Origin of the sequence: Neisseria sp. 27098_8_139, from assembly GCF_041433195.1 — a bacterium.
GTDB lineage: Bacteria > Pseudomonadota > Gammaproteobacteria > Burkholderiales > Neisseriaceae > Neisseria > Neisseria subflava.
The window spans coordinates 56,839-114,509 of sequence record NZ_JAPWBA010000001.1 but is presented as its reverse complement, the minus strand read 5'-3'; the positions used below and the strand labels follow the sequence as shown (position 1 = coordinate 114,509).

Genomic DNA, 57,671 nt, shown 5'->3' with positions numbered 1-57,671 from the left:
TAGTATTGGAGCGGGTACAAGACCCTGGCAATGCAGGCACGATTTTGCGCAGCGCGGCGGCAGCCGGAATCAGGCAAATCGTGTGCGGCAATGATTCCGTGGATATCTGGTCGCCCAAAGTGTTGCGAGCGGGGATGGGTGCGCATTTTCTGCTGTCTATTTTCAATCGAGTGGAATTATCCGCTTGGATGGAAACGTATCAGCATCAAATTTGGGCAACTGCCTTGGGCGGTCGCAATATCGGTTTGTATGAGATGGACCTCAGTCAATCTTGTGCTTGGGTGTTTGGCAACGAAGGCAGCGGCGTGAGCGAAACGGTAAAAGAGAAGGCTGATGCCTGTGTCAAAATCCCCATGTTGGGGCAAACCGAATCCTTGAATGTCGCGATGGCGGCAACGGTTTGTCTGTTTGAACAAATGCGGCAACGTATCCATGCCTAGGCCGTCTGAAAACAATAATACGATTTTATTTTAAGGAACAAAAATGCAAATACTGACTTTTGATGAAGCGGCACGCAGCCGCTTGATGGAATTGCTGGATGATAAATCTGAAGCCCATAACACCATGCGTTGTGATGAGGTTCAAGGTTTTATGATGGCTTTATTGAGCGGTCCGGATGCTTTGAATCCGACCAACTGGCTGCCAGAGATTTTGGGTGAGGAATCTTTGTTTGATGCCAAAGAGCGCACCGAAATCGAACGTTTGGTCATGGCAATGGCCGCCGATATGCGCATGAAGCTCAACGAAAAAATCCTGCCTGATCTGTGGTTTTATGAAGATGAAGCCGGTAATCCGGATTTCTACACTTGGTGTAATGCCTACCTTTACGCACTGGATATTGTGCCTACCGATTGGTTTGAAGCAGTCGAACAGGAAGAATTTGAAGATTTGTTCTATCCGATTATGGCTTTGGGTGGTATCTATGATGATGAGGAAAACGGCGAAGTCATCTTGCATCTGAATGAAAAAGAGCTGACCCAGCTGGAATCTGATTTGCCACATGTCCTGCTGGATATTTACTGGTACTGGCAGGCTATCATCAATAAGCCGCAAACCGTACGCCGTGAAGGCGAAAAAGTGGGTCGCAACGATCCTTGCCCATGTGGTAGCGGTAAAAAATACAAAGCCTGCTGTGGCAAATAAACCATGAAATAAAAAGGCCGTCTGAATGCTTGAAATTCAGACGGCCTTTAATGTTTTTTGTTTAGAAGAATGAGGCTAACCAAACAAACAGGATGGTTAGCGCAATGGTCAATGCACAGCCGATTTTGGCTACGGTACCGATGATGAAGCCGATAAACGTACCGATACCGACTTTGCCTGCCTGCCATGTGTCTTTGCGTGCGATAAATTCGCCGATGGCCGCGCCGGTCAACGGGCCGAGCAACAAGCCGGGAATGGAGAAGAATGCGCCGACGATGCCGCCGATAAATGCACCCCAAACCGCGGTTTTACTTGCGCCGGTATATTTTGCACCCAATGCGCCCGCCACATAATCCATTGCAGTACCGAATACGGCAACAATGGCCAAAAAGGTCAGCGTACCCGAGCCAAACACTTGATAATCGCCGGCATAACCCAACAGCCATGCGCCGCCAAACATCAAACCCAGTCCGGGCAAGGCAGGGTAAATAGTGCCTAAAATGCCGACAACAATGGCGATTAAACCGAGGATAATCAGAATGGTGGTCATGGTTTTCCTTTTGATAGAGGGGTGGATAATGGCGGTATTATGAGGGCGTTTTGCCGGATTGCGATAAAGGTTTATGCAAGAAAATGAAAATATGCCTAAATATTCAGACGGCCTTTCAGTCAATAGCTACCGAAAGGCCGTCTGAATGTCTAAACGCGGTTACATACCGCAGGTTTTGGGTTTGTTTGCCAAAATATTGATGACTTTGCGTTCGGTTTTTTGTGGTTCGATTTTAATTTCGCTTTCGTCTTCTTCGCTGCCGTCGGAGAAACGTTCCGGCATTTTTTCGCTGTCAAACGCCAAGTCGCCGCCGTGTTTCAGGCTTTGACCGCGTTCCAAGCCGATAAAGTCGAAAAGTTCGGTATCGGCCAAATGCGATGGAACGACGTTTTGTAGAGCGGAGAACATAGACTCGATACGGCCGGGGAAGCGTTTGTCCCAATCGCGCATCATGTCGCCGATGACTTGGCGTTGCAGGTTGGGCTGCGATCCGCAAAGGTTGCACGGGATAATCGGGAATTGCTTCAGTTCGGCGTATTTAATCAAATCTTTTTCTTTCACATACGCCAGCGGGCGGATGACGATGTGTTCGCCGTTGTCGCTCACCAGCTTGGGCGGCATGGCTTTGAGTTTGCCGCCGTAAAACATGTTTAAAAACAAGGTGGCGAGGATGTCGTCACGATGGTGTCCCAAGGCGATTTTGGTGCAGCCCAATTCTTTTGCCGTGCGGTAGAGGATGCCGCGGCGTAAACGGCTGCACAGCGAGCAAGTTGTTTTACCTTCTTCCAATACACGTTTGACGGTGGAATAAGTGTCTTCTTCAACGATTTTGTAGGGAACGCCGATGCTTTCGAGATAGGTCGGCAATACTTCTTCAGGGAAGCCCGGCTGTTTTTGGTCGAGATTGACGGCGACCAGTTCAAAATCAATCGGCGCGCTGGCTTGAAGCTGGCACAGAATGTCTAAAAGGGCGTAGCTGTCTTTGCCGCCTGAGAGGCAGACCATGATTTTGTCGCCCGGCTCGATCATATTGAAATCGTTAATGGCATCGCCGACGGCGTGGCGCAGGCGTTTGCTGAGTTTGTTGTTTTCTAATTCTTGCTTGGTTTTTTTGGACATGGCTGTTTGTGCTTTGAAATAATAGAAAAATTTAAGGGCGGTATTGTACCGCAAAAGAATAAAGGTCGTCTGAAAAACTGCGCTTGCTTGGTTGAAGCGGCGTTTTCAGACGGCCTGATATTTGCTCTTTATTTGATTTGAAGGGCGGTAATTTTGATTTCAACCTTCCAGTCGGGAGAAGCCAGTTTCGCCTCCACGCAGGCGCGGGCCGGAGCGCGTTCGGGGGCTGTCCATGCATCCCAGGCTTCGTTCATAGCGGCGTAGTCGTTCATATCGGGCAGATAGATGGTGGCTTCTAAAATATGGGCTTTGTCGGATTGGCATTGTGCGAGCCATGAATCGATTTGCGCCAAAACATTTTCAGTTTGCGCTTTGGCATCGGCTTCAGGATTTTCGGGAACCATGCCGGAGAGGAAAACCAAGCCGTTGGCTACGACGGCTTCCGAATAGCGTTTGCTTGCACCAAGATAGCGGATATCCATGTTGTCTCCTGATTTCAAAAAGAAGGTATGGTAACATTGCGACTGTTTACGTTCCACATTTAAGAGGGGCCGTCTGAAAAGGATGGCGGGAAACAACCCATGAGTAAAGCAGAATATCCGGTTACGCAGGCAGTACGCTTTTTACGCAGTAAGAAAATCGATTTTGTCCCTTATGTTTACGCGTATGAAGAACATGGCGGTACGGCGCGTTTTGCCGAATGTGCGGGCAAGCCCGAGCATCAAGTCATCAAAACGATCGTCTTGCAGGATGAGCATAAAAAAGGTTTGGTTGTTTTAATGCACGGCGACAAACATATTTCCACCCGCAATCTGGCGCGCGAGCTAGGCTTGAAACACATCGAGCCGGCAACAGCGGATCAGGCGGCGAAATGGACTGGATATTTGGTCGGCGGTACATCACCGTTCGGTATGAAAACCGCTTTGCCGGTTTATGTGGAAGAAAGTATTTGGGCTTTGGACGAGATTTTTATCAATGGCGGCAAACGTGGGTTTATCGTAGGCATGAAGCCTGAAAACCTGCGGACGCTTAATCCGAAAGATGTTCATGTTGCAGTCGATTCATAAAGGATAGGAATACAGATGGAACAATTAAATTTATACGAAATCTTGGGAGTATCTCAGGATGCTGATATCAACGTTATCCGCGAGGCTTACGGCAAATTGGTGGCCAATCCGGATATTCAGAAAGATGCGGAGCGGTTTAAAGCCATCGGACAGGCTTTTGAAGTATTGTCTCATCCGGAAAAACGGTTGGCTTATGATGCGGCTATGCAGTACGAGCGTCAGGAAACCAATACCAACAACTTCACTGATATGGCGACAAATGTGGTTAACACGCCCAGCTCTGACGTGAAAAACTATGTTTTTATCGCTTATGTGACATATGCTGTGGGCTTATTGATTTTGTTTACCCCCGTTGTCGGTGTGATCATGGCGTATGTTAAACGCGATGAGGCTCAAGGCAGTATTTACGCCAGCCATATCGATTATTTGATTAAGACATTTTGGGTGTCTTTAGTAGGTACGGTTTTGGGCACTTTTACTACACTTATCTTAATTGGTTGGTTGATTCTGTTGGTAACTGCCATTTGGTTTATTTACCGTGTAGTCATCGGACTGATTAAACTGAATGAAGATAAGCCCGTCTCCACTCAAGGATGGTTTTAAAGCATGGCATATTTATTGGCAAGTATCGTTTGCAGCGTGTTGGTTTCCGTATTGCTGAAAGTGGCGCGCAAGCAAAAAATCAATATCGAGCAGGCGGTAGCGGTGAACTACATCGTTGCTATAACCTTGACCATGCTGGTGTTAAAGCCTGATTTGAGCAATCCGCAGGTATTTTTACCGACTTGGTGGCTTTTTGCGGCCTTGGGTATATTACTGCCAACCGTGTTTGTCATTATGGGCAAATCGGTAGATGCGGCAGGTATTGTCAAATCGGACGCGGCACAACGCCTATCGTTGTTTCTGCCGATTGTCGCTTCATTCACGCTTTTCCATGAGCAGTTGACCGAAGGCCGTCTGATTGGTTTGGTATTGGCATTTACGGCACTGTTTTTCTTACTTTGGAAAAGCGATGGCGGCAAGAAATCCGGCGGCTTCAGCACGCAAGTAATGCTGCTTTTGGGCGTTTGGTGCGGCTACGGCGTCATTGATATTTTGTTCAAACAAGTGGCCAAAAGCGGTACCGCGTTTGCTGGTAATTTGCTGGTGGCGTTTTGTTTGGCAGGTATCTTGATGTTTGGCTACCTGTTTGCCAAAGGAAGCAAATGGACTAAAGAGGGCATAGTGGGCGGTATGATTTTGGGCTGCCTGAACTTTTTGAATATTGTTACCTACATCTCGGCACACCAAATCATGAAGGATAATCCGACCTTGGTATTTGCCGGTATGAATATTGGCGTGATTGTTTTGGGTACGCTGATTGGTGCGGCAATATTTAAGGAAAAAATCAGCAGCATTAATGCAGCCGGTATCAGCATTGCTATTTGCTCGATAGCCTGCCTGTTTTACTGGCCGCAGATCCGCAGCTTGCTAGGCTAAAAATACTTATGCCGTCTGAAAATTTTCAGACGGCCTTATTTTTATTATAAAATAGCCATTCATGCGCCGATTTGGCCGTATGGGAATTATTTTGCGCTTACGGGCGTTTCTATGTTAAACAAAGAAGTTGAACTCACACAATAATATCGATAGTTACATCATGAAACATATTCAAAAACACATTCAATGCGCCGTTCTCGGCATGCTGGTATTGTCCGGCTGTCAATCTTATCAGGAAGATCAAAGCCGCCGCAGCAAAATGGCTCAATTCGCGCTTAACCATCCCGTAGCCGCTCAAGTTATCGGTATGGAAGACGAAGGCTTAATCAATATGACCAGCAATGCCGCACGTTTTGCCGAGCGTTCAGGTTTGGACGATAAAGCAAACGGCGACAGCAGGGGGACACAAGTCAATGCCGTACGCCAAGCATTGTGGCAGGCGGCGATTGCTTCCAAATTCGACAGTATTATTGCAGAAAAAGCAGGTAATGCGCGTCTGACGGATATGGAGTTGCGTGAAGGTAAAGACGACTACTTCAGCCGCTACCTTGCCGACCAAGCGGTCGATCAACGCAACAACCGTATCGGCCGCAGTATCGGCAGTGCCAAGCCCGACCGCGATATGAAAACGCTAGCGGCAAGCATTTTGTTCTACTACAACAAAGTAGGCTTGTGGACGGCTTCCGAAGTGAACAACCGTTGGCACATCAAACAGGAAAAACTTTCAGACGGCCAGTATGCCGAGGCATTGAAAAACATCGCCAAATTGGATCAAAACGGCATGACCGAACAGGAACGTAGCGGTTATAAAACCGATACACTCAACGAAATCAAGCGTTCGGTTAAGGCCATGCGTCAAGTCGAAGACTGATTTTAAGACTTCATCATTTAAAGGCAATTATTATGAATTTCCCTCCGCGTTATGTCTCAAACACCCGTATGCGCCGTATGCGTAAAGATGATTTTTCACGTCGCCTGATGCGCGAGCATACTTTGACGGCAGATGATTTGATCTATCCGGTTTTTGTATTGGAAGGTCAGAATCAGGAAGAGGCAGTACCATCCATGCCTGGCGTCAAACGCCAAAGTTTGGACAAATTGTTGTTTACCGCTGAAGAAGCACTGAAGCTCGGCATTCCTATGCTGGCTTTGTTTCCCGTGGTAACGCAAAACAAAACCGAATTTGCGGAGGAAGCTTATAATCCTGAAGGCTTGGTACCGACAATAGTACGAACCTTGCGTGAGAAATTCCCAGAACTGGGTATCATGACTGACGTTGCCTTGGACCCTTATACCATTCACGGCCAAGACGGTTTAACCGATGAAAATGGCTATGTCCTCAACGATGAAACCATTGAAGTTTTGGTAAAACAGGCTTTGTGTCATGCAGATGCGGGCGCACAAGTCATTGCCCCATCAGATATGATGGACGGACGTATTCTTGCCATTCGCGAAGCTTTGGAAGATGCTGGACACATCCATACGCACATCATGGCATATTCGGCAAAATATGCTTCAGCGTTTTACGGCCCGTTTCGCGATGCTGTCGGCAGCTCCGGCAATTTGGGTAAGGCAGACAAGAAAACCTACCAAATGGATCCTGCAAACACTAACGAAGCCTTGCACGAAGTAGCATTGGACATTCAAGAGGGCGCAGATATGGTAATGGTAAAACCGGGTCTACCGTATCTGGATGTCGTCCGCCGAGTTAAAGACGAGTTCGGCGTACCGACTTATGCCTACCAAGTTTCCGGCGAATATGCCATGCTTCAGGCAGCCATTCAAAACGGTTGGTTGGATGGCGAAAAAACCATTTTGGAAAGCCTGTTGGCATTCAAACGCGCCGGCGCCGATGGTATTTTGACTTACTATGCGATTGAAGCGGCAAAATTGTTGAAGAAGTAAAATAAAGAAATAAATTAAAAAGCGGCAAACAGTGTTTATCCTGTTTTGCCGCTTTTTTGTATTACTTAAAATTGACTCAATAGAGCCCGACTAAGGTTTATTTTTTTAAATCTAAAAAATCTTGTATAGTCATTTTGACCAAATAAAGGCCGTCTGAAAAATCAGGGAACTGTTTTTTCAGACGGCCTTATATAATTTAAACCTTAGTGATGGCTGCAACCCCCGTGGGTTTCACGCAAAGCTTCGGCTGCTTGCTCGTCTGCGTGGTAGCTGGAGCGAACCATTGCGCCGATGGCGGCATTGGTAAAGCCCAATTCGTATGCTTCTTTTTCAAAAACTTTGAATTGGTCAGGCGTTACATAGCGCAAGACGGGCAAGTGGCCGTCTGAAGGTTGCAGATATTGGCCGATGGTAATCATCTCGATATTGTTGGCACGCATATCGCGCATGATTTCGCGTACGTCCTCGTCTGTTTCGCCCAAGCCGACCATGATGCCGGATTTGGTCGGGATATGAGGCATCATTTCTTTGTAGCGGCGCAGAAGCTCGAGGGAATGTTGGTAGTTGGCACCCGGACGGGCTTTTTTATACAGGCTTGGATGGGTTTCCAAGTTGTGGTTCATCACGTCGGGCGGTGTTTCTGCCAAGATTTCCAGTGCGATGTCCAGACGGCCGCGGAAATCGGGAACGAGGATTTCGATTTTGGTATTCGGGCTGGTTTCACGGATGGCTTTGATGCAGTCGGCGAAATGTTGGGCGCCGCCATCACGCAGGTCGTCACGGTCGACGGAAGTAATCACGACATAGCGTAGGTTCATGGATTTGACAGATTCGGCCAAGTGTTTAGGCTCGTCAGGATCCAACATGTTGGGGCGGCCATGGCCAACGTCGCAGAACGGGCAGCGGCGGGTACAAATATCGCCCATAATCATGAATGTGGCCGTACCTTTGGTAAAGCATTCGCTGATGTTTGGACAAGATGCTTCTTCGCACACGGTATGCATTTTTTGTTCGCGAAGAATATTTTTGATTTCAAAGAATTTCTTGCCCGGTAATTTGGCGCGGATCCATTCGGGCTTTTTCAATTTTTGTTCCAATGGAACGACTTTAATCGGAATGCGTGCAGTTTTGTCTGCGCCTTTTAGTTTGATGCCGCGTTTGGGGTCGTTTTTTACTTCTTCACTCATGGTGATGTGTTCTTTCTGTCGTTATAAAGGCCGTCTGAAAAGCTGATTGCGGCCTTTATGGCCTAAGGGCTTGTGGGTTCAGAGGGGCAGTTAAAAGATGGCGTTGGGGTCGAATATTTTCAGACGGCCTTATGCTAGCTCTTTTTGTAAATGCTTAGTCAGTTTGTCTGAAACTTCTGCCAAACTGGGTGCCGGAGAGACATAGTCGGCAATTTGGGTCATTTCCATACCGGCATAACCGCAGGGGTTGATATGGGTAAACGGACTTAAATCCATGTTCACATTGAGAGCCAAACCGTGGTAAACGGATCCGTCTTTGATACGCAGGCCAAGGGAAGCGATTTTACGCTCTCCGACATAAACGCCGGGGCGTTTGGGATCGGCGGCTGCTTCGATGCCGTATTCTGCCAAGGTGGCGATGATGCTGTTTTCAAGTGCGGAAACGATGTGGCGGACACTGGTTTTACGGCGTTTGAAATTGATCATCGTATAGACGACCAGTTGGCCGGGGCCGTGATAGGTAATTTGACCGCCTCTGTCAATTTGGACAACGGGAATATCGTCGCGGATGAGGAGGTGTTCGGGTTTTCCGGCCAAGCCTTGGGTAAATACGGGCGGATGTTCGACCACCCATAATTCGTCTTCGGTATTTTCGTCACGTGAGGCATTAAATGCCTTCATGGCTTCGAAAGTCGGCAGGTAATCGACCAAGCCTTTGTGCACGATTTTCATTACAGCACCACTTTTACCAATTTGTGTGCAGTCAGGTCGCGGTAGATATTGTCGAGCTGCTCTTGGTTGTCGACATTTACTTTGACGGTTGCGCCGGTGTAGTTGCCTTTGCTGCTTGGGCGCGTAGTAATGTGGTGCGGCTCGGTATCGGGAGCGTGTTTGCGCACGGTTTCCAAGATGGCGGATTCAAATTCGGGATGAACTGCACCCATAACTTTCAAGGAGAAAGTACAGGGGAATTCAATCAGTGATTTTTTTTCAGTTGAGTCTGTCATGGTTTACTGCCTTGTTTGGTTTGCTTGGGCCGTCTGAAAAGTTTTCAGACGGCCTGAAATCCGATATATTTTATCGTAAACGTCCATATCGGGCTATTAAAAATGATGTTTTCGAAAATAGGTGCGGATAAGCTGTTTTCAAGTCTTGAAATGCAGCGCTTCAGCCCAATTTTGAGCTACATTCTGATTTAACAATGATTGAGATTTCTAACTATGCCGACAAAAGACAAATATTTCGAGGAATACAGTGCGCTGGCTACCTTGCCTTTACGCGATGTCGTGGTGTATCCGCATATGGTATTGCCGCTGTTCGTCGGTCGTCCTAAATCGATTGCGGCCCTTGAGGCGGCAATGGCCAATGATGATCCGGTTTTCCTGTTGGCCCAGCTTGACCCTAATACAGAAGATCCTAAAGCTGAAGATTTGCACCAGACCGGCACGGTCGCCCAAGTTTTGCAGGTTTTGAAGCTGCCTGACGGTACGGTTAAAGTATTGGTAGAAGGTATCCGTCGTGCGCGTGCATTGACGGTTGATGAAACAGGCGGATTGTTTTTGTCCCATGTTGAGGCGATTGATGAGAATAGCGACAAGGACAATCCTGAAATTGAGGCCTTGCGCCGTACTCTGCTGACTCAATTTGAGCAATATGCGAAGTTGAACAAAAAAATCCCTGCCGAAGTCATCAGCACCATCAGCAGTATTGATGACAACAGCCGCCTTGCAGATACTATTGCCGCGCATTTGCAGCTGAAATTGGAGCAACGTCAATATGTATTGGAGACTGCCGGCATTGTTGACCGTTTGGAATTTCTGCTGGCGCAGTTGGAAGCCGAACTCGACATCATGCAGGTTGAGAAGCGCATCCGTGGCCGCGTGAAACGTCAAATGGAAAAATCCCAACGCGAGTATTACTTAAATGAGCAAGTGAAAGCGATTCAGAAAGAGTTGGGCGAAGAAGACGAGCGCGGCGAACTGGATGCGCTGGAGAACAAAATCAAAGAAGCAGGCATGAGCAAAGAAGCTGAAGAAAAATGTCTGTCTGAATTGAAAAAACTGAAAATGATGCCGCCAATGTCTGCGGAATCTACCGTCGTGCGCAACTATATCGATACTTTGCTTGAGTTGCCGTGGAAGAAAAAATCCCGTGTCAGCAAAGATATTGCCAAGGCTGATTTGATTTTGAATGCCGACCACTATGGATTGGAAAAAGTCAAAGAATGTATTTTGGAATATTTGGCTGTTCAAAAACGTATGGACAAGCTCAAAGGCCCGATTTTGTGTCTGGTTGGCCCTCCGGGTGTGGGTAAAACTTCCTTGGGTGAATCGATTGCCAAGGCGACAGGCCGTCAATATGTGCGTATGGCGTTGGGCGGCGTGCGTGATGAAAGCGAAATCCGCGGCCACCGCCGTACCTATATCGGCTCTATGCCGGGCAAAATCCTGCAAAACATGGCGAAAGCCGGTGTGAAAAATCCATTGTTCTTGCTCGATGAAATCGACAAGATGGGCAGCGATTTCCGTGGTGATCCGGCCAGTGCTTTGCTTGAGGTGCTGGATCCTGAGCAAAACAACAAGTTTGCCGACCACTATGCCGAAGTTGATTATGATTTGAGCGATGTGATGTTTATTGCAACTTCAAACAGCTTGAATATCCCGACTCCGCTGCTTGACCGTATGGAAATTATCCGTCTGTCCGGTTATACGGAAGACGAAAAAATCAATATCGCCATGCAATACCTTGTGCCGAAACAAATGAAGCGCAATGGTGTAAAAGAGGGCGAATTGGTGGTTGATGAAAGTGCGGTACGCGATATTATCCGTTACTACACCCGCGAGGCCGGTGTCCGCTCGTTGGATCGTGAAATTGCCAAAATCTGCCGCAAAGTGGTAATGCAGGTTACTTTGAATGAGGATAAGAAAAAAGCGTCTAAATCCAAAACAGTAAGCAAGGCCAAGCCTAAAGCGATTAAAGTTACTGAGAAAAATCTGCATGACTATCTGGGCGTACGCCGTTTCGACTATGGTGTGGCTGAAAGCGAAAACCGTATCGGTCAGGTAACCGGTTTGGCTTGGACGGAAGTCGGTGGTGAGTTGTTGACTGTTGAGGCGGTTGCCTTGCCGGGCAAAGGTACGATTCAATGTACCGGCCAACTGGGCGATGTCATGAAAGAATCGGTATCGGCCGCATGGTCGGTTGTCCGTTCCCGTGCTGAATCAGTGGGTTTGGCTCCTGATTTTTACGAGAAGAAAGACATTCACATCCATGTGCCTGAAGGTGCGACGCCAAAAGACGGTCCGAGCGCAGGTATTGCCATGACTTTGGCGATGGTTTCTGCCTTTACCAAAATTCCGGTGCGTGCAGATGTGGCGATGACCGGCGAAATTACTTTGCGTGGCGAAGTTTTGCCGATCGGCGGTTTGAAAGAAAAACTGCTGGCTGCTTTGCGCGGCGGGATCAAGCATGTATTGATTCCAAAAGACAACATCAAAGATTTGGAAGAAATCCCTGAAAATGTCAAAACCGGTCTGACCATTCATCCGGTCAAATGGATTGATGAAGTGTTGGCTTTGGGCTTGGAAACTCAGCCTGAGCAATGGGCGGCTGAATTGGCGGTTGCCGAGACCCCGCAAACTTCTAAGGCGAAGTCAAGAACAAAAGCAACCAAGCATTAAGTTGGCCGTCTGATGTTGCAAAAAATGTGGTTTTGCCCTGAATGCCACAAAAATAGGGCAATTCCACATCTTTTACTTGACATGATAATTTCAGAATTGCTATAAAGTGCGTATGTGCTTTAAAAGTGCTTAAGCCCCGAGTATTCGGGCATTTCATCATTTTTTACGATAGGAAGGGACTAATTGTGAACAAGTCTGAATTGATCGAAGCAATTGCTCAAGAAGCCGGCATTTCCAAATCTGCTGCGCAAAAAGCTTTGGATGCTACTACTAATGCCGTAACCAACGCGTTGAAAAACGGCGACACTGTTACTCTGGTCGGTTTCGGTACTTTCTACGTCGGCGAACGCGCCGAACGTCAAGGCCGCAACCCTAAAACTGGCGAGCCTTTGACTATTGCTGCTGCTAAAACTCCTAAATTCCGTGCCGGTAAAGCATTGAAAGACGCTCTGTAATTTAGAGTCTTTCCCTGAATGGGAATAAAAAACCGAATTGATTCGGTTTTTTATTTTGAAGGCCGTCTGAAACCTTTCAGACGGCCTTTAGTTTGTTGAGTGCATAAAAAGGCTGAAATCCTAATGATAAAAGGATTTCAGCCTTTTTAGTTTATCTTGTTACATTTGATTTTTATATTGATATACCTTATCATTAACGGAAACACAGTATTCAAAACAAACCGCACTTATCGAAAGAAGGGGCAAATAGCCATTCATAACCAATCTTTCAAATGTGCCACGCACTCGTCATACTTCTCACATTTTTTCAATAATCTGATTTTAAAACAAATGAAAAGAGAGGCTTATGTCTACCATTCCTTTGTCGCGCCTTAAAAAAGGCGCAGTCGTACATATTGATTCCATTGCTCCCAACCCTGTTTTTGGTGATTTGGATACCTTGGTAACCCGTCGTCTTTCGGATTTGGGTTTTTCCAGCGGAATGCCGTTGCAAGTGATTGCAGTGGGTGGTTTTGGGAGAGGCCCGTTTGCGGTACGTTTGGGTAACCAATCCCAATTCTCCCTGCGTTTGGAAGAGGCCGGGAAGATTATGTGTCGTATCGTTGAGGCCGTTTAAGGCCGTCTGAAAGAATAAGGAAAAATGATGGAACTAAGCTATTTTGCCTTGATTGGCGCGCCAAACTGCGGCAAAACCGTTTTGTTCAACGGTTTGACCGGCTCACATGCCAAGGTTGCCAATTATCCGGGCGTAACTGTCGATAAGCGCGAGGGCGCCTTCCTCGACGACGAGGCCGTCCGCATTATCGACCTGCCGGGCACATACAGCCTACGCACGACCAGCCCCGACGAAGCGGTGGCGAAAGATGTAATGGTAGGCAAGATGGGCATTCCGCCCGATGCCATTATTGCCGTTGCCGACGCGACCAACCTGCGTATGACCCTGCGCATGATTTTGGAACTGAAAACGCTGGGACTGCCTATGGTGGTGTCGCTGAATTTGAGCGACGTGGCCCGCAAAAGGGGCTTGAATATCGACGCGGCCAAACTGAGCGAGTTGTTGGATGCACCTGTTTTGGAAACAGTTGCAGTGAGCGCGTCGGGCGTACAGGCTGTACGCGAAGCCGTGGCGAAGCTGCCGCGTAAACGCTCTTTCCCCGCAAACCCCGCCTCTGCCGAACGCACGCTCGATGCGCTGGATAGCGACAAACTTTATCAAGAAGTCGAATCGATTTTGGCACAAGTGGTACGCACCCAGATGACGCTGCCCGCATGGCACAAAAAACTCGACGACATCGTGCTGCACCCCGTTTGGGGCATGATTATGCTGCTGGTGATCCTGTTTATGGTGTTCCAAGCGGTTTACACTTGGGCGGCGCCGATTATGGATGCCATCGAAGGCGGCTTTGCCGCGCTGGGCGAATGGATAGGCGCCAACATGGAGCCGGGCATCCTCAACGACTTGCTCGTCAACGGCGTCATTGCCGGTTTGGGCAGCGTGTTGGTGTTCCTGCCTCAGATTACGATTTTGTTTGCCTTTATCCTGCTTTTGGAAGACTCGGGCTATCTGCCGCGTGCAGCCTTCCTGTTGGATAACATCATGGCGAAAAGCGGTTTGTCCGGCCGTTCGTTTATTCCCCTTTTGTCCAGCTTTGCCTGTGCCGTTCCTGCCGTGATGTCGGCGCGAACCATTAACGACCCGCGCGAACGCCTTGTTACCATTGCGGTTGCGCCATTGCTGACTTGTTCCGCACGTTTGCCGGTATATGCGCTGATTATCGCTGCTGTCATTCCTGACCGTACAGTGGGCGGTATTTTCAACCTGCAAGGCCTGACACTGTTTATTCTTTATATCGCAGGCATCCTGTCGGCTGCATTAGCGGCATATATCATGAAACGCTTGGCGCGAATGAAAGGCAACGTGCAACAATTCCCACTCTTGATGGAATTGCCGACTTTCCGTACGCCTAACTTTAAACACATCATGACCAGCCTGTGGGATAGGGTGAAAGCCTTCCTGAAACGCGCGGGTACCATCATTTTTGCGTTGGCCGTGGTTCTGTGGGGCTTGGTAAGCTGGCCGCAACCGCCTGAAGGCGCAACCGGTGCAGCCATCGATTACAGCTTGGCAGGTACGCTTGGTCATGCTATTCAGCCGTTGTTTGCACCTTTGGGCTTTACTTGGGAAATGTGTATCGCCATGATTCCGGGTATTGCCGCGCGTGAAGTAGTTGTCGCTGCTTTGGGTACCGTTTATGCCGTCAGCGCATCGTCTGAAGATGCAGTACAAAACGCACTGATTCCTATCGTACACAACAACTGGGGCTTGCCGACCGCCTTTGCCTTCTTGGCTTGGTATGTGTATGCTCCGATGTGTGCCGCGACTTTGACCGTGATTAGACGCGAAACCAAATCCACGAAAAATATGCTTATGATTACAGGCTATTTGTTCCTGATGGCTTATTTTGCCGCATTCGTGGTTTATCAAATTTCTTCAAGGATACTATCGTCATGACTCAATATATTATCGTCGGCTTGATTATGCTTGCCTGCGTATTCTTCCTCTTGCGAAAATTCGTGTTCAAACCGAAAAAACGCGACTGCAGCAGCGGCTGCGGCAAATGCGGCGGTTGCGGTTAAATAAAGAGGGTTAGGTAAAAGTAAAAGGCCGTCTGAAATGGTTTCAGACGGCCTTTTTGTATGTTTGAACTATGGTTCAATCGTTGTTGTAGGGTTTTCTAAGATTCTGTGACAAAACGCTTAAACTGTCTTTTTTCTTGGGAAAATGATGCAAGTGATTAAAAATATCAATGTTCCCCCTACGAAATCGATTAAATGGTGTTGATAGACAAATAAGACCGAAATGGCGAGTAAAAACCCCCATATACCAAAAAATGATTTTAAGAATTTAGATTTGAATTCTCTACAATAAACCTCAGCCGAAAGAAAAGCGAAACTCACATGTAATGACGAGCATTGATTAAAACTACTGTCCAATTTTCCCAAAATATAAAAGAAGGATTTTAAAATTTGGTTATCGACTTCAGGCTTGGAAAAATAAAATTTCATAGGAAATATTACAAATAGAGCAGTAGAAACTCCGATTAAAAAGGTTGCTCTTTTTATCAGTAATTTCAGACTGCTTTCGTTCTTTTCCAAAAATATAGTGACCAAGAAGAAAAACGGTGACGTCATATAAGGCAACATAAATATGGGCAAGAAAGGAATATTCCTTTCCCAGTCTATAAAATATGAAGGCACATTATCGACTGTATATGTATAAAATTCAGCTCCCTTTTAAAAAACGATAAAAAATATTGATATAAAAATTGTATATTTAATCTTTAGTTTCGATAGCTTATCCACTTACCGATTTTCTCCATCCATGATTCCAATATAATTAAAATCGTAAAAGTTCATCACACTATCATATATATCAGTGATATGGAATATGTCGCACTGTCTCTAATATTTTGTCGGATGGTTATTCCATCTATGGTTTCAGACGGCCTCGAAAGGTGGATTGTAAAAAAAGAGCAAAATTACAGATTAGGTATGATATTGAAGTGAATCTTTCAGTAGTCTCATGATTTATTGAACGGGAAGTCTGAAATGTCCGGTAATGGTGTAGCGGTAGAGGACATCGTCTTCACGGGTTCCCGAACCGATATTATGGATAATCAGTGGCCTGTCGCCGATTTTTCGATCGGAGACAATGCCGATATGGGGACGGTTGCCTTTTAGTTCCCAAGTTACAATATCGCCAGCTTGATAGTTTGTATCTTGAACGGCCCAGCCTTGACGCGTGAAATAAGTCATTAGGTTAGGGACACGGCGGTGGTCGATATTGGTATCAGGTTGTTTCAAACCCCAGCGTTTAGGATAGACGGAAAAGTTACGGCTCATGTCTTGATGAACAAGCTCTTGCAAATCTATATTTTGCTCACGCAATGCACGGATGACCACGTCTGTGCAAACGCCTTTTTCCATCGGCACATCGCCCATCGGATAAGTGAGCTTCGTGTAAGCCGGGTCGTAACGAAGGGTTTTACCAATTTGATTTCGTGCAGATTGGACAATTTGCGGAGATGGTTCTTCGGGTTCGGTAATCTCTTGTTGTAGGAAATCGGTATTAATACTTGGGATAGAGTTGTGATGACGGGCAAAAAATACAGCTGTTGTAATCAGAAGGATAGAAAGCACAATACTGATAACTATGGGCTTAAAGGCTGTTTTGTGTTTCATGATATATACACGGCTTAGATGTTGTTTGCATTATTATCAAATTTTTGGGTGGGTTGGCAATGCATAATGGAAAAATGGTCTTTAGCAAGTATGTATGGGTAAATAATAGATGAGTGTTATTTGGGTATTACTAAAACGTTTTTCGTAAATATAGATTTTAAATTGGTACATGATAAAAGGTCGTCTGAAACAGGTTTCAGACGACTTTTTATTGTAAAAATCTATAAATTTAATAGATAATAACTATTCTCATATTATCAAGCTAGAAAAGATAACCCGCTGATTAACTTGATATTTTATATGGTTAAATTATGTTAACTAAAACATACGCTATCCAAACCTGATTTCACAGTTGATTTAAATCATAATGTCTTGTGTCCAAATCTCTAAAATACCCGAAATCATACTGGATATTGATTTTCGAATAACAAACTACAAGAGTCGAGGAACGCAAAATGCCGAAAATCCCTGAGTTGGTTTGTCCTGCCGGTAATCTGCCTGCTTTGAAGACGGCGGTGGACAATGGCGCTGACACAGTTTATATGGGGCTGAAAGATGCGACGAATGCGCGCAATTTTCCGGGACTGAATTTCGATATGAAATCGGCGCAGGAAGGGGTAGCTTACGCCCATGCGCGCGGCCGCAATGTGTTGATGGCAATCAATACTTTTGCCCAGGCGGGGCAAATCGAGCGGTGGCATCGGGCTGTCGATACGGCGGTGCAACTGGGGGCGGACGCGATAATCGTTGCCGACCCTGCGATTATGGCTTATGCCGCCGAGCGTCATCCTAATTTGAGGCTGCACATGTCGGTGCAGGGTTCGGCGACCAATTACGAAGCCATCAACATGATGAAGGAACTGTTCGGCGTCCGCCGTGCCGTGTTGCCGCGCGTTTTAACGGTCGATCAGGTCAAGCATGTGATTGACAATACGGATGTGGAAATCGAAGTGTTCGGTTTCGGCAGTTTGTGTGTGATGGTAGAAGGGCGCTGCATTTTGTCGAGTTATGCGACGGGTGAATCGCCGAATATGCAAGGCGTGTGTTCGCCGGCGAAGGCCGTGCGCTGGGAGCAGCTGCCCGACCGCATGAACGTGCGGCTGAACCAAGTATTAATCGACCAGTACAAGCCGGACGAACCGGCAGGCTATCCGACCTTGTGTAAAGGCCGTTTCGAGGTGAACGACGAAACTTATTACGCACTGGAAGAGCCGACCAGTCTGAATGTTTTGGAAATGCTGCCCGAACTCATCAAAATCGGTGTATCCGCCATCAAAATCGAAGGCCGCCAGCGCAGCCCGATGTACACGGCGCAGGTTACCAAATCGCTGCGGCAGGCTTTGGACGCTGCCGCGGCCGATCCGGCTCATTTCAAAGTCAATCCGGTGTGGAACAACGCGCTGAGCAAGGTTTCGGAAGGTCATCAGACAACCTTGGGCGCATACAGCCGTCCGTGGAAATAAGGGGGAGGGAAAATGAATCCGATGAAACTATCGCTGGGGCCGGTCTTGTTTTTCTGGCAGAAGGAAGCCCTGCTGGAATTTTACACCGCCATGCTGGATGCGCCGGTGGACACCATTTATCTGGGCGAAGTGGTGTGTTCGCGCCGCCAGAAAATGCGTTTTGCCGACTGGGTCAGCCTGGCGGAAGATTTGGCGGAAAGCGGCAAAGAGATTATTTTGTCGTCGCAGGTGCTGCTGGAAAGCGAATCCGATTTGAAACGCCTGCGTAAAATCACGGGGCAGGACAAATTCAAAGTCGAAGCCAACGATATGGGCGCGGTCAAATTGGCGCGCGAACACGGTATTCCGTTTGTCGCCGGCGCCAGCCTGAACATTTACAATGAAAGTACGCTGGCATTGTTTCAGAAACTTGGCGCATACCGCTGGATTGCGCCGTCCGAGTTGAGCCGCGACAAAGTTGCTGAAATCATCAAGGCTTCAGACGACATCGAAACGGAATTGTTTGCTTGGGGCAAAATGCCTTTGGCGTACTCTTCACGCTGCTTTACCGCGCGACATTACAACCTGAACAAAGACGGCTGCGAATTCCGCTGCTTGGATTACGAGCAAGGCATGGACATGAACACCCGCGAGGGCAAGCCGTTTTTAACCATCAACGGCATCCAAACCATGTCTTACGGCTGCCAAAACCTGCTGCCGCACCATGAGGATTTGCGACAAATCGGTGTGAACATGCTGCGCCTGTCGCCGCAAATGCACGGCATGGCGGAAATCGTCCGTATCCACCGCGATGTATTGGACGGCAAAACCGCACTGGCGGATGCACTGCCCGAATTGGAAAGACTGACCACCGGCACGCTGGTGGACGGCTATTGGCACGGCCAGCCGGGTATCGAAGCCGTGAAGGAGGAATATTATGGCGTTGCCTGAAATCGTATTGCCCGCATGGGCGGGAAAAATCGGCGGAAAATTACCAGGCAGGCCACCGCGCTTCGCTTTGGTTTTTACCCTCAACACCATGCTCAAACGCGGATTGCTGCCCGCCGATATGAGCCTGTTTGACGGCCGAACTTTCGAAATTGACGTATTGGACGCAGGCATCAAGGTGCGTTTCACCGCCAATGCCGAAAAATTCATCGATGCGGATTTTTTGGGTACGCCCGATTTGCGCCTTGCCGCCAACGGCATCGACTTTATGCGCATGATGATGCGCGAGGAAGACCCGGATACTTTGTTTTTCAACCGCAAACTGCAAATCGAAGGCGATACCGAGCTTGGGCTGATTACCAAAAACCTGCTCGACAGCGTGGACTGGCCGTTCGGAGATTGGTTTTTGAAGCGGCAGATGTCCGACTGAATGCCGGTTCGTGCAAGAATAAAGCAAAGCATTCATCCATTAAGTTTATGATTTAAAAATAAAATATCCAATACCTTTTACAAAATTCCCAAATCCCTAAATTTCTACCAAGGTATTTAGGGATTTGGGAATTTGTGTTTGGATTTTGGCCACCGGGTAAAAAGGTATTTTGCAAAAGTCTCAATCCACAACAAAAAGGCCGTCTGAAAACCAAATTCCGGTTTTCAGACGGCCTCAATCATTTAAAACTTTCAACAAACTCTTATTTCAACGCTTCCAACAGCTTTCCGTGTATTCCGCCGAATCCGCCGTTGCTCATGATCAAAATATGGTCGCCTGCTTCGGCATTTTTCACAATTTCGGCAACAAAGGTATCGAAGTCTTTGCCGACGTGCAGCTTGCCGCCCAAAGGCGCGAGTGCCTCGGCAACGTCCCAGTCCACACCGCCGGCGTAGCAGAATACTTGGTCTGCATCGTTTAAGCTTGCGGGCAGGGCGGCTTTCATTGTGCCGAGTTTCATGGTGTTGGAACGCGGCTCGAGGACGGCGAGGATGCGGGCGTTTCCGACGCGCTGACGCAGGCCTTCGATGGTGGTTTCGATGGCGGTCGGATGGTGGGCGAAGTCGTCGTAAACGGTGATGCCATTCACCGTGCCTTTGATTTCCATACGGCGTTTGACGTTTTTAAACGCGCTCAAGGCTTCGCAGGCGGTCTGAATGTCGACTCCGGCATGACGTGCGGCGGAGATGACGGCAAGCGCGTTCATGCGGTTGTGTCCGCCCATCAAATCCCATGCGACGTGTCCGGCTTTTTTGCCGTCAAGCAACACGTCAAACGAGCCGTCGGCATTGACTTCGCCGACCTGCCAGCCGTGTTCGGTGCCGAATTTTTCCACCGGCGTCCAGCAGCCTTTGTCGAGCGTATCTTGCAGGCTTTGCTGCTGTCCGTTGCAGACGATTAAGCCTTCAGACGGCACGGTGCGTACGAGGTGGTGGAACTGGGTCTGTATCGCGCCCAAGTCGGCAAAGATGTCGGCGTGGTCGAATTCCAGATTGTTTAAAATGGCGGTACGCGGACGGTAATGTACGAATTTGGAGCGTTTGTCAAAAAAGGCAGTGTCGTATTCGTCGGCTTCGATAACGAAGAATGGGGATTTTGAATTAGGATCTTGGCGCGGCGTTTGCGGCAGGCGGGCGGAAACGCTGAAATTTTCCGGTACGCCGCCGATGAGGAAGCCCGGCGCGAGTCCGGCATATTCCAAGACCCATGCGAGCATGGACGCGGTGGTCGTTTTGCCGTGCGTCCCCGCCACGCCGAGTACCCAATGATGGTGCAGCACGTTTTCCGACAGCCATTGTGGGCCGGAAATATAAGGCAGGCCGCGGTTTAAAATCGCTTCAACCACATCCATGCCGCGTTTGGCAACATTGCCGATAACGTAAATATCGGCTTTAAATTCGTCTAATTGAGCGGCATCAAAACCTTCGTGTACGCCTATACCTAAGGCTTCAAGCTGGGTGCTCATCGGCGGATACATCTTCGCGTCGCAACCGCTGACTTTAAAACCTGCTTCTTTGGCAATAGCCGCTACGCCGCCCATAAATGTGCCGCCGATACCGATAATGTGGATGTGTTTCATGATAAGACCGTCTTGGGAATGAATTAATTTTAAAGCCGTCATTATAACGGAGTTTGGATAAAGGGGTCGTCTGAAAAATAAAGCGGCAATAAGAATAGGGGAGAGATAGGGAGGATTGAATCTTAATAGGGAATTTTTAGGTTATAGTTGCTACTGAAATATTTATACTTTGGGCGCTGTGTTGCCGATTGAAAAAGGTATGAAATGGCTGGGCGATATGACTGTAGTTCTGTCTTTGCTCATGCTGGTGTTTGTTTTCTTGGTTGACCCGACTCACTACTTCCTCAGCAACTTGGTTGTCTCTATCGGTAATATCCTTACTCAAACCGTTCACCATTCTTTCGAGCTGTACTTGTTCCACAACCGCGATTGGTCTAATGGCTTACTGGGTATGGTGGATTACTTGGGCACCATTTGTGGGCGTGTTCTTAGCGAAAATTTCCAAAGGCCGTACTTTGCGCGAATTCGTGCTGGCATCCATTATGGTACCAGTCGGCTTCCTCGTGATTTGGTTCTCCGTATTCTCCGGCTTCAGCCTGCTTGATACTGTTGAAGGTACTGGACGCTTGGCAGAAATTGTCAATAAAGGCGACTACGAAGGTACATTCTATTACCTGCTCAATATGCTGCCTCTGTCTTTCGCAACCAAACCGTTGACCGTTATCCTGTTCTTAGGTTTCGTGGTTCTGGTTTGTTTGTGAAAGTTGTCGGGTGCGACGTTCAAAATACACTGTTGCCATGGCAATCGCAGCGGTCATCAATGCCGTTGTGGTTAAGATAACAAGGGGCTGCGGCGGTAAAACGGCGGTCAGCCCTGCGCCGATAACGAATAAGGTCGTCTGAAAAATCCAAAGCCGTTGCGGTCGGCGGTGTTCGGGCTTGTTGTACGGCGTGTTGGCGGCAACCCCGAGATAAAACACGCCCAAACCGAGCCACAGCATTCGGACGGACTCAGCGGTAGCGGTGCTGTTTTGGTGCAGCCAAGCCAGTGCCACCGTTACCAAAGCGATGCCGATCAGTACGGCATAATGGCTGTACGAGGGCAATGCGCCCGAGTTTTGCGCTTTGTGTTCGTTGATAAAATAGGAAAACTGCATCACATAAACCGTAAACATCGCAAACAGAATCACAATCACGGGCAGTGCGCCGATTTCAAACTTCGCCACGTGGAAATAAGGGGCGATGTCGATCACGGTTTCGCCGAAAAAAATAATCACCAGCCCGTTTAGGCGTTCGAGTAGATGCGGAAAATTCACCGCAGGTTGCTTGTGGCTGACAAAGGTGGGCAAAATCCAACCCAAACCGAAACCGCCCAGCGCAACCCACTGTCTGATATGGGCGGGAAACAACAGCGAACCGAGCACCATCGCCGCCGTCAATCCGCGCAATCCCGCCACCAGCTTGATTCTGCGGCGTTGTTTGGGGGAAGCGTGGCGGGCAAGCTGCAACAGATATTGCAGGCAGACACTGCCGACCAGTAGCCCCAGCGCAAGATTAAACGGCACAAAATTCGCCAGCCAGTCGCTGCCCATCGCATTGGACAAAAACAGCAGCAAAAACATATCGGCAAACAAAAACAGCCGATCCCGCCAAGAGTTGTCGCCGAAGCGGTTGATGTAAATGCTCTGGTATGACCAAACGGTAAACAGAATCACCAGCGAAATCAGAAATGTGACGTAATCGGCTTCGTCGGCGTGGTGCACCAGCTCGGTGGTGCGGGACAAAGCATATACAAACACCAAATCATAAAACAGCTCGGGCAGCCCGACTTTTTTCTCTCCAACAGGCATAAGCCCTCCGGTTGTGATGAATAACTTATTGAAGAATAACAGTTTTTACCGACAAGTACCATTGACTGGGCGGCTTAAAAATAGCTCTCGTCAATGTCCATTTTGCCCAGTTTTTGGTTAATGGCGTGCAATTCGTCCGCAGTCAGGCGGATTCGCAGTGCGCCGAGGTTTTCCGCCAAGCGGTGTTTTTTGGTGGTGCCCGGAATCGGTACGATAAAGGGCTTTTGCGCCAGTTCCCACGCCAACACGATGTGCGCGGCGGTGGCGGATTTGGCGGCGGCGAGCTCGTGCAGCAAGTCCAACACAGGCTGGTTTTTCGTCATCACATCCGCCGAAAAACGCTTCATCGTGCGGCGGAAATCGCCTTCGGCGTATTGGGTCTGCGCGTTAAAACGGCCGCTTAAAAAGCCGTTCCCCAGCGGGCTGTATGCCACAAAGCCGATATGGTTGGCTTCGCAAAAAGCAAACAATGCTTTTTCGGGGGCGCGGAACACCATGGAATATTGGTTCTCCGTGGCGGTAATGGGCGTAACGGCGTGGGCGGCGACCATATACTCAATCGGCGTGTTGGACACGCCCCAATGATGGATTTTGCCTGCCTTAATCAATTCGCCCATTACTTCCGCTACCGCCTCGGCGGGTACATTCGGGTCAATGCGATGCTGGTAATACAGGTCGATGTAGTCGGTTTGCAGATTGCGTAAGGATTCGTCCACTTGCTTGCGGATGGATTCGGGGCGGCTGTCCAGCACATTCTCCACACTGCTGGCGGAATGAGTTTGCCCCACAATGCCGATCCAACCGTAGGCGACAACAGTACGGTAGTAAATTTTGCTTTTGCACCGACTTCAGTAGGCGGCTTGGGCATCAACTACACAATCACGCCGGAAGGCTGGTTGTATACGGTAAGCCATACTCAAGTGCAATAAGAGAAAGTCAACATATTCGTCAATGCTCTGAAAGTAGGCGGAAAAATCTGCTCGAATTTCTTAATGCTTGATAATGTGAGATTTTTGGTAGATTGAACCTAAGTCAATCATAGAAAACGGATACATAAAATGCTGCTTGTTTGATAAGCGGCATTTTTATTATCTATGGTTTCTATGTTTATTCAGGCTGGCAGTGATGGTTTGATGTCTTAGAAAAGTTGTGGCTGTAATTGTGAAAATAATGCCGTCTGAAAAATAAGTTCTGAGCAAACCACGCTACGACTTATTTTCAGACGGCATTTGTCTTCTGTATTTTACGATTTCTATTAAAGTGCTGCTTCTGAGCGTTCTCCGGTACGAATACGGATCGCTTCTTCAACGGGATAAATAAAGATTTTACCATCACCGATTTTGCCGGAATGCGCGGTTTCTAAAATGGCGTCCACAGCCTGATCGACTTTGTCGTCAGCCAATACCAATTCAATTTTTACTTTAGGCAGAAAATCGACTGCGTATTCCGCGCCGCGATAAATTTCCGTATGGCCTTTTTGACGGCCGAAGCCTTTGACTTCGCTGACGGTCATGCCGGTAATGCCGATTTCAGTCAGGATTTCGCGTACATCGTCGAGTTTGAAAGGTTTGATAATAGCTTCGATTTTTTTCATATTAAGTCTCCTTGTTTGCGAAAAGGCCGTCTGAAACATTCAGACGGCCTTTGTTCCATCAAGTTCGTTCAAATTTTATTTGAGTGAACTTATTTCTTTTTCTGAGCAGGCAGGTCGGTACATACGCCCAATGCCACTTCCGCAGCCATACCGATGGATTCGCCAAGGGTTGGGTGTGGGTGGATGGTTTTACCGATATCGGCTGCATCACAGCCCATTTCAATCGCCAAGCAGACTTCGCCGATCATATCGCCGCCGTTAGGACCAACGATACCGCCACCGATGATACGACCGGTTTCAGCATCAAAAATCAGCTTAGTGAAACCATTGTCGCAACCGTTGGCAATCGCACGGCCGGAAGCAGCCCATGGGAAGTTGGCTTTGGTGATTTTGCGGCCGGAAGCTTTGGCTGACAATTCGGTTTCGCCAACCCATGCCACTTCAGGAGAAGTGTAGGCAACGCCCGGAATAACGCGTGCGTCGAAGTAGGCTTTGTGGCCGGCACAGTTTTCAGCGGCAACGTGGCCTTCGTGAACGGCTTTGTGCGCCAGCATAGGCTGACCGACGATGTCGCCGATGGCGTAGATGTGCGGCACATTGGTACGCATTTGTTTATCGACTTCGATGAAGCCACGGTCAGTCACGGCAACACCGGCTTTTTCAGCGCTGATGAGTTTGCCGTTTGGTGCACGACCGGCAGCTACGAGTACGGCATCGTAACGTTGTGGCTCTTTAGGCGCATTTGCGCCTTCAAAAGTAACGTAAACGCCGTCTTCTTTAGGCTCAACAGCAACAGTTTTGGTGTTGATCATGATGTTGTCAAAACGGTATTCGTTTTGTTTTTGCCATACTTTAACCAAGTCGCGGTCTGCGCCTTGCATCAGGCCGTCCATCATTTCAACCACATCCAGGCGAGAACCCAGAGTGCTGTAAACCGTACCCATTTCGAGACCGATAATACCGCCGCCGATGATTAACAGTTTGCCCGGTACTTCTTTCAGAGCCAATGCACCGCTGGAATCGATGATGCGTGGATCTTCAGGAATGAAAGGCAGTTTGGTTACGCGGCTACCTGCTGCAATGATACAGTTTTTGAAGGCAACGATTTTTTTCTCGCCGGTAGGAGTCGCTTGCTCGTACACTTCGCTGGTCGTCAGAGAAACTTCCAAGTGGTGCGGATCTAAGAATTGGCCGTCGCCTTGGATAACGTCTACTTTACGGCCTTTGGCCATACCTGCCAAACCGGTGGTCAGACGGGAAACTACGCCGTCTTTGTAGGCACGAAGCATATCGATGTCGAGTTCTGGCTCTGGGTATTTGATACCGTTGGCAGCCAAGTGACGTACTTCATCGATAACGGCAGCATTGTGCAACAGGGCTTTGGAAGGGATACAGCCGACGTTCAAGCAAACACCGCCCAAAGTTTTGTAACGTTCAACGATGGCAACTTTCAAGCCTTCGTCAGCAGCGGCAAATGCAGCAGAATAACCGCCAGGGCCGCCACCCAATACGACTACGTCGTATTCGGCATCGGCAGAACCGCCGAATTGAGCAGCTTGAGGAGCAGGAGCGGCTGCTTTAGGGGCTTCTTGTGCAGGAGCAGCTGGTGCTTCGGCTTTAGGAGCGGCAGCCGCACCTTCGGCTTCAACGACAACAATCAAACCGCCTTCGGAGATTTTGTCGCCGACTTTAACTTTAACCTCTTTGACTACGCCTGCAACTTCGGCAGGTACGTCCATAGTCGCTTTATCGGTTTCCAAAGTAATCAGGGTATCGTCCACAGCAATGGTATCGCCCACATTTACTTCAACCGCAATAATATCTACATTTTCGTGACCGCCAATGTCGGGCACTTTCAATTCAACTAAGCTCATGTCTAATCTTTCTGAATGATGTTCGGACTTCTTTTTTCAGACGGCCTTTCTATTCAGGCCGTCTGAAAATGCTCGGATTACAGAGTAATGCGGCGGAAGTCTTTCAACAGGTTAGCCAGGAATACGGTGAAGCGCATACCGGCGGCACCGTCGATGACACGGTGGTCAAAGGACAGGCTCAACGGGCACATCAGGCGTGGAGCAAATTCTTTGCCGTTCCAAACCGGTTTGATTTGGGATTTGCACACGCCCAAGATAGCAACTTCAGGAGCATTCACAATTGGTGTGAAGCCTGTGCCGCCGATACCGCCCAAGCTGGAAATGGTAAAGCATGCGCCTTGCATTTCTTGTGGTTTGAGCTTGCCTTCGCGGGCTTTTTTAGACAATTCGGTCAGCTCTTGGCTGATTTGTTTCAAGCCTTTTTGATCCACGTCTTTGATGACTGGAACAACCAAGCCGTTTGGCGTGTCTGCTGCGAAACCGATATTGAAGTAGTTTTTCAGCACCAAGTTGTCGCCATCCAGAGAGGCGTTGAATTCAGGGAAGGCTTTCAGCGCAGCAACAGAGGCTTTGATGATGAACGCCAATGGGGACAGTTTCACGCCTTCGCGTTCCCATTCTTTGTTCAGTTGTTTGCGGAATTCTTCCAATTCGGTCATGTCCGCTTCTTCGTGTACGGTAACGTGAGGAATCACAACCCAGTTACGAGACAGGTTTTGACCGGAGATTTTCTTAATGCGAGACAATTCTTTAACTTCGACGCTGCCGAATTTAGAGAAGTCAACTTTAGGCCATGGCAACAAGTCCAGACCACCGCCCAAAGAAGCAGCGGCAGGTTTGCCTGCACCGCTTTGCATAACGGATTTAACAAAGGCTTTAACGTCTTCGCCCATGATACGGCCTTTCAGACCGGTACCTTTGACTTGGCCCAAATTTACGCCCAATTCGCGCGCCAGTTTGCGTGCGGAAGGACCTGCATGCGCTTTTGCAAATGCAGCTTCATCGATTTTGGCAGCAGCAGGAGCAGCAGGTGCAGCAGGTGCAGGCGCAGCTGCTGGTGCAGTAGGAGCAGGAGCGGCAGCTGGTGCAGGCGCAGCGGCTTGAGTGGCAGGAGCAGGGGCTGCTGCGGCAGAGCCGGCAGTTTCTACTTCAATAATGGCGGAGCCTTCGGATACTTTGTCGCCAACTTTCAGGAATACGGCTTTAACCACACCGGCTTCGGTACATGGTACGTCCATGGTGGCTTTGTCGGTTTCCAGAGTAATCAGGGTGTCGTCAACGGCAACAGTGTCGCCGACTTTAACTTCAACGGCAATAACGTCTACGTCAGAGTGGCCGCCGATATCAGGTACAACAACTTGTACGGTAGCGCCACCGGCAGGAGCAGCTGCAGGCGCAGCAGCTGGAGCAGCAGGAGCTTCTGCTGCAGGAGTCGGAGCGGCATCAGCAGCGGCAGCACCGGTTTCAACGGTCAGAATAACGCCGCCTTCAGAGATTTTATCGCCAACTTTCACTTTAACTTCTTTCACGACGCCGGCTGCATCAGCAGGTACATCCATAGTGGCTTTGTCGGTTTCCAACGTAATCAAGGTGTCGTCAACGGCGATGGTGTCGCCCGCTTTGACTTCTACGGCGATGATGTCGACGTTTTCATGACCGCCGATATCAGGGACTTTGATTTCTACGATACTCATTTGAGTTCCTTTAACATTTTCAGTTTGATGCCGTCTGAAAACTGTTTCTTACGGCATCGGTACAGTTTGTTCAAGCCATTCAAGCATTCGGTTTCCAGACGGCCTGATGTCTGAATAAAGCAAACAGGCCGTCTGAAACATCAATTAGCGTTTCCAGCTTGGAGCCACATCGGCATTAATGCCGTATTTTTCAATGGCTTGCTGAACGGTTTCTTTGCTGACTTTGCCTTGCTCTGCCAATGCGCTCAATGCTGCCACGGCAACGTTGTAGCGATCCACTTCGAAGAAGCGGCGCAGGTTGGCACGGCTGTCGGAACGGCCGAAACCATCGGTACCCAAGACATGGTAGTCGTTCGGGATGTACGCGCGGATACGGTCGGCATAGCTGCGGACATAGTCGGTAGCGGCGATAACCGGACCGTCATGACCTTGCAGTTGTGAGGTAACGAAAGGCACTTTTTCAGCTTCCAGCGGATGCAGGCGGTTGAAACGTTCTGCTTCGATGGCATCGCGGTGCAACAGGTTGAAGGACGGGCAAGACCAAATATCTGCTTCTACACCGAAGTCGGCTTTCAACAATTCGGCACCGGCGATGACTTCTTGCAGGATGGTACCGGAACCCATCAATTGGACTTTCTTGTCGCCTTTGCCACCGGCTTTCAGCAAGTACATACCTTTCAGGATGTCTTGTTCTACGCCTTCAGGCATGTCCGGATGAGTGTAGTTTTCATTCATCAGGGTGATGTAGTAGAACACGTCTTCGTGGTTAACATACATGCGGCGCAAGCCATCGTGTACGATAACGGCTACTTCATATTGGAATGTCGGATCGTAAGTTACACAGTTTGGGATCAAGTCTGCTTGAATGTGGCTGTGACCGTCTTCATGTTGCAAACCTTCACCGTTCAGTGTTGTACGGCCGGCTGTACCACCCAGCAGGAAGCCACGTGCATGCATATCGCCTGCTGCCCATGCCAAGTCGCCAACGCGTTGGAAACCGAACATAGAGTAGTAGATGTAGAAAGGAATCATCGCAAAGTTGTTGTTGGCGTAGCTGGTTGCAGCCGCGATCCAGTCAGCCATTGCGCCTGGCTCGTTAATACCTTCTTGCAAGATTTGACCGTCAACAGATTCTTTGTAGAACATCAGTTGGTCTTTATCTTGAGGGGTGTATTGTTGACCTTTAGGGTTCCAAATACCATATTGGCGGAACATACCTTCCATACCGAAAGTACGGCTTTCGTCAGGAACGATAGGTACAACGCGTTTGCCGATTTTTTTATCTTTCAGCAGAGTAGACAGGATGCGTACGAAAGCCATAGTGGTTGAGAATTCACGGTCACCGCTGGATTTCAGTTGGGCATCAAATGCTGACAGTTCAGGCACTTCCAGAACGTCTTGGGTAGGGTTGCGTTGAGGCAGGTAGCCACCCAAAGATTCACGGCGTGCGTGCAGGTATTTGTATTCTTCGCTGTCAGGAGCAAAAGTCAGGTAAGGCAGGTCGCCACTGTCGATTTGCTCGTCAGTTACCGGAATGTCAAAGCGGTCACGGAATTGTTTCAGAGACGCTTTGTCCATTTTTTTGGCTTGGTGGGCAACGTTTTGACCTTCGCCGGATGCACCCATACCGTAACCTTTAATGGTTTTTGCCAAGATTACAGTAGGTTTGCCGTTGGCGTGGTTCGCAGCGCGGTCGTAAGCGTTGTACACTTTTTGAGGATCATGGCCGCCGCGGTTCAATGCCCAAATTTCGTCATCGGTCATATCTGCGACCAATGCTTTCAGTTCAGGGGTATTGAAGAAGTGTTCGCGAACGTATGCGCCGTCTTTGGATTTATAAGTTTGGTAGTCACCATCCAAACATTCTTCCATGCGTTTGCGCAGGATGCCGTCTTTGTCTTTTGCCAAGAGGCGGTCCCAACGGCGACCCCAGATGACTTTCACAACATTCCAGCCGGCGCCGGCAAAGTTGCCTTCCAGCTCTTGAATGATTTTGCCGTTACCGCGTACTGGGCCGTCCAAACGTTGCAGGTTACAGTTGATAACGAATACCAAGTTGTCCAAGCCTTCGCGTGAAGCCAGAGCAATAGCACCTTGGCTTTCAGGTTCGTCCATTTCGCCGTCGCCACAGAATACCCATACTTTACGGCCTTTGGTTTTAGCCAGACCGCGAGATTCCAAGTATTTCAGGAAGCGTGCTTGGTAAATTGCCATCAATGGGCCAAGACCCATAGATACGGTTGGGAATTGCCAGAAGTCAGGCAACAGGTGAGGGTGAGGGTAAGAAGGCAGACCTTTGCCGTCAACTTCTTGACGGAAGTTGTTCAGCTGGTCTTCAGTCAGACGGCCTTCAACGAAAGCGCGTGCATAGATGCCAGGGGCTACGTGGCCTTGGAAGAATACCAAATCGCCTTCTTCGCCTTCGCCTTTAGCTTTCCAGAAGTGGTTGAAGCCGACTTCGTACATAGTGGCGGCTGATTGGAAAGATGCAATGTGTCCACCCAATTCCAAATCTTTTTTACCCGCGCGCAAAACGATAGCGGCAGCGTTCCAACGAACGAATGCACGGATGCGGTGTTCGATGTTTTGGTCGCCGGGGATGCCTTTTTCGTCTTCAACGGAAACAGTGTTCAAGTATGGAGTAGTGGTGCCGTGAGGCATACGGATGCCTTTGTCACGGCTGTATTTGACCAAACTTTCCAGCAGGTATTGGGCGCGCTCGCTGCCTTCATATTCTAAAACAGAGCTTAACGCGTCTAACCATTCTTTGGTTTCAATTGGGTCAACATCGTGTAATTGGGTGGACATAATATCTATCCTTGTGTTGAGTGTTTTTCAATGACGGAGTATTACTCCGATATTTTCGTTTGCGAACAAATGTGAGTTAAAAACGAAAATTCCTAGAGTCAAATTCGAAAAAGTTTTAATTACTGAAATATTTTCAATACGTTATAACCATTGATGAAAAATCAGAAAGAATTGAACTTTTTGCGAACCGGCTAACCTGCAAATGCTATCAGTAATTGGGCAAACTGGCAAATCATGCTGTAGATATTGATAGGATGTAGAGGTTGGAATTAGGATTTTTTAAAAGAGTTATAGAGTTTGTTTTAAATCGAGATATTGAGTGGATACAGTAAAAAGTATCAGGTGTTTGAGTAAATAGATTCGAATACGAAAAACATTTTTAAAATTTTGTTGTAAATTGAAAGTTTGGATTGGGTTTAGGGTTTGAAAGGGAAAATTTAGATTATCTGATTCTTTACAAAGAGAGTAGGCCGTCTGAAGACTTTAAAGAGATTAAGAGGGAATGGGATTTGAAGATAACGATTATTGAGGAAGGGTAAATGAAAAAAATGACATGTACAGGCTGTCTAGTTTAGCTCTGACATGCCATTTATGTAGGAAGTTAGAATTTCAGACGGCCTTTAATCGGCAGAGCCTTTTTGAGCGAATTGCTTCCATTGAGCCAAAAGCTCTTTGAGAACGTCTTGCTGTTCATGTCCATGTTGGATGGCTTCTTGCAGCCAGAAACAAGCATTATTGATGTCTTTTTCTACGCCCATACCGTGATAATACAGACAGGCAAGATTATATTGAGCCATCGTGTCTCTTTGTTTGGCTGCTGCTTCAAACCATTTTGCAGCTTGGGCATAGTCGACAGGTACACCTTGTCCACTGTAATACATCATGCCAAGATTGGTTTGGGATTTGCTGTGCCCACGTTCTGCGGATTGGTGGTATAGATCCAGTGCTTCAGCGTAATTCTGTTGGCGTTTTAAGCCATAGTGCGCTGCAAATGCCAGCTTGTATAGACGTTCAGCCTCCTGACGTTGGAGGGCGATTTCTTTCGTCAGCTCATAGTTTTGCTGGTTATTCAATGCGCTGTCAGACAGAAGTTTTTGGTAGGCGACAAGATTACCTAAATCAGCCGAGCGTTGATAATATTGACGTGCGGTGTCTGCATCAACTGCTTGTCCCAATCCGTAGCGATAGATATCACCTAAAAGGCGCAATCCTTCCGGATCATTTTGATCCGCAGCAAATTTAGCGTGCTGATAGGCCTTTTGAGGGTCTCGTTCGGTGTTTTTACCCAATAGATATATTTCGGCAAGTGCTACATGCGCATTACTGTCACCTTGTTCGGCAGCTTTTTCGAACCATTTCAATGCTTCAGCAGGATTTGATGCGGCTAAGAGTTCTCCAAGAGAAGTTTGCGCCGGAACAATGTCGTAATCGGCGGCAATACGCAAATGTTCGATGGCTTTTTCAGGGTTTTGTGCAACACCTTGCCCCAATTTGTATTGAAGGCCGAGTTGCCAGTGTGCCGCAATAAATCCCTGTGCAGCGGATTGCTGATAAAGTTTATGGGAATATTCCAAATCAGGAGAGCTGGAGTATTGGTAATGTTGGGCTAAGAAGTATTGTGCCTGAGGATTTTGTTGTTCGGCAGCTTTTAATGCCCATTTGACTGCTTCTTGGTCATTGCCATTGTCTGCGTATAAACGCATCAGGCGCAGTTGGGCAGGAGCCAATCCTTCTTCGGCAAGCTCTTGATAGGTTGCAATGAGCTTTTCTACTTCTATTCCATTATTTTCTTGTAACTGGAGAAGATTATAGCGGGCATATGGATGACCAGCTCTTGCAGCTTGTTTTAAATATTCAACTGCAATTACTAAATCTTGCTCATTTTCATGGTGTTCGATCAGGCATCCTGCCAGCTGAAATGCAGCCTCAATATGCCCGGCTTCTGCTGCTTCGTAGAGCAATGGAATGGCTCGTGCAAAGTCAGGTGGGTTTTGAGTGATTAATTTTTCTGCTAGCAGAAAAGATTCTTCATATTGTTGAGCATTCATCGGTTTGCTTTTATATTTTGTGAAGGATTAAGAATAAAATTATCGGCCGACAAGGTGCGGCCGTTATGATTTTGTAATTTTGAGGTTATTTACAAAAACAGACAACCGGATTTGTATTTTTATACTTAGAATAATGGAATAATTTGTTTTATGCTGCATAAATACAACAGAAGGGTGTGATAAAGTGGGTTGAGAAAATACTTCTGCTGTTTATTCAGTTTAAATTATTCATCGTCCGGTTTTTTACGCCACAAAACAAGTAATTTACCAATATGTTGCACCAGTTGGGCACCCAGTGTTTCACACAGGGCATCACAAATTTCAATACGTTCAGCACGATCATCGCCAAAAACACGGACTTTAATCAATTCGTGTGCTGTCAATGCGGCATCGGTTTCTTTGATGACCGAGTTGGTCAAGCCTTGTTGGCCAACCATAACGACAGGGTGGAGGTGGTGTGCTTGGGCTTTCAAGGCCAAAATTTCTTTGGTGCTTAATTTGTTGTCGCTCATATTAATAAGTATCCAATTAAAAAGAATAATGGCTATATTGTACGCGATTTAGAACATTTACGGGGGAAATAACGTACAATGCTGATTTTAACTTAAGCATTTCAAATCAAGATGGCTGTACGCTCAAAATCTTCAAAAGCATGGCTGCATGAGCACGTCAACGATCATTATGTCCATATGGCACAAAAGGACGGATATCGTGCCAGAGCGGCTTATAAATTATTGGAAATCAATCAGAAAGACAAATTAATCAAGCCAGGTACAGTTTTGGCGGATTTGGGCAGTGCGCCGGGAAGTTGGTCACAGGTTGCGGCCAAGCTGGTCGGTAAAACAGGGGCAGTGTTCGCTTTGGATATTTTGCCAATGGATGCTATTGAAGGTGTGTCGTTTATTCAGGGTGACTTTAGGGAAGATGCTGTTTTGGAGCAGTTTGAAGCCTTATTGGATAATCGTCCGTTAGACCTTGTAATCTGTGATATGGCACCCAATATGTCAGGCAATGCCGTAACCGACCAGGCACGCAGTTTTTATTTGTGTGAACTGGCTTTGGATTTTGCCTCCCAGCATTTGAAAACCGGAGGCAGTTTTTTGGTGAAGGTGTTTCAAGGCGCGGGTTATCAAGAGTATACGGCGGCTATGCGTGAAATTTTTGCCAGTGTACAAACCCGAAAGCCGGATGCTTCCCGCAATCGTTCCAGTGAGATTTACCTATTAGGTAAAAATAAACGCTGACAATGTAGGGTGGGTGCTTTAAAATTCTTTCCCTTGATTTTATTTATTTTGTAACCATGGAGCCTGTTCAGTGGGGAATACCATTAAAAACATATTAGTCTGGGTAGTGGGTGGTGCTATGCTTTTAGCAGCATTCAATGCGCTCAGCGATAAGCAGGAAGATAAACAGCAAATCGAATATTCTCAATTTATTCAGCAAGTTAATAGTGGCGAAGTATCCAATGTCAATATTGAAGGATCTGTTGTCAGCGGCTATCTGATTAAAGGTGAGCGCACCGATAAAACTGCCTTCTATACCAATGCGCCTTTGGATGACAACTTGGTTAAAACACTGTTGGACAACAAAGTACGCGTCAAAGTGACTCCGGAAGAAAAACCAAGCATGCTGGCCAGTCTGTTTTACAGCCTGCTGCCTGTTTTGTTGTTGATCGGTGCATGGTTCTACTTCATGCGCATGCAAAGCGGCGGTGGCGGTAAAGGCAGTGCATTCTCTTTTGGTAAAAGCCGTGCACGTTTGTTGGACAAAGATTCCAATAAAGTTACTTTTGCCGATGTTGCAGGTTGTGATGAGGCAAAAGAAGAAGTACAAGAAATCGTAGATTACCTGAAATCGCCTAATCGTTATCAAAGTCTGGGCGGTCGAGTACCTCGCGGTATTTTGTTGGCCGGTAGCCCTGGTACGGGTAAAACATTGCTGGCCAAAGCGATTGCTGGTGAGGCCGGTGTGCCATTCTTCAGTATTTCAGGTTCTGACTTCGTAGAAATGTTTGTCGGTGTCGGTGCGAGCCGTGTCCGCGATATGTTCGAGCAGGCTAAGAAAAATGCGCCATGTATCATCTTTATTGATGAAATTGATGCTGTCGGCCGTCAGCGTGGTGCCGGTTTGGGCGGTGGCAATGATGAGCGTGAGCAAACATTGAACCAATTGTTGGTTGAAATGGATGGTTTTGAAAGCAACCAAACCGTTATTGTGATCGCAGCAACCAACCGTCCTGATGTACTTGACCCTGCGTTGCAGCGTCCGGGCCGTTTTGATCGCCAAGTCGTTGTTCCATTGCCTGATATCCGTGGCCGTGAGCAAATCTTGAAAGTACACGCTAAAAAAGTACCTTTGGATGCATCCGTAGATTTGACTTCTTTAGCACGCGGTACACCTGGTTTTTCAGGTGCGGATTTGGCAAACTTGGTCAATGAAGCAGCTTTGTTTGCTGGTCGTCGCAATAAAGTGAAAGTCGATCAAAGCGACTTTGAAGATGCAAAAGACAAAATCTACATGGGTCCGGAGCGTCGCAGCATGGTGATGCACGAAGATGAAAAACGTGCGACAGCCTATCATGAGGCCGGCCATGCAATCGTAGCGGAAAGCCTGCCGTTTACCGATCCGGTTCACAAAGTAACCATTATGCCTCGTGGCCGCGCATTGGGTTTGACTTGGCAACTGCCTGAGCGTGACCGTATCAGCATGTACAAAGACCAAATGTTGAGCCAGCTCTCAATCTTGTTTGGTGGCCGTATTGCTGAAGATATTTTTGTCGGCCGTATTTCTACCGGCGCATCTAACGACTTTGAGCGTGCAACTCAAATGGCACGCGAGATGGTAACGCGTTATGGTATGAGCGACAAAATGGGGGTGATGGTTTATGCTGAGAACGAAGGTGAGGTATTCTTGGGTCGCAGCGTAACCCGTTCTCAAAATATTTCCGAGAAAACCCAACAAGATATCGATGCGGAAATCCGCCGTATTTTGGATGAGCAATACCAAGTGGCTTACAAAATCTTGGATGAAAATCGTGATAAGATGGAAACCATGTGCAAGGCACTGATGGATTGGGAAACCATAGATCGAGACCAAGTTTTGGAAATTATGGCCGGTAAACAACCTAGCCCGCCTAAAGATTACAGCCACAATGTCCGTGATGACAAAGTAGAAGAGCCTGAAGTGCCTGTTGCTGAAGCTGTTGAACCTGTTGAGCAAAATGAGGTTCAGAATACTGAGTCAGTAGAAGCAGACAAAACAGATAAATCTGTATAAGGCTTGAAACAGAAAACGGTAGCTTTTAAGTTACCGTTTTTATTTTGAAGATAATCTAAAGGCCGTCTGAAAAGTTTCAGACGGCCTGATTTTATTGAGTCAATTACAAAACAGCCAAAGCAGCTTCGTAGTCAGGCTCGTTTGCAATTTCAGAGACCAACTCAGCGTGGAGAACTTGGTTTTGCTCGTTCAAAACCACCACTGCACGGGCAGTCAGGCCGCGTAATGGGCTTTCTGTCAGTGTAACACCGTAATCGTTAGAAAAGCTGCTGCGGAATGTAGAAAGTGTCACTACATTTTCCAAACCTTCTGCACCGCAGAAACGGGCTTGTGCAAACGGTAAATCGGCAGAAATGCACAAAACGACGGTATTATCCAAAGAAGAGGCACGTTTGTTGAAAGTGCGGACGGACTGGGCGCATACGCCGGTGTCAATACTAGGGAAAATATTCAGCACTTTGCGTTTGCCTGCAAAGTCAGCCAATGATTTCTCAGATAGGTCTGCCGCTACCAATGTGAAATCAGGTGCAACCTGGCCGATGGCAGGCAAATTGCCGTTTGTAGAAATAGGAGAGCCTTGGAAAGTAACTTGGGCCATGATTCAGTCCTTGTGTCAGAGGAAAATAGGATAGTCAGGGGGTTAGTAATGACGGCGGCGGAAATAGAACATGCCTTCGCTGTCAATTTCTAAAATATAGCGGCCGTTTTGTACAGCGGCATAACCGCTTTTACCTTCGGTATAAGGTTGCAAAGCAGCATGTGATATCAGATAGTCAGTTAGTTTGCTGCCGTCTTGGGCAATATTATCCACCATTTTTGCAAAGGTAGTGTGGCAGACTCCGTTGGCTGACCAGCCGGCTGAAACGCCTTTTTCATTTTTTTCCATGCATTGGCCGCTGATGACTTCTAAGTCGGTAGGGTGCTTACCAATCAGATTGATAACACCGCCCTCTATGCCGTTAATCGGATAGGTGCGTTGCTTCTTACCTTCTTTCGTTTCGCCGTCTTGAGCTGTACCTAAATCCAAACCGGCTATGGCTTGTTCATCGATATATTTAACTTTGAAGGTAGGCTTGGGCGCTTTGCCTGAAGCAGCATCATTGGCGGCAGTATCTTCAGATTTACCGCCGCAGGCAGCCAATGAAAGGCTGAGCAAGATAAGGGGGAAGGTTTTTTTCATATGAGAAACCCTAGAAAACGATTATATTTCAAATGATAAACGATATTATGGCCGTCTGAAATATTCAGATGGCCTTACTATTATTATTTCAACGGACGAATACCTACTGCATCGCGTACTTTGTCCAACAATTCGCGTGCTTCTTTACGCGCTTTTTGTGCACCGGCCTGCAAAATGTCTTCAATTTGAGATGGTTTGGCTGTCAATTCATTGTAACGCTCGCGCGGTTCTGCGAGCTCGGCATTGATTTTTGCACCCAAGAGTTTTTTAGCCTCACCCCAAGCAAGGCCTTCGGCCAGCATTTGCGTGAACTCGGCAGTTTCAGACGGCGTGGAGAAGGCTTTGTAGATTTCAAACAGAGGACTTTCATCAGGCTGTTTCGGCTCGCCGGGTTCTTTCATATTGGTGATGATTTTGTTGACCGATTTTTGGGTTTTCTTGTCGTTTTCCCAAAGCGGAATGGTATTGCCGTAGGACTTGGACATTTTGCGTCCGTCTAAGCCGACCAAGAGTTCGACATTTTCGTCGATTTTTACTTCTGGCAGGGTGAAGAGTTCTTGGAAGCGGTGATTAAAGCGACCGGCAATATCGCGTGCCATTTCAACGTGTTGGATTTGGTCGCGACCGACTGGAACCTCATGGGCATTGAACATGAGAATATCGGCAGTCATGAGGATAGGGTAGCTGTACAGGCCCATTTCCACGCCATGATCCGGATCTTCCTGACCGTTTTCAGTATTTGCCTGTACTGCGGCTTTGTAAGCGTGGGCGCGGTTCATCAGGCCTTTTGCGGTGATACAGGTCAGAATCCAGTTTAGCTCCATCACTTCGGGAATGTCGCTTTGACGGTAGAAAGTGGTCTGTTCCGGATTAAGTCCGCAGGCGAGCCATGTGGCGGCAACAGCTTGAGTAGATTGATGAATCATTTCCGGCTCATGACATTTGATGATGCCGTGATAGTCGGCCAAAAAGAGGAATGATTCGGTATTAGAATCTTGCGCTGCGCGGATAGCCGGGCGGATGGCACCGACATAGTTGCCCAAGTGTGGAATACCTGTTGTGGTAACGCCTGTTAAAACTCGTTTTTTGCTCATGAAAGTATCCTTCGGCCCAAAGGCCGTCTGAAAATAAATATGGTGCCGATTATACCTGATTATTCTTGATTTTTCAGACGGCCTTTTGAGTAAGGGGTAACTGGATTATAAAAGTTATACACATAAAATTATAAAAATAAAACTTTATAAAACAATAATATAGTAAAAATTTTTGATTAATGGAGTAAATAGCTATTGAGTTATCCACATTTGCGCTTATATAGGCTCTAACAGAATATATTTGAAGAGGAACGTAAAATGAGATTTGATAAATTGACTGCTAAATTCCAGCAAGCTCTGCAAGAAGGTCAAAGTTTGGCTTTGGCTGCGGACAGCAGCTACCTTGAGGCCGGCTTTATCTTAAAAGCGTTGCTTGACGATCAAAACAGTGGTGCTGCTGCGTTACTGGCTCATGCAGGCGTGAATGTGCCTCAAGTAAAACAACGTTTGCAGCAACATTTGAGCAGCTTGCCAAAAGTATCCGGTCAAGGCGGCGATATTATGCCTAGCCGTGAGCTACAAGCTGTATTGAACTTGATGGACAAGGCTGCAACCAAACGCGGCGATGCCTATATCGCCAGCGAACTTTTCCTGCTGGCTTTGGTTCAGCAGAATGATGCTACCGGCAACATTTTGAAAGAAGCTGGTGCGACCGAACAAAATATCAATGCCGCAATCGATGCGGTACGAGGAGGACAAAACGTGAACGATGCGAATGCCGAAGACCAACGAGATGCTTTGAAAAAATACACACTTGATCTGACTCAACGCGCCCGTGATGGTAAGCTCGACCCTGTTATCGGTCGTGATGATGAAATTCGTCGTGCGATTCAAGTATTGCAACGCCGTACCAAAAACAACCCTGTGCTGATTGGTGAGCCGGGTGTAGGTAAAACCGCTATTGTTGAAGGTTTGGCACAACGTATCGTCAACGGCGAAGTACCTGAATCTCTGCGTAACAAACGCCTTTTGGTTTTGGATTTGGCGGCTTTGATTGCCGGTGCAAAATACCGTGGTGAATTTGAAGAACGCTTGAAAGGCGTGTTGAACGACTTGGCTAAAGACGATGGCAACACTCTGATTTTCATCGACGAAATCCATACCTTGGTTGGCGCGGGCAAAACCGACGGCGCAATGGATGCGGGCAATATGTTGAAACCGGCTTTGGCACGCGGCGAATTGCACTGTATCGGTGCGACTACTTTGGACGAATATCGTCAATACATCGAAAAAGACGCGGCACTCGAACGCCGCTTCCAAAAAGTATTGGTTGGCGAGCCAAGTGTAGAAGATACCATTGCTATTTTGCGCGGTTTGCAAGAGCGTTATGAAATCCACCACGGTATCGATATTACTGACCCTGCTATCGTTGCCGCAGCAGAGTTGAGCGACCGTTATATTACCGACCGTTTCCTGCCTGATAAAGCGATTGATTTGATTGACGAAGCAGCCAGCCGTATCAAAATGGAGCTGGACAGCAAACCTGAGCAAATGGATAAACTTGACCGTCGCATTATTCAGCTCAAAATGGAAAAAATGCACGTTGCCAAAGAAACCGATGATGCCAGCAAAAAACGTCTGGAATTGATAGACGAAGAAATCGACGGACTGCAAAAAGAATACGCTGATTTGGATGAAATCTGGAAAGCCGAAAAAGCGGCATCATCCAGCACTGCCGACATCAAGAAACAGATGGACGACATCAAAGTCAAAATCGAGCAGGCTAAACGCCAAGGCGATTTTGCCCGTGCGTCCGAACTCGAATACGGCGAGTTGCCGAAATTAGGCGCGCAGTTGCAGGCAGCGGAAAGTAACCCCGATGGCAAAAAACAAAACAAACTTTTCCGTACTGAAGTCGGCGCGGATGAAGTAGCCGAAATCGTTTCCCGCATGACCGGCATCCCTGTGTCAAAAATGATGGAAGGTGAACGCGACAAGCTGCTGAAGATGGAAGAAGTATTGCACCGCCGCGTGGTTGGTCAAGACGAAGCTGTGCGTGCCGTGTCTGACGCTATCCGCCGCAGCCGTTCCGGTTTGGCCGATCCGAATAAACCTTATGGCAGCTTCTTGTTCTTAGGCCCGACCGGTGTGGGTAAGACCGAATTGTGTAAGGCATTGGCAGGCTTCCTGTTTGACAGCGAAGATCATCTGATTCGTATCGATATGTCTGAATACATGGAAAAACATGCTGTTGCCCGCTTAATCGGTGCGCCTCCCGGCTATGTCGGCTACGAAGAAGGCGGTTACCTGACTGAGCAAGTCCGCCGCAAGCCATACAGCGTGATTCTTTTGGATGAAGTGGAAAAAGCCCATCCGGACGTATTCAACATCTTGCTGCAAGTATTGGATGACGGTCGTTTGACCGATGGACAAGGTCGAACCGTGGACTTCAAAAATACCGTTATCGTGATGACTTCCAATATTGGTAGCCAACATATCCAACAAATGGGTACTCAGGACTACGAAGCGGTAAAAGAAGTTGTGATGGAGGATGTGAAAGAACATTTCCGTCCTGAAATGATCAACCGTATTGATGAAGTAGTCGTGTTCCATGGTTTGGATCAGGCCAATATCCGCAGCATTGCGAAAATCCAGCTCAAAGGCTTGGAAAAACGTTTGGAAGCACAGCACCTGCACCTGAAAGTGGACGATGCCGCCTTGGATTTGATTGCCAAAGCCGGTTTCGACCCTGTGTATGGTGCCCGTCCGCTCAAACGCGCCATTCAGTCAGAAATCGAAAACCCGTTGGCAAAAGCATTGCTTGAAGGCAAATATGCACCTGATAGCACAATCCATGTTAAAGAAGAGGGTGGTAAGCTCTTGTTTGCATAAAATTAAAACAATGTAGTATGTTGTTGTAAAAGGCCGTCTGAAAGAATTCAGACGGCCTTTCCTAGTTATTGATTCACATCATATATTTGTTATGTAATTTGATTATTCATTGAATTTTAGAGAATATTAATCGAAAATCTTGTGCCATCGGTTGATAAAGAATGCGATATAATCCGACCTGTTTGCCGAGGTTCTTGCTAAATATCTCATTTTGTGTAATAATACTACAATGCAAAAACTGACTAATCAAAATCTTCACATTATTTTGTCGGAGCGCTTAAATGATACCGACTTTGTTCTTATTCTTAATGCATTAATTAAATTTTTGCGCCGAGGAGGCAAAAAACAGGCTTCCGAACGTTTCGATTTGATTTTATCTACTTTAAAACAAGACGATGCTTTATGCCGTCAATTCAGCCTGCGCTTCTATGCATGGTTGTCCAAGGTTCACATCTATCCTGCGCTGATTAAGCTGGGTATTTTCTCGCGCCATAGTTTTACTCGGGAGATGGGCATACGGATTTACGAACGTTTCAGCCCGTCTTATAAAGATTTTTCCAATCTGCGCGAAGTATTTTTATATCTTTTTCATTCGAAAAACGATGATAAATGGTTGCAGACCCTGAGTTTGCGCCAATGGTTGAGCATGTATGAATTGTTGCTGGGTAAAGCGGATCCTGCTTTGCTTCAGATGGCCAGCCGACAGTTGGCAGATGCCCGTTTGCGAGCGGTAGAAATGCTGTCTATTTGGATTGCTTCCGAAGCGATTGAGCCGGATTTAATACGGATTGCTCCCCGTTTGTTGGAGGCGGATTCGGCATTTGTTGCTTTGCAACGTGAAATTGCAAAATTGGTTGAACACTATCGCCACAGTGAAGAAACTTACGATACGGCGCACTTGGAGGTCATGTTTGACCAGTGCAACAAGCAAATTGAGTATCTGCGTCGTCGTGGTACAGGGGCGGGGTCTGGTTCGTCAGTGAAAGTGGCCCACTTGCTGGAGCGTCTGCAGCAAACCCTAGGCCGTCTGAAACTGCTGACCAATATTCAAATTGAAACCGGCAGCCGCACCCGCTTAACCATCAATCTGATGAATGCGATGATTTACGCGGCGGTAGAGCAATACAGTACCAGCCACTTGCGTAAAAGCAGTATCCGAATGCTGGCGCGCAGTATTACGGAAAACAAAAGTCATCATGGTGAGCATTACATTACGCGCAACCGTAGCGAATATTTCAAAATGTTTTATTCTGCAGCAGGTGGCGGCGTAATTATTGCTTTGATGGCATTGAATAAAATCCATATTGCGTCTTTGGGATTCGGCGAGTTTACTACTTCATTCCTTGCCGGACTTAACTATGGCTTAGGCTTTATGCTGATTCATATGCTGCACTGCACCGTTGCGACTAAGCAGCCTGCCATGACAGCGGCGAGCTTTGCCGAGCAGGTGGACTCAAATGAAGGCAGTAAAGCGGTGGACAATAAATTGGCAAAACTGCTGATTGACGTGTGTCGTTCGCAAAGTGTGGCCGTGTTTGGTAATGTATCGATTGCCGTATTGTTGGCGGCTGGGATCGCTTGGGGTTATGCCTACACGCATGGGCAGCCCTTGTTGAATGAGGCGGTTACAGCCTACCAGCTTAAATCTATTGAGATTTTTACTCAGCCAACCTTATGGTATGCCGCTATTGCCGGTGTATGGTTGTTTTGTTCGGGGATTATTGCCGGCTTCTTTGATAACCGTTCCGATTATCTGAACCTGCGTCAGCGCCTGCCGTTTAATCCGTTTTTACGAAAAATCATGCGTCCGCAGCCGCGTCGCCGTTTGGCCGCTTATATTCATAAGCATTACGGCTCGCTTATGGGTAATTTTATTTTCGGTATGCTCTTGGGGATGACCGGCTATTTTGGCCATCTTTTCGGCTTGCCGCTGGATATTCGCCATGTGGCGTTCTCTTCGGCAAACTTGGGTTATGCCGCGATTAGCGGTCATGCAGATATATTCACTTTTATACTTGGCTTGGCAAGTGTATTGGCAATCGGCATGGTGAATCTGGTGGTCAGTTTTTCTTTGGCTTTGGCTGTTGCGCTTCGTTCTCGCGGTACGCGTTTGGGCAGTATGCGTAATCTTCTGAAGAGCTTCTGGAGTCAAGTGAAAGCCAATCCTTTGATTTTGCTGTATCCGGTTCAAGTGAATAACAAAGAAAATACGAAGTAAGATTGAAGAAAGGCCGTCTGAATATATATTTTTCAGACGGCCTTTTGATTTAAAACCGATAAAGGTTAGGCTTGCAGAGAGGCGCGGTTTTCCAAAACTTGGTCAATCAAACCATATTCTTTAGCTTCATCGGCAGACATATAATTGTCGCGGTCAGTATCGCGCTCCAAGTCGGCCAAATCGCGGTCACAATGTTTGGCGAGTAAGCGATTCAGTTTCTCTTTGATTTTCAGCAGCTCTTTAGCGTGAATTTCAATATCGGAAGCCTGACCGGCCAAACCGCCGCTGATGAGCGGTTGGTGAATCATGATACGGCTGTTTGGCAGGGCAAAGCGTTTGCCTTTTTCACCTGCGGACAACAGGAATGCGCCCATACTTGCCGCTTGGCCCAAGCATAAGGTAGAAACATGAGGCTTGATGAAGTTCATGGTGTCGTAAATCGACATACCTGCAGTAACCGAACCGCCCGGAGAGTTGATATAGAAGAAGATATCTTTATCAGGGTTTTCACTTTCCAAGAACAGCAATTGCGCAACAACCAAGTTGGCTGAATCGTCTGTCACCGGGCCGACTAAGAAAACGATGCGCTCTTTCAAAAGGCGTGAGTAGATGTCGAATGCGCGCTCGCCGCGACCGCTTTGTTCGATAACGGTAGGGACAAGGTAATTATTGAAATCGAAGGACATTTTTGTCTCCTGTTAATGATGGAAAAGCACCAAAGCCATTTAAAGCGCTTCGGTGCTTTTGATTGTCTGTTTCAGACGGCCTTAGAGCAATTAAGCTTGTGCGCCCATTACTTCGTCAAAAGACAGCGCTTTTTCAGTTACTTTAGCTTTGCTCAGAACGAAATCAACAACGTTGCTTTCTACTGCCAAAGAAGTCGGGCCTTGCAGGCGGGAAGGCTTTGCGTAGTACCAGTCGATAACTTCTTGAGGGTCTTCGTAGCTTTCAGCGAAGTTAGCAACAACGGCTTTGATTTGATCTTCAGTTGGCTCAAGTTTGTTTTCTTCAACCAATTTAGCCAAAATCAGGCCTAAAGAAACGCGGCGTTCTGCTTGTTCTTTGAACATGTCCAAAGGCAGATCCAAGTTGGCAGCATCAGCCATACCTTGGTTAACGAAGTTTTGTTTCATTTCGTTTGCCAAGCGGGCGGCTTCTTCGTTGACCAAAGCAACAGGAACTTGCAAATCGGCTGCTTTGAGCAGGGCGTTCATTACAGATTCTTTAGTTTGTTCACCGATGCGGCGCTCAACTTCGCGGCCAACGTTTTTCTTCACTTCTTCACGCATTTTGGCAACGTCGCCGTCTTCAATTCCCAGAGCTTTAGCGAAGTAAGCATCAACTTCAGGCAAAGTAGCTTCAGAAACATTGTTCAGAGTGATAGTGAATACGGCAGATTTACCGGCAACATCTTTACCGTGGTAGTCTTCAGGGAAGTTTACGGTAACATCTTTACTTTCACCGGCTTTCATACCGACAACACCGGCTTCGAATTCAGGCAGCATTTGACCTGCACCCAATACGAAAGCGTAGTTTTTAGATGCGCCGCCAGCGAAAGGTTCGCCGTCGATTTTGCCTTCAAAGTCGATGATGACGCGGTCGCCGTTTTGGGCTTCGCGGTCAACATGGTTGAAGCGGGTGCGTTGTTTACGCAGGATTTCTACAGTTTGGTCAACTTCGGCATCGCCAACAGTCGCAGTAACTTTTTCTACTTCTTGGGCAGACAGGTCGCCAATAGTTACTTCAGGGAAAACTTCAAAAATAGCGGCAACTTTGAAAGACTCTTGATCGTCTTGTTCTTCAATGCCTTCAAAGCGTGGGTAACCGGCAACTTTCAATTCTTGAGCAACGGCAACTTCGTAGAATTCGCGTTGTACCAATTCGTTGATAACGTCGTTTTGTGCGCTTGCGCCGTACATTTGGGCAATCATTTTGAACGGTGCTTTACCCGGACGGAAGCCGTCAACTTTTGCACGGCGTTGGGTTTGTTTCAGTTTTTTCTCAGTTTCTGCGTTGATTTTGGACCAAGGCAGAGACAATACTACTTTGCGTTCCAGATTTTCTAAAGTTTCAACAGTTACGCTCATCGTAAGCCCTTAAATTTGTTGTGTTTAAACGGTTATCCTTCTGCTCAGTATTCCGAAGAACTTCGGAAGCGTGCATAAGGTCAAAATTTAGCTACTTAGTATAACACAATGTTTCACGAATAACATAAAAAGGCCGTCTGAAAAGTAGGAAATTCTTTCCAGACGGCCTTTGTGTTTCGATATTGTTGTTTTTTACAGCTGGTCTTTTTGCGCCAGAATCCGTCGGCTGCCGTTGATGTCTGCAGGAGAGAGAACACCAGCATTTTCAAGCGCATCTATTAAATTGGCGGCGCGGTTGTAGCCGATGCGCAATTGGCGTTGGAGTGCGGAAATGGAAGTTTTCCGGCTTTCCAATACGAAGGCAACTGCTTGATCGAATAGCTCATCGCTGTTTGCATTAGGATTGACAATATTGGTGGTTTCGATGGCCGCTTCGCCACTGAGCAGACCTTCCACATAATTGGTCGGAGCCTGTTCTTTGACGAAATTGACGACCTGATGCACTTCATCATCGGAAACAAACGCACCTTGCAGGCGTGTCGGTTCTGCGCTGCCCGGTTGCAGGAATAATGAGTCGCCGTATTTGAGCAATTCGTCCGCACCCATTTGGTCAAGAATGGTGCGGCTGTCGATTTTGCTTTGTACGGTAAAGGCCATACGTGTCGGAATGTTGGCTTTAATCAGGCCGGTAACCACATCGACACTCGGGCGTTGGGTGGCGACAATCATGTGAATGCCTGCCGCACGTGCTTTTTGGGCAAGACGTGCGATTTGCTGCTCAACGGATTTGCGTTCGGTCATCATCAAGTCTGCCAACTCGTCGATAACAACCACAATCAACGGCAGTTTTTCCAGAGGCTCAGGATCGTCAGGATTTAAGCTGAACGGGTTGAGTAATGGTTTGCCTGCTGCTTTGGCTTGTTCGACTTTTTGGTTGAAACCGTCCAGATTGCGCACGCCGGCATGGGAAAGCAGGCGATAACGTTTTTCCATTTCGGCAACACACCAGTTCAACGCTTGTCCCGCCTCGCGCATATCGGTCACAACCGGACAGAGCAGGTGCGGAATACCGTCGTAAATGCTCAATTCCAGCATTTTAGGGTCAATCATAATGAAGCGGACCTCGTCAGGCGTGGCTTTGAAGAGCATGGACATAATCATGCCGTTCACACCGACGGATTTACCTGAGCCGGTCATGCCTGCAACCAAAAGATGCGGCATTTTTGCCAAGTCGCCGACAACGGGTGTACCTGCAATATCTTTACCCAAGGCAACGGTCAGTTTGGACTTGGCGTCGGTAAATACGGGTGAAGAGAGGATTTCGCTCAACATGACGTCTTGGCGTTTCTCATTGGGCAATTCAATGCCCATGGTGTTTTTACCGGCAATGGTTTCTACGATGCGTACCGCTTGCAGAGACATCGAGCGCGCCAAATCTTTGGACAGGGCGACAATTTGACTGCCTTTGACACCTTGTGCCGGTTCGATTTCGTAGCGGGTAATCACGGGGCCGGAAGTGGCGGAAACAACCTGTACGCCGATGCCGAATTCAGCCAGCTTGGCTTCAATCAATTCTGCGGTCTGTTGCAATTCATTCGGATTGACGGCAACCGGTTCTTCAGACGGCATACGCAACAGGTTCATGTTGGGTTTGTGGTATTCGCCGTTGTTTTTAGGTTCAGTATCGTCAAACAGGGAAGTTTGGATTTTAGGGGGCGGCGCAACGGATACGGCAACGGTTTTACGGTTGCTGCTGCTGCCTGCCAACGGAGCAACCGGAGTAGCGGTAATGGTTTTGGCCTCTTTAACCATGCGGCGCGTATTTTGAGTTTCCAAAGCTTCGGTGCGGACATCTTCTTTTTTATTTTGGAATTGAGACAGTTTTTTCATCAAATTGCCAAACAGACCGCCCATATGGCTGCCGGATTTGGCCATGACTTCCAACCATGACACCTGAGCCAGCAGGGAAATGGATAAAAGCAACATTACGAGCATAATTAACAGACTGCCCGATTTGCCCAACAGCCAAGCCAAGCCTGAACCGGCCAACAAGCCGACTAAGCCGCCTGCACCGACGGGAAGGGATTCGCTCAATGCATTGTCAAACAGGAAATGTTCGATAATCGGGCTGCACACCAGCAGGAGAAACAATGCCAAAGCGGCTACGCCGTGATTGTAGGGCTTGTGGTTTTCCTGCTTTTTCATGGGGCGGAAATTTTTGTAGAGGAAGACGCAGGAGGCGGCTATCCACCACCAAAACGATAAGCCGAACAGATAATAGCCGACATCGGAAAGATAGGAACCAAAGAGGCCGCCGAGGTTGGCGACATCATTGCTTTTGGGAACGCTGCGCGACCATGCAGGGTCGTCCATGCTGAAGCTGGCCAGAGAAATGGCCAGATAAATGGTGATAACCAAGCCAAACAGCCATAAAGCATCATTAATCAAGTTAACGACATGCTCGGGACGCGCTTTTTTTTCTTCGTTTCTTTGCAGCTCTTTGGCGGCTTTCAGGCGTTGGGAGACTTTATTGTCGGCCTGAGTTTGTGCTTTGGTGGATTTGCGTGTGGTCGGTTTGGCTGCCGGTTTGGTAGAGACGCGTTTTTTTGTTTGGGTTTTAGAAGATTTTGCAGTCATGAGATAAAGGCCGTCTGAAAAGACCGGGGGTAATGTGCGTAAAGGGCAAATTATACCGTATTTACTAGGCACAAGAAATTGAAACAGGCGTAATCATTATAGGATTCAGGCCGTCTGTTTGGCGCGACGAAAATTTTGGATTTCGTTTCCACCTGTTCAGACGGCCTGATGTTTTGATTGATTTGGACTTACATTCTGCCCAGTTCACGTTGGAGGGCTTGAATGTTTTTCTCCCTATCCAAAACCGCACCTTGCAGCGTACTGATGGCCTGTTGATTGACGCTGCCACCTTTGGCTGTCCGCGCTTGGCTCAGTTGCTTTTTGGCATCGGCCAAAGCCGCGCGTTCATTGGACAACTCGGTTTCCAAAATAGAGCGGCGACTGTTGACGCCGGAGGATTTGGGAGCTGGAGGAGGAGCCGTTTCAGAAGCAGTACGGACAGGGGCAGGTTTGGGGGTTGCCTTATGGTTGGATTTTGCAGCCGTATTTTTGCTTTTTGCCGGAGCAGGCTGTGATGTCGGTGCATCGAGTGTCGGCGCATCACTAACCGGAGTGTCGTATCGGCTGCTGCTGTATTTGCCGACAATCGGTAAATCATTGACGGCTTGGCAGTTGCCGCTTGGACGCGAGGTATAGACAATCGAGCCGTTGACTTCACAGGTGTAGATTTTTGCGGCGTGGGCTTGGCTGTTGAAAACAGCAAGCGGCAGCAGGGATAGGGTAAGCAGATATTTTTTCATGATTCAGGTAGGGCCGATTCGTTGCAGTTGAGCATTTTATTCTTGTTCAGACGGCATGGGCTGCTGTTTTTTAGCTTTTGTACCGTTTTTGTTTTTGCTCGGTTTGTCGGCTTTTTTCTCTTGTTTATCGGATTTTCCCGCGCGTGCCTTTTTCTTAGGTTTTGCACTTGCGCGTTCATCAGAGGCATTGAGGCTGCGGATGTTGAGATGGTAACCGCTGCCTTGATGGCCGCTGATTTTAGGCAATTGTGCCTGTGCGCAGGAGGAGTTGGGTTCGGAAGTATAGCTGCCGTTGCCGCAGGAATAAACTGCGGCGGCTGCGTGAAGAGAAATGCCCAAGACGAAAAAGGATACGAGGAAGTATCCGGCTTGTTTGATGGTTGAAGTCATGTTTTTCCGTATTGTGTTTTATTTCAGACGGCCTGATGGCTCTATTTCTATTGGGAAAACTCGGCTTCGACATCAAATTGGATTTGCTCAAGCTCTTCCTGCCATTGCAGCCAGTTTTCTTCCAGTTGCGTTAATTTTACTTTAGTTTCTGTTAATTGTGCGAGTGTCTCTTGCAATTTGGGTTTATTTTCTTCTGAATAAGCAGATTCTTGTGCCAAAAATGCTTCACAGGCCGTCTGAATATCAGTCAATCGTGCGATTTCTTTTTCGGCTTTATCGATCTTCTGCTGAATCGGTTTGCTGCGTTTGGCTTTTTCCTGACGGATTTGTGCTTCTATGCGCTTGGTGTCTTTGCGACTTTGGCTTTGTGCAGATGCGGCGGGGGTTGCTGCGGCGTTTTCTTGTGCCAACCGCCATTGACGATAGTCGTTCAAATCGCCGTCGAAGTTGTTCAGAAGGCCTTTGTCAATCAATAGGAAGCTGTCGGTAGTCGCTTCAAGCAGGCTGCGGTCGTGCGATACGACGATTAAGGCGCCTTGGAAACTTTGCAGCGCGAGCGTCAGGGCGTGGCGCATATCCAAGTCCAGATGGTTGGTCGGCTCGTCAAGCAGCAGCAAATTCGGCTTTTGCCAGATAATCATGGCAAGAGCGAGGCGGGCTTTTTCTCCGCCGGAAAAGGGTTCGGTTTTCTGCAACGCCATATCGCCGACAAAGTTGAAGCCGCCGAGGAAATTTCGGATTTCTTGTTCGCGCACTTCGGGAGAAAGCTGTTGGATATGCCAAACAGGGCTTTGGTCGGCGCGGATGGTATCGAGCTGGTGTTGGGCGAAATAGCCGATATTGAGTTTTTCGGAACGGATGATGCTGCCGGAGAGCAAATCGATTTTGCCTGCCAAAGCTTTGATAAACGTAGACTTACCGCTGCCGTTGACACCCAATAGTCCGTAACGTGCGCCGCTTTCCAGCGACAGGGTAATGTCGTGCAAAACGGTTTTGCCTTCGTAACCCAAATCAGCGTGTTCTAGCTTCAGCAAGGGATTAGGTAGATGGTCGGGATTGTAAAACTCAAAGGAAAACTCGCTGTCCAAATGCGCGGGAGCGATGCTCTCGAGCTTCGCCAATGCCTTCATACGGCTTTGCGCTTGAACGGCTTTGGTGGCTTTGGCTTTGAAGCGGTCGATAAACGATTGCAGATGTTTGATTTGTGCCTGCTGTTTGACATAGGCGGCTTGTTGCTGCGCCAAACGTTGCGCGCGTTCGTTTTGGTAAAAATCGTAATTGCCGCCGTATTGCGTGAGCTTTTGCTGGGACAATTCGATGGTTTGGGTGGTGGCCGCATTGAGGAAATCACGGTCGTGGGAAATGATGATTTGCGTGCAAGGTAAAGAGGCAAGGTGGTTTTCCAGCCACAAGACGGTTTCCAAATCCAAGTGGTTGGTCGGTTCGTCAAGTAAGAGCAAATCGGCGCGGCAAATCAAGGCTTGCGCAAGATTCAGGCGCATACGCCAGCCGCCGGAAAAGGATTTGACGGGACGGCTGTGTTCTTCTTGCGAAAAACCCAGTCCGTTCAGCAATTTCGCCGCACGGGCCGGCGCGGTATAAGCGTCGATTTCTTCCAATTTGGCATGGTATTCCGCCTGCTTCATGCCGTCATTTTGTGCTTCCGCCTGCGCCAAGGTCGTCTGAAAAGCCTGCAACTCGGCATCGCCTTGCAAAACGTAGTCTAAAGCGGAAATATCTAAATCAGGCGTTTCTTGAGAGACGGAAGCCAGACGCCATGTTTTAGGAATAAGGATTTCGCCACCATCTTGGCTGATTTCACCTTTTATTAGTGCAAACAGGCTGGATTTCCCCGTACCGTTTTTACCGATTAAACCAACGCGTTGGCCGGGGTTGATTACGGCATCGGCTTTATCGAGCAGGACTTTCAAACCGCGTTGCAGGGTGAGTTTTTTAATTTCTATCATGATGGCAGGCAAGGGGATGAGTAAAACGAAAGGCGTTATTTTACCTGAAAAGAAATATAAAAGGCCGTCTGAACAAGTATGAAGACGAAATCAACGATTTCTATTTCACTTATTCAGACGGCCTTTATGAAATGACAGTCGGAAATGCTTTCAAATTGTCTGTCGTTTCAATTAAATTTGAAGATCGGTATTGTCCGCACGGATTTGGCGCAGGAATTTTTGTGTCCGCTCATGTTTGGGATGATTGAACAAATCTTGCGGGCTGCCTTGTTCGACAATAACGCCGCCATCCATCACAACAACGGTGGTTGCCACTTCTAAGGCAAATTTGATTTCATGCGTAACGACAACCATGGTCCAGCCTTCTTGCGCCAATTCCTTCATGGTATCCAAAACATCTTGCACCAATTCAGGGTCGAGTGCGGAAGTCGGTTCATCAAACAGCATCAATTCAGGCTGAATTGCCAACGCGCGGGCAATGCCGACACGCTGCTGTTGACCGCCGGAAAGCTGGTAGGGGTAGAGGTCAATCTTATCACCCAAGCCGACTTTTTCCAGCAATTTCAAAGCTTCTTCGCGCGCTTGGGCGGCAGGTTTGCCTTGTACGGCAACCGGACCTTCCATTACGTTTTCTAACGCGGTTTTGTGCGGAAAAAGGTTGTATTGTTGGAACACCATGCCGGATTTGCGGCGCAGCGCCAAGATGTCGTGCTTTGTCGTTTTTTTGGAAAAATCGATTTTAAGCGGTCGCTCGTTGTCGAACTCGATTTGTCCGTCTTCGGGCATTTCCAGCGCGTTTAAGCAGCGCAGAAACGTCGTTTTACCCGAGCCGGAAGGTCCGAGGATGACGACCACCTGCCCTTTGCCCACATCCAAATCGATGCCGCGCAAAATGGTGTTTTCGCCGAAGGTTTTGCGGATATTACGGATTTTAATCATGGCTTTCCCTTATTTGGCGACATAGCGGTCGAAGCGTTTTTCCAAGCGCGCCTGAATCAGGAACAGAACCTTGCAGAAACACCAATAAACCAAAGCGGCTTCAATATAGACGGGCAAGAAGTCGTAGGTACGGTTTGCCGTTTCCTGCGCGACGCGGAACAATTCCGTTACCGTTACCACCGCCGCGAGTGAGGTGTTTTTGAACAAGCCGATAAACTCGTTGCTCAAAGGCGGCACGGCGACGCGGAAAGCCTGCGGCGCGACGATGCGGCGAAAAGTCTGCATATAGGTCATACCGATGGAGAAACCCGCCTCCCACTGTCCTTTCGGCACGGACAAAATCGCCGCACGGATGGTCTCGGAAGCATATGCTCCGACATTAAGCGAGAAGCCGATGATGGCGGCGGGAATCGGATCGATGAAAATGCCGACGGACGGCAGTCCGTAAAACACAATCACAAGCTGCACCAACAGCGGTGTCCCCCTGATGATGGAAATATAAGTTTCCACCAGTTTCAGCAGGATTTTCCGCACGATGCCGCCCGAAGGCATAATCCGTACCAAAGCCACGGCGATGGCAATCACCATCCCGATCAGGAACGACGCCACCGCCAGCGGCAGCGAGACCATAAAACCGGCTTTGACCATAGGCAAAAACGCGCTGACAATCATATCGGCGCGTGTTTCCGTCATAAACGGCAGCGAAGCAAGAAAATTATTTAACACTGATGTCTTTTCCGAAGAATTGTTCGCCCAGTTTTTTCAGCGTGCCGTCGGCTTTCAGCTCGTTGATTGCCGTGCTGAATTTCGCCACGACTTCATCATTGCCTTTATTGACAATCAAGCCGGAACCGACTTTTTCATCGGCAGGCGCAGACCAAACGATTTTCACGCCGGCATTCGGGTTTTTCTTCAGATAGTCTAAAACTGCCAACTCATCGTTCAAAGTCGCATCGGCGCGTTTTTGTTCAATCAGGGTCAGTGATTGCGCCAAACCGTCCACCGGTACGAGTTCCGCACCCGCAGCTTTGGCTTTTTCGCCGTAATTGCTGGTCAGGGACTGCGCAGTTTTGACGCCTTTGATATCGTCGATGGATTTGATGTTGCTGTCTTTGCGCGCAACCAAAACCGCACCGCTCCAGCTGTAAGGTTCGGATTTGTCGAATGTCGCTTGGCGTTCGGGGCTGGTCAGGCCGACTTGGTTTGCCACCACGTCGAAACGTCCCGCCTTCAAACCCGCCATCATCGAATCCCATTGCGTTTCTTTAAATTCGACTTTGACGCCCAGTTTGTCGGCAACGGCGCGGGTAACTTCCACATCGTAGCCGGTCAATTTGCCGTTTTTGTCGTGGTAGGTGAATGGTGCGTAAGTGCCTTCCGTACCGACAGTGATGGTACCTTTATTGTTGATACGCTCAATCAGTGAGCCGGAGGCCGCACCGGATTGTGCCGGAGCAGAAGAAGCTGAGTTGCTGCCTTCTCCACCGCAAGCAGCCAAAACTACTGCAGCGATGCTGCCGAGTACGAATTTTTTCAACATGGATTTTTACTCCTGACTTTAAAGTGTGTCATTTGGTATTAAAGCGTGCATTCTAAGCGAAACTGCCCAAAATACAAAATACATCTTATGCCTTAAAAGGCCGTCTGAATGCTGATTTGTTCAGACGGCCTTGAATGATGTATAAAAAATTTAGCTTATGCAATTTCAAGCCACATGACTTGATAGGGTTGCAGTACCAAGTCCTGATTCAGAGAAACGGTTTGACCGCTGATTAAATCGTGCGCTTTAAACGGCATGGCCTGCAGGGTGTGCGCACTAATGGTTTGCGCATGTTCGCTGAAGTTACCGAATGCCAAAAGCGCGTTGTTGCGCATATAGCCGATGATGTGTTTGTTGTTGGTGTTGAAGGTAACCAACCTGCCGCCATTAAAGCGCGGATTGCTCTGGCGGATGGAGATCATATGGCGCAAACCTTGGAAGATTTGACCGGCAGTGGTCGAGCTGTCATGACGTTGCTTGTACAACTCCTCATTGTAACGAGGACGGCGTGCCCAGCGGCTGTCGTCGCTCTTGTTGCTGTCGTTCGACCAGTCGTCGTTGAGCGTACCCACTTCGTCGCCTAGGTAAATCAGCGGCAGGCCGCCGGTACTCAAAGCAATGCTGTACAAAAGTTTGATGCGGTCAACGGCATGTGGATCGTTTTGAGCCAAGCCGACCAATGCTGCTGTACCGCTGACACGGCAGTCGCCTGTGCTTGGGTTGTATTGGAATGGTACGCCGCGCGCGAAGCTGCCGTCGAAATGGTTGACGAAGAAGCGGTTGAGGAATTGTCGGTGGTCGTAGCCGTGAATACCGAACTGCCATGCGTCCTCATCGGCAAATGTCCAGCCGATATCGTCATGACTGCGGACGTAGTTGACCCATGCAGTGTGGTCGGGCAGGTTGTGGCGGTAGGTTAGTGCTTGATGGAGCAGGTTGACTTCGCGTGTGGCGAGGGTGTTCCACAACAGTGCCATTTGCAGAGGGTTGTAGCCGATTTGACATTCGTCTTGGCTGATGTATTGGACAACTTGGTCAGGATGGACGATGGCTTCGGATTTGAAGAACACGGCTGGCGCTGCGATACGCATTACGGAGTTAAACGCGCGAATCAGAGCGTGTGCCTGAGGCAGGTTTTCGCAGCTTGTGCCCATTTGCTTCCAAATAAAGGCAACGGCATCCATGCGCAGAATATCAACGCCCAAGTTGGCAAGGAACATCATTTCGCCTGCCATGGCACGGAATACCCATGGGTTGCTGTAATTCAAGTCCCATTGGAAGGAGTTGAACGTTGTCCATACCCAGCGTCCGTCTTCCAGTTGGGAGAAGCCGCCCGGATGTTGGTCAGGGAAAATTTCACGCAGGGTGCGGTCGTATTGATCAGGCATCCAGCGGTCGGGGAAAATATAGTAGAAATTGTCGTAAAGCGGATTGCTGGCGGCGCAGCCTTTTGCCCATTCGTGTTCGTTAGAAGTGTGGTTGAAGATGAAATCGACGACGGAGGAAATACCTGCTTCGTGCAAGGCGGCAATGACATCGCGCAAGTCGTCTATTGTGCCCAGTACCGGATTGACATCGCGGTAGCTGCTGACTGCATAGCTGCCGTCGCTTTTGCCTTCGGGGCATTTAAACAGAGGCATCAGGTGCAGATAGGTCAGGCCCAATTCTTGGAAATAAGGGATTTTGGCTTTCAAGCCTTGTAAATCGCCTGCGAACAAATCGACGTAACATACGCCGCCAACCTGTTTGTTGGACAAAATCCAATCGGGATCGTTTTCGCGCGCGATATCGATGTCTTTTAAGGATGAGTTACGTTGGGAATCGTTTTGCCATGCTTGGGCAATCAGTTGCTCCAGCATGGGGAGGACGGCTTCGTTGTTGTTGTAAACATTGTCCAGCTCGTGCATCAGTTTTGGAAAGTGTTCCTCAAGTCGTCTGTCAAACTGTTTCCAGTCTTCAGATGTCTCGATACTTGCACGCTGTTCGGGGGTATAAATCGATAGAGTGCGTTCTTTAAGGTGATGCAAGGTCAAATCAACCTGTTGAGTCTGGGTCAACATAATGCCTACTCCGAAGTTAAGGTGAAATTGTTTTGAAGCTTGGTTTCAATTCTTTTGCAAATCCATGCCGATTGTGGGCGACTAAGACTGTAATTTTGCGTCAAGAAACTGTCACAATAATACTGAAAGTGCTTGAGTGTGCATAGGGTTTTCAAGGTTGGGAACGATGATTTTTCAAGTGTTTGATTTTGATTAAAAGTAGGATTGAGCAGATGGAAAGTAGCCTTTTGACGAACTATTTTTCAGACGGCCTGAGTCTTGTGAGAAAAACTTTTATTTTTATTATATTAGACATCTTTTTATGCTAAGTATGGCCGTCTGAAACATATGTGCAGCATAACGGGTTGCTTATTTTGTTTCAAAACGTGTCATAGAGATTAAGTTCATGACTTCTGATGTAAATCAAGATTCTATAAAGAGGCAGTTATTGTGTTTTGAAGAGAGAGTGAATGGTTGAATTTCATTTATTTAAAAATGAACCCATAAAATTTCTTATTGATAGTGGTTATTATGTAGATTATCAAATCAATAAGGGAGAGGTGTCTGCCTGGTTTGTCATGCTTTTTTAATATTATTTTTTAAAATTAGACTTGACCCATTACAAGCAATTACTTAAAGTATCCATCTTATTTTTACACAAGAAAATGGGTTATCCCGTTCCAAAAAAATGAGCGCAATCAAACCACCACAAATCACCGTATTCGACAGCAAGCCAACCGATGCTTATTTCTTCGGTACTTGCGTTCTCGACCTTTTCATGCCGGAAGCAGGCATGGATGCCATCACTTTAATTGAACAACAGGGCATCCGTATCCATTATCCGATGGAGCAAAGCTGCTGCGGCCAACCGGCCTATTCGTCAGGCCATCCTAAAGAAGCTTTTGATGTTGCCAAAGCGCAACTGGATTTATTCCCTGAAAATTGGCCGATTGTCGTGCCTTCTGGTTCTTGCGGCGGCATGATGAAACACCACTGGCCAACTCTGTTCAAAGGTACCGAGTACGAGCAAAAAGCGATTGATTGCGCCAACCGTATCATTGAATTTACCCACTTCCTGCTGGCGATTGGTTACAAACCTGAAGATAAAGGCGAGCCGGTTAAAGTGGCTGTCCATACTTCCTGCGCCGCGCGTCGTGAGATGAATGTCCATTTGTCAGGCTGGCAGCTGATTGACGGCATGGAAAATGTTGAACGTATCGTTCACGACCATGAAAGCGAGTGCTGCGGTTTTGGCGGTACATTCTCTGTGAAACAAGCCGATATTTCCGGTGCGATGGTAACCGACAAAGTTGCAGCCTTAAAAGAAACAGGTGCAACTGAAATCATCAGCGCGGATTGCGGCTGTATGATGAATATCGGAGGCAAAATTGCCAAAGACGAACCCAATATGCCGCGTCCGAAACATATTGCATCTTTCCTGTTGGAACGTACCGGAGGTAAAGCATGAGCGCGCGCGAAAATATTTTAGCGAAATTGAAAAAAGCCGATGCCTTGCCGATGGAAGAGCCGCCGGTTTTCGATTATTACCGTGAAATGGGTGTTTCTTGGGCAAACGATGTCGAGCGCTTGAAACATTGGGCGGCTGCCATGCGTGCCGTCAAAACGGAAATCTATTGG

Annotated in this window: 51 protein-coding genes and 2 pseudogenes (2 of these 53 only partly in view); 24 read left to right on the top strand and 29 right to left on the bottom strand. The window is 47.8% G+C overall.

Annotation, left to right across the window (positions count from 1 at the left end; translation table 11 throughout):
• Both O3660_RS00580 and O3660_RS00575 read left to right on the top strand, forming a co-directional pair.
• Nucleotides 1–440 carry the 3' portion of an RNA methyltransferase gene (locus tag O3660_RS00580; RefSeq protein WP_049352336.1) on the top strand. It extends 343 nt beyond the left edge of the window, so the window shows 440 of its 783 coding nt (coding positions 344–783); its start codon lies off the left edge, out of view; it ends in the stop codon at nt 438–440.
• 43 nt (nt 441–483) lie between these two features.
• Entirely contained in the window at nt 484–1,143 is a 660-nt protein-coding gene (locus tag O3660_RS00575; RefSeq protein ID WP_049352331.1) for a YecA family protein, read from the top strand.
• A gap of 61 nt (nt 1,144–1,204) precedes the next feature.
• On the opposite strand, the gene O3660_RS00570 is transcribed toward O3660_RS00575, so the two are convergent.
• From O3660_RS00570 to O3660_RS00560, 3 genes are all read right to left on the bottom strand, one after another.
• On the bottom strand, nt 1,205–1,693 hold the full coding sequence (locus O3660_RS00570) for a DUF456 domain-containing protein (RefSeq protein WP_036472395.1): 489 nt from the start codon (nt 1,691–1,693) through the stop codon (nt 1,205–1,207).
• A gap of 159 nt (nt 1,694–1,852) precedes the next feature.
• A complete protein-coding gene (gene ttcA, locus O3660_RS00565; protein WP_049352328.1) occupies nt 1,853–2,812 on the bottom strand; it encodes a tRNA 2-thiocytidine(32) synthetase TtcA in 960 nt (319 codons plus the stop codon).
• Nucleotides 2,813–2,940: 128 nt separating this feature from the next.
• Nucleotides 2,941–3,294, bottom strand: a complete 354-nt coding sequence (locus O3660_RS00560; RefSeq protein WP_003683286.1) for a RidA family protein — start codon at nt 3,292–3,294, stop codon at nt 2,941–2,943.
• Between the two features lie 99 nt (nt 3,295–3,393).
• Here O3660_RS00560 and O3660_RS00555 point away from each other — a divergent pair, with 99 nt between their 5' ends.
• The 5 genes from O3660_RS00555 (at nt 3,394) to hemB (ending at nt 7,263) form a co-directional block, all read left to right on the top strand.
• Nucleotides 3,394–3,879, top strand: a complete 486-nt coding sequence (locus tag O3660_RS00555; RefSeq protein ID WP_003683433.1) for an aminoacyl-tRNA deacylase — start codon at nt 3,394–3,396, stop codon at nt 3,877–3,879.
• Between the two features lie 15 nt (nt 3,880–3,894).
• Entirely contained in the window at nt 3,895–4,482 is a 588-nt protein-coding gene (locus tag O3660_RS00550) for a DnaJ domain-containing protein (RefSeq protein ID WP_049352325.1), read from the top strand.
• Between the two features lie 3 nt (nt 4,483–4,485).
• Entirely contained in the window at nt 4,486–5,358 is an 873-nt protein-coding gene (locus O3660_RS00545; RefSeq protein ID WP_049352322.1) for a DMT family transporter, read from the top strand.
• A 160-nt stretch (nt 5,359–5,518) separates the two neighbouring features.
• The gene (locus O3660_RS00540; protein WP_049352320.1) at nt 5,519–6,229 is read left to right on the top strand and encodes a hypothetical protein; all 711 of its coding nucleotides are present in this window, start codon (nt 5,519–5,521) and stop codon (nt 6,227–6,229) included.
• Between the two features lie 32 nt (nt 6,230–6,261).
• On the top strand, nt 6,262–7,263 hold the full coding sequence (gene hemB, locus O3660_RS00535) for a porphobilinogen synthase (protein WP_049329593.1): 1,002 nt from the start codon (nt 6,262–6,264) through the stop codon (nt 7,261–7,263).
• A gap of 203 nt (nt 7,264–7,466) precedes the next feature.
• Here the strand turns inward: hemB and lipA are convergent, their stop codons facing one another.
• From lipA to O3660_RS00520, 3 genes are all read right to left on the bottom strand, one after another.
• The gene (gene lipA / locus O3660_RS00530; protein WP_003683323.1) at nt 7,467–8,450 is read right to left on the bottom strand and encodes a lipoyl synthase; all 984 of its coding nucleotides are present in this window, start codon (nt 8,448–8,450) and stop codon (nt 7,467–7,469) included.
• A gap of 129 nt (nt 8,451–8,579) precedes the next feature.
• Nucleotides 8,580–9,182, bottom strand: coding sequence for a lipoyl(octanoyl) transferase LipB (gene lipB, locus O3660_RS00525; protein WP_049352317.1), 603 nt, complete (start codon nt 9,180–9,182; stop codon nt 8,580–8,582).
• A complete protein-coding gene (locus O3660_RS00520) occupies nt 9,182–9,457 on the bottom strand; it encodes a DUF493 family protein (protein WP_049352316.1) in 276 nt (91 codons plus the stop codon). Before O3660_RS00520 ends, lipB begins: the two co-directional genes overlap by 1 nt.
• Before the next feature lie 213 nt (nt 9,458–9,670).
• On the opposite strand from O3660_RS00520, the gene lon reads away from it, so the two are divergent.
• The 5 genes from lon (at nt 9,671) to O3660_RS00495 (ending at nt 15,222) form a co-directional block, all read left to right on the top strand.
• Nucleotides 9,671–12,130, top strand: a complete 2,460-nt coding sequence (gene lon, locus O3660_RS00515; RefSeq protein WP_049352313.1) for an endopeptidase La — start codon at nt 9,671–9,673, stop codon at nt 12,128–12,130.
• A 185-nt stretch (nt 12,131–12,315) separates the two neighbouring features.
• A complete protein-coding gene (locus O3660_RS00510; protein ID WP_003683413.1) occupies nt 12,316–12,585 on the top strand; it encodes an HU family DNA-binding protein in 270 nt (89 codons plus the stop codon).
• Nucleotides 12,586–12,931: 346 nt separating this feature from the next.
• Nucleotides 12,932–13,201, top strand: a complete 270-nt coding sequence (locus tag O3660_RS00505) for a FeoA family protein (protein WP_003683509.1) — start codon at nt 12,932–12,934, stop codon at nt 13,199–13,201.
• 27 nt (nt 13,202–13,228) lie between these two features.
• The gene (locus tag O3660_RS00500; RefSeq protein WP_049352309.1) at nt 13,229–15,097 is read left to right on the top strand and encodes a ferrous iron transporter B; all 1,869 of its coding nucleotides are present in this window, start codon (nt 13,229–13,231) and stop codon (nt 15,095–15,097) included.
• Entirely contained in the window at nt 15,094–15,222 is a 129-nt protein-coding gene (locus O3660_RS00495; RefSeq protein WP_003683546.1) for a FeoB-associated Cys-rich membrane protein, read from the top strand. The genes O3660_RS00500 and O3660_RS00495 overlap by 4 nt, the downstream gene beginning before the upstream one ends.
• Before the next feature lie 951 nt (nt 15,223–16,173).
• On the opposite strand, the gene O3660_RS00490 is transcribed toward O3660_RS00495, so the two are convergent.
• Nucleotides 16,174–16,827, bottom strand: coding sequence for a DUF1287 domain-containing protein (locus O3660_RS00490; protein WP_003683582.1), 654 nt, complete (start codon nt 16,825–16,827; stop codon nt 16,174–16,176).
• A gap of 455 nt (nt 16,828–17,282) precedes the next feature.
• On the opposite strand from O3660_RS00490, the gene O3660_RS00485 reads away from it, so the two are divergent.
• The 3 genes from O3660_RS00485 to O3660_RS00475 are packed head-to-tail and all read left to right on the top strand — an operon-like array spanning nt 17,283 to nt 19,647.
• Nucleotides 17,283–18,290, top strand: coding sequence for a peptidase U32 family protein (locus tag O3660_RS00485; RefSeq protein ID WP_040564456.1), 1,008 nt, complete (start codon nt 17,283–17,285; stop codon nt 18,288–18,290).
• 12 nt (nt 18,291–18,302) lie between these two features.
• On the top strand, nt 18,303–19,220 hold the full coding sequence (locus tag O3660_RS00480) for a U32 family peptidase (protein WP_049352306.1): 918 nt from the start codon (nt 18,303–18,305) through the stop codon (nt 19,218–19,220).
• On the top strand, nt 19,207–19,647 hold the full coding sequence (locus O3660_RS00475) for an SCP2 domain-containing protein (RefSeq protein WP_049352304.1): 441 nt from the start codon (nt 19,207–19,209) through the stop codon (nt 19,645–19,647). The genes O3660_RS00480 and O3660_RS00475 overlap by 14 nt, the downstream gene beginning before the upstream one ends.
• Nucleotides 19,648–19,909: 262 nt before the next feature.
• Here the strand turns inward: O3660_RS00475 and mpl are convergent, their stop codons facing one another.
• On the bottom strand, nt 19,910–21,286 hold the full coding sequence (gene mpl / locus O3660_RS00470; protein ID WP_049352301.1) for a UDP-N-acetylmuramate:L-alanyl-gamma-D-glutamyl-meso-diaminopimelate ligase: 1,377 nt from the start codon (nt 21,284–21,286) through the stop codon (nt 19,910–19,912).
• 199 nt (nt 21,287–21,485) lie between these two features.
• On the opposite strand from mpl, the pseudogene O3660_RS00465 reads away from it, so the two are divergent.
• Together O3660_RS00465 and O3660_RS00460 are read left to right on the top strand one after the other, a co-directional pair.
• Nucleotides 21,486–21,605 (top strand): annotated as a pseudogene (locus O3660_RS00465) (hypothetical protein); the annotation flags it as partial.
• A gap of 58 nt (nt 21,606–21,663) precedes the next feature.
• Nucleotides 21,664–21,987: a BCCT family transporter gene (locus O3660_RS00460; RefSeq protein ID WP_049352299.1), complete on the top strand. Its 324-nt coding sequence runs from the start codon at nt 21,664–21,666 to the stop codon at nt 21,985–21,987.
• On the opposite strand, the gene O3660_RS00455 is transcribed toward O3660_RS00460, so the two are convergent.
• Together O3660_RS00455 and O3660_RS00450 are read right to left on the bottom strand one after the other, a co-directional pair.
• Nucleotides 21,958–23,076: a low temperature requirement protein A gene (locus O3660_RS00455; protein ID WP_049352298.1), complete on the bottom strand. Its 1,119-nt coding sequence runs from the start codon at nt 23,074–23,076 to the stop codon at nt 21,958–21,960. The genes O3660_RS00460 and O3660_RS00455 overlap by 30 nt on opposite strands.
• Nucleotides 23,077–23,150: 74 nt before the next feature.
• A complete protein-coding gene (locus O3660_RS00450) occupies nt 23,151–23,864 on the bottom strand; it encodes an aldo/keto reductase (RefSeq protein ID WP_318250477.1) in 714 nt (237 codons plus the stop codon).
• Between O3660_RS00450 and O3660_RS00445 the strand changes: the two genes are divergently transcribed.
• Nucleotides 23,850–24,005: a hypothetical protein gene (locus O3660_RS00445; RefSeq protein WP_318250476.1), complete on the top strand. Its 156-nt coding sequence runs from the start codon at nt 23,850–23,852 to the stop codon at nt 24,003–24,005. The two genes, O3660_RS00450 and O3660_RS00445, sit on opposite strands and share 15 nt — an antisense overlap.
• 326 nt (nt 24,006–24,331) lie before the next feature.
• On the opposite strand, the gene O3660_RS00440 is transcribed toward O3660_RS00445, so the two are convergent.
• From O3660_RS00440 to yhbY, 6 genes are all read right to left on the bottom strand, one after another.
• Nucleotides 24,332–24,670 carry a P-II family nitrogen regulator gene (locus O3660_RS00440; protein WP_003683576.1) on the bottom strand — a complete coding sequence of 113 codons (339 nt, stop codon included), beginning with the start codon at nt 24,668–24,670 and terminating at the stop codon, nt 24,332–24,334.
• Between the two features lie 89 nt (nt 24,671–24,759).
• A complete protein-coding gene (gene lpdA / locus O3660_RS00435; protein ID WP_049352295.1) occupies nt 24,760–26,544 on the bottom strand; it encodes a dihydrolipoyl dehydrogenase in 1,785 nt (594 codons plus the stop codon).
• A gap of 77 nt (nt 26,545–26,621) precedes the next feature.
• On the bottom strand, nt 26,622–28,238 hold the full coding sequence (gene aceF / locus O3660_RS00430) for a dihydrolipoyllysine-residue acetyltransferase (RefSeq protein ID WP_049352293.1): 1,617 nt from the start codon (nt 28,236–28,238) through the stop codon (nt 26,622–26,624).
• 144 nt (nt 28,239–28,382) lie between these two features.
• Nucleotides 28,383–31,046, bottom strand: a complete 2,664-nt coding sequence (aceE, locus tag O3660_RS00425) for a pyruvate dehydrogenase (acetyl-transferring), homodimeric type (protein WP_049352289.1) — start codon at nt 31,044–31,046, stop codon at nt 28,383–28,385.
• Between the two features lie 620 nt (nt 31,047–31,666).
• The gene (locus O3660_RS00420; protein WP_049352288.1) at nt 31,667–33,094 is read right to left on the bottom strand and encodes a tetratricopeptide repeat protein; all 1,428 of its coding nucleotides are present in this window, start codon (nt 33,092–33,094) and stop codon (nt 31,667–31,669) included.
• 224 nt (nt 33,095–33,318) lie between these two features.
• On the bottom strand, nt 33,319–33,606 hold the full coding sequence (gene yhbY / locus O3660_RS00415) for a ribosome assembly RNA-binding protein YhbY (protein ID WP_049352285.1): 288 nt from the start codon (nt 33,604–33,606) through the stop codon (nt 33,319–33,321).
• A gap of 111 nt (nt 33,607–33,717) precedes the next feature.
• Between yhbY and O3660_RS00410 the strand changes: the two genes are divergently transcribed.
• Entirely contained in the window at nt 33,718–34,338 is a 621-nt protein-coding gene (locus O3660_RS00410; protein WP_004520613.1) for an RlmE family RNA methyltransferase, read from the top strand.
• Nucleotides 34,339–34,408: 70 nt separating this feature from the next.
• Entirely contained in the window at nt 34,409–36,370 is a 1,962-nt protein-coding gene (ftsH, locus tag O3660_RS00405; protein WP_049352283.1) for an ATP-dependent zinc metalloprotease FtsH, read from the top strand.
• Between the two features lie 103 nt (nt 36,371–36,473).
• On the opposite strand, the gene tpx is transcribed toward ftsH, so the two are convergent.
• From tpx to trpS, 3 genes are all read right to left on the bottom strand, one after another.
• Nucleotides 36,474–36,968, bottom strand: a complete 495-nt coding sequence (gene tpx / locus O3660_RS00400; RefSeq protein WP_003679194.1) for a thiol peroxidase — start codon at nt 36,966–36,968, stop codon at nt 36,474–36,476.
• Nucleotides 36,969–37,010: 42 nt separating this feature from the next.
• Complete coding sequence (locus tag O3660_RS00395; RefSeq protein WP_049352280.1) at nt 37,011–37,550, bottom strand: hypothetical protein; 540 nt, start codon at nt 37,548–37,550, stop codon at nt 37,011–37,013.
• An 83-nt stretch (nt 37,551–37,633) separates the two neighbouring features.
• Nucleotides 37,634–38,644 (bottom strand): tryptophan--tRNA ligase, encoded by a 1,011-nt coding sequence (gene trpS, locus O3660_RS00390; protein WP_004520609.1) that lies wholly within the window; start codon nt 38,642–38,644, stop codon nt 37,634–37,636.
• A 258-nt stretch (nt 38,645–38,902) separates the two neighbouring features.
• On the opposite strand from trpS, the gene clpB reads away from it, so the two are divergent.
• Nucleotides 38,903–41,476, top strand: coding sequence for an ATP-dependent chaperone ClpB (clpB, locus tag O3660_RS00385; RefSeq protein WP_371464431.1), 2,574 nt, complete (start codon nt 38,903–38,905; stop codon nt 41,474–41,476).
• A 229-nt stretch (nt 41,477–41,705) separates the two neighbouring features.
• A complete protein-coding gene (locus O3660_RS00380; RefSeq protein WP_049352276.1) occupies nt 41,706–43,694 on the top strand; it encodes a recombinase in 1,989 nt (662 codons plus the stop codon).
• A gap of 65 nt (nt 43,695–43,759) precedes the next feature.
• Here the strand turns inward: O3660_RS00380 and clpP are convergent, their stop codons facing one another.
• The 10 genes and pseudogenes from clpP to O3660_RS00330 form a co-directional block, all read right to left on the bottom strand.
• Nucleotides 43,760–44,380 (bottom strand): ATP-dependent Clp endopeptidase proteolytic subunit ClpP, encoded by a 621-nt coding sequence (gene clpP / locus O3660_RS00375; protein WP_049352273.1) that lies wholly within the window; start codon nt 44,378–44,380, stop codon nt 43,760–43,762.
• 90 nt (nt 44,381–44,470) lie between these two features.
• On the bottom strand, nt 44,471–45,781 hold the full coding sequence (gene tig / locus O3660_RS00370; protein WP_371464430.1) for a trigger factor: 1,311 nt from the start codon (nt 45,779–45,781) through the stop codon (nt 44,471–44,473).
• Between the two features lie 192 nt (nt 45,782–45,973).
• Nucleotides 45,974–48,313, bottom strand: a pseudogene (locus O3660_RS00365) (DNA translocase FtsK); the annotation flags it as partial.
• 293 nt (nt 48,314–48,606) lie between these two features.
• Nucleotides 48,607–49,158: a hypothetical protein gene (locus O3660_RS00360; protein ID WP_371464429.1), complete on the bottom strand. Its 552-nt coding sequence runs from the start codon at nt 49,156–49,158 to the stop codon at nt 48,607–48,609.
• A gap of 36 nt (nt 49,159–49,194) precedes the next feature.
• Nucleotides 49,195–49,548, bottom strand: coding sequence for a nucleolar protein (locus O3660_RS00355; RefSeq protein ID WP_371464427.1), 354 nt, complete (start codon nt 49,546–49,548; stop codon nt 49,195–49,197).
• Between the two features lie 47 nt (nt 49,549–49,595).
• Complete coding sequence (locus tag O3660_RS00350; RefSeq protein WP_371464426.1) at nt 49,596–51,515, bottom strand: ATP-binding cassette domain-containing protein; 1,920 nt, start codon at nt 51,513–51,515, stop codon at nt 49,596–49,598.
• A gap of 171 nt (nt 51,516–51,686) precedes the next feature.
• Complete coding sequence (locus O3660_RS00345) at nt 51,687–52,454, bottom strand: amino acid ABC transporter ATP-binding protein (RefSeq protein ID WP_371464424.1); 768 nt, start codon at nt 52,452–52,454, stop codon at nt 51,687–51,689.
• Nucleotides 52,455–52,463: 9 nt separating this feature from the next.
• Nucleotides 52,464–53,180, bottom strand: coding sequence for an amino acid ABC transporter permease (locus O3660_RS00340; RefSeq protein WP_003765700.1), 717 nt, complete (start codon nt 53,178–53,180; stop codon nt 52,464–52,466).
• Nucleotides 53,170–53,994 carry an amino acid ABC transporter substrate-binding protein gene (locus O3660_RS00335; protein WP_371464423.1) on the bottom strand — a complete coding sequence of 275 codons (825 nt, stop codon included), beginning with the start codon at nt 53,992–53,994 and terminating at the stop codon, nt 53,170–53,172. Before O3660_RS00335 ends, O3660_RS00340 begins: the two co-directional genes overlap by 11 nt.
• 155 nt (nt 53,995–54,149) lie before the next feature.
• On the bottom strand, nt 54,150–56,054 hold the full coding sequence (locus O3660_RS00330; protein ID WP_049352255.1) for an alpha-amylase family protein: 1,905 nt from the start codon (nt 56,052–56,054) through the stop codon (nt 54,150–54,152).
• A 667-nt stretch (nt 56,055–56,721) separates the two neighbouring features.
• Here O3660_RS00330 and O3660_RS00325 point away from each other — a divergent pair.
• Both O3660_RS00325 and O3660_RS00320 read left to right on the top strand, forming a co-directional pair.
• Nucleotides 56,722–57,501, top strand: coding sequence for a (Fe-S)-binding protein (locus O3660_RS00325; RefSeq protein ID WP_049323225.1), 780 nt, complete (start codon nt 56,722–56,724; stop codon nt 57,499–57,501).
• Nucleotides 57,498–57,671 carry the 5' end (the start) of a lactate utilization protein C gene (locus O3660_RS00320; RefSeq protein WP_049352253.1) on the top strand. Its footprint extends 528 nt past the window's final position, so 174 of the gene's 702 nt are visible here — the first part of the coding sequence; it begins with the start codon at nt 57,498–57,500; its stop codon lies beyond the right edge, outside the window. The genes O3660_RS00325 and O3660_RS00320 overlap by 4 nt, the downstream gene beginning before the upstream one ends.

Excerpts from the sequence above, each read along its gene's own strand:
- O3660_RS00575 (WP_049352331.1), top strand. The coding sequence starts at position 484 with ATGCAAATACTGACTTTTGATGAAGCGGCACGCAGCCGCTTGATGGAA.
- O3660_RS00570 (WP_036472395.1), bottom strand. The coding sequence starts at position 1,693 with ATGACCACCATTCTGATTATCCTCGGTTTAATCGCCATTGTTGTCGGC.
- ttcA (WP_049352328.1), bottom strand. The coding sequence starts at position 2,812 with ATGTCCAAAAAAACCAAGCAAGAATTAGAAAACAACAAACTCAGCAAA.
- O3660_RS00560 (WP_003683286.1), bottom strand. The coding sequence starts at position 3,294 with ATGGATATCCGCTATCTTGGTGCAAGCAAACGCTATTCGGAAGCCGTC.
- O3660_RS00555 (WP_003683433.1), top strand. The coding sequence starts at position 3,394 with ATGAGTAAAGCAGAATATCCGGTTACGCAGGCAGTACGCTTTTTACGC.
- O3660_RS00550 (WP_049352325.1), top strand. The coding sequence starts at position 3,895 with ATGGAACAATTAAATTTATACGAAATCTTGGGAGTATCTCAGGATGCT.
- O3660_RS00545 (WP_049352322.1), top strand. The coding sequence starts at position 4,486 with ATGGCATATTTATTGGCAAGTATCGTTTGCAGCGTGTTGGTTTCCGTA.
- O3660_RS00540 (WP_049352320.1), top strand. The coding sequence starts at position 5,519 with ATGAAACATATTCAAAAACACATTCAATGCGCCGTTCTCGGCATGCTG.
- hemB (WP_049329593.1), top strand. The coding sequence starts at position 6,262 with ATGAATTTCCCTCCGCGTTATGTCTCAAACACCCGTATGCGCCGTATG.
- lipA (WP_003683323.1), bottom strand. The coding sequence starts at position 8,450 with ATGAGTGAAGAAGTAAAAAACGACCCCAAACGCGGCATCAAACTAAAA.
- lipB (WP_049352317.1), bottom strand. The coding sequence starts at position 9,182 with ATGAAAATCGTGCACAAAGGCTTGGTCGATTACCTGCCGACTTTCGAA.
- O3660_RS00520 (WP_049352316.1), bottom strand. The coding sequence starts at position 9,457 with ATGACAGACTCAACTGAAAAAAAATCACTGATTGAATTCCCCTGTACT.
- lon (WP_049352313.1), top strand. The coding sequence starts at position 9,671 with ATGCCGACAAAAGACAAATATTTCGAGGAATACAGTGCGCTGGCTACC.
- O3660_RS00505 (WP_003683509.1), top strand. The coding sequence starts at position 12,932 with ATGTCTACCATTCCTTTGTCGCGCCTTAAAAAAGGCGCAGTCGTACAT.
- O3660_RS00500 (WP_049352309.1), top strand. The coding sequence starts at position 13,229 with ATGGAACTAAGCTATTTTGCCTTGATTGGCGCGCCAAACTGCGGCAAA.
- O3660_RS00495 (WP_003683546.1), top strand. The coding sequence starts at position 15,094 with ATGACTCAATATATTATCGTCGGCTTGATTATGCTTGCCTGCGTATTC.
- O3660_RS00490 (WP_003683582.1), bottom strand. The coding sequence starts at position 16,827 with ATGAAACACAAAACAGCCTTTAAGCCCATAGTTATCAGTATTGTGCTT.
- O3660_RS00485 (WP_040564456.1), top strand. The coding sequence starts at position 17,283 with ATGCCGAAAATCCCTGAGTTGGTTTGTCCTGCCGGTAATCTGCCTGCT.
- O3660_RS00480 (WP_049352306.1), top strand. The coding sequence starts at position 18,303 with ATGAATCCGATGAAACTATCGCTGGGGCCGGTCTTGTTTTTCTGGCAG.
- O3660_RS00475 (WP_049352304.1), top strand. The coding sequence starts at position 19,207 with ATGGCGTTGCCTGAAATCGTATTGCCCGCATGGGCGGGAAAAATCGGC.
- mpl (WP_049352301.1), bottom strand. The coding sequence starts at position 21,286 with ATGAAACACATCCACATTATCGGTATCGGCGGCACATTTATGGGCGGC.
- O3660_RS00460 (WP_049352299.1), top strand. The coding sequence starts at position 21,664 with ATGGCTTACTGGGTATGGTGGATTACTTGGGCACCATTTGTGGGCGTG.
- O3660_RS00455 (WP_049352298.1), bottom strand. The coding sequence starts at position 23,076 with ATGCCTGTTGGAGAGAAAAAAGTCGGGCTGCCCGAGCTGTTTTATGAT.
- O3660_RS00445 (WP_318250476.1), top strand. The coding sequence starts at position 23,850 with ATGAGTTTGCCCCACAATGCCGATCCAACCGTAGGCGACAACAGTACG.
- O3660_RS00440 (WP_003683576.1), bottom strand. The coding sequence starts at position 24,670 with ATGAAAAAAATCGAAGCTATTATCAAACCTTTCAAACTCGACGATGTA.
- lpdA (WP_049352295.1), bottom strand. The coding sequence starts at position 26,544 with ATGAGCTTAGTTGAATTGAAAGTGCCCGACATTGGCGGTCACGAAAAT.
- aceF (WP_049352293.1), bottom strand. The coding sequence starts at position 28,238 with ATGAGTATCGTAGAAATCAAAGTCCCTGATATCGGCGGTCATGAAAAC.
- aceE (WP_049352289.1), bottom strand. The coding sequence starts at position 31,046 with ATGTCCACCCAATTACACGATGTTGACCCAATTGAAACCAAAGAATGG.
- O3660_RS00420 (WP_049352288.1), bottom strand. The coding sequence starts at position 33,094 with ATGAATGCTCAACAATATGAAGAATCTTTTCTGCTAGCAGAAAAATTA.
- yhbY (WP_049352285.1), bottom strand. The coding sequence starts at position 33,606 with ATGAGCGACAACAAATTAAGCACCAAAGAAATTTTGGCCTTGAAAGCC.
- O3660_RS00410 (WP_004520613.1), top strand. The coding sequence starts at position 33,718 with ATGGCTGTACGCTCAAAATCTTCAAAAGCATGGCTGCATGAGCACGTC.
- tpx (WP_003679194.1), bottom strand. The coding sequence starts at position 36,968 with ATGGCCCAAGTTACTTTCCAAGGCTCTCCTATTTCTACAAACGGCAAT.
- O3660_RS00395 (WP_049352280.1), bottom strand. The coding sequence starts at position 37,550 with ATGAAAAAAACCTTCCCCCTTATCTTGCTCAGCCTTTCATTGGCTGCC.
- trpS (WP_004520609.1), bottom strand. The coding sequence starts at position 38,644 with ATGAGCAAAAAACGAGTTTTAACAGGCGTTACCACAACAGGTATTCCA.
- clpB (WP_371464431.1), top strand. The coding sequence starts at position 38,903 with ATGAGATTTGATAAATTGACTGCTAAATTCCAGCAAGCTCTGCAAGAA.
- O3660_RS00380 (WP_049352276.1), top strand. The coding sequence starts at position 41,706 with ATGCAAAAACTGACTAATCAAAATCTTCACATTATTTTGTCGGAGCGC.
- clpP (WP_049352273.1), bottom strand. The coding sequence starts at position 44,380 with ATGTCCTTCGATTTCAATAATTACCTTGTCCCTACCGTTATCGAACAA.
- tig (WP_371464430.1), bottom strand. The coding sequence starts at position 45,781 with ATGAGCGTAACTGTTGAAACTTTAGAAAATCTGGAACGCAAAGTAGTA.
- O3660_RS00360 (WP_371464429.1), bottom strand. The coding sequence starts at position 49,158 with ATGAAAAAATATCTGCTTACCCTATCCCTGCTGCCGCTTGCTGTTTTC.
- O3660_RS00355 (WP_371464427.1), bottom strand. The coding sequence starts at position 49,548 with ATGACTTCAACCATCAAACAAGCCGGATACTTCCTCGTATCCTTTTTC.
- O3660_RS00350 (WP_371464426.1), bottom strand. The coding sequence starts at position 51,515 with ATGATAGAAATTAAAAAACTCACCCTGCAACGCGGTTTGAAAGTCCTG.
- O3660_RS00345 (WP_371464424.1), bottom strand. The coding sequence starts at position 52,454 with ATGATTAAAATCCGTAATATCCGCAAAACCTTCGGCGAAAACACCATT.
- O3660_RS00335 (WP_371464423.1), bottom strand. The coding sequence starts at position 53,994 with ATGTTGAAAAAATTCGTACTCGGCAGCATCGCTGCAGTAGTTTTGGCT.
- O3660_RS00330 (WP_049352255.1), bottom strand. The coding sequence starts at position 56,054 with ATGTTGACCCAGACTCAACAGGTTGATTTGACCTTGCATCACCTTAAA.
- O3660_RS00325 (WP_049323225.1), top strand. The coding sequence starts at position 56,722 with ATGAGCGCAATCAAACCACCACAAATCACCGTATTCGACAGCAAGCCA.